The sequence below is a fragment of the Streptomyces longwoodensis genome, from assembly GCF_001514125.1.
GTDB classification, from domain to species: domain Bacteria; phylum Actinomycetota; class Actinomycetes; order Streptomycetales; family Streptomycetaceae; genus Streptomyces; species Streptomyces longwoodensis.
The window spans coordinates 335,927-380,240 of the sequence record NZ_KQ948549.1 but is presented as its reverse complement, the minus strand read 5'-3'; the positions used below and the strand labels follow the sequence as shown (position 1 = coordinate 380,240).

The 44,314-nt window shown below is 73.5% G+C and carries 25 protein-coding genes and 1 tRNA gene (1 of these 26 only partly in view); 15 read left to right on the top strand and 11 right to left on the bottom strand.

Features of this window, described 5'->3' with window-relative positions:
- From AQJ30_RS01675 to AQJ30_RS01645, 7 genes are all read left to right on the top strand, one after another.
- Positions 1-2,447, top strand: a 2,447-nt coding sequence (locus AQJ30_RS01675) for an SDR family NAD(P)-dependent oxidoreductase (protein WP_159052279.1), incomplete at its 5' end; no start/stop codon positions are given.
- Positions 2,448-2,591: 144 nt separating this feature from the next.
- Entirely contained in the window at positions 2,592-10,013 is a 7,422-nt protein-coding gene (locus AQJ30_RS37655) for a beta-ketoacyl synthase N-terminal-like domain-containing protein (RefSeq protein ID WP_067227877.1), read from the top strand.
- 26 nt (positions 10,014-10,039) lie between these two features.
- Positions 10,040-11,653: a PfaD family polyunsaturated fatty acid/polyketide biosynthesis protein gene (locus AQJ30_RS01665; RefSeq protein WP_067227876.1), complete on the top strand. Its 1,614-nt coding sequence runs from the start codon at positions 10,040-10,042 to the stop codon at positions 11,651-11,653.
- Entirely contained in the window at positions 11,650-13,332 is a 1,683-nt protein-coding gene (locus tag AQJ30_RS01660) for an acyl-CoA dehydrogenase family protein (protein WP_067227874.1), read from the top strand. Before AQJ30_RS01665 ends, AQJ30_RS01660 begins: the two co-directional genes overlap by 4 nt.
- Before the next feature lie 16 nt (positions 13,333-13,348).
- Positions 13,349-15,139: an acyl-CoA dehydrogenase family protein gene (locus AQJ30_RS01655; protein ID WP_067227873.1), complete on the top strand. Its 1,791-nt coding sequence runs from the start codon at positions 13,349-13,351 to the stop codon at positions 15,137-15,139.
- A 55-nt stretch (positions 15,140-15,194) separates the two neighbouring features.
- Entirely contained in the window at positions 15,195-15,893 is a 699-nt protein-coding gene (locus AQJ30_RS01650; RefSeq protein WP_245726766.1) for a 4'-phosphopantetheinyl transferase superfamily protein, read from the top strand.
- Between the two features lie 22 nt (positions 15,894-15,915).
- Positions 15,916-17,205 carry an NAD(P)/FAD-dependent oxidoreductase gene (locus AQJ30_RS01645; protein WP_067227870.1) on the top strand — a complete coding sequence of 430 codons (1,290 nt, stop codon included), beginning with the start codon at positions 15,916-15,918 and terminating at the stop codon, positions 17,203-17,205.
- An 18-nt stretch (positions 17,206-17,223) separates the two neighbouring features.
- On the opposite strand, the gene AQJ30_RS01640 is transcribed toward AQJ30_RS01645, so the two are convergent.
- Complete coding sequence (locus tag AQJ30_RS01640) at positions 17,224-17,844, bottom strand: MerR family transcriptional regulator (protein ID WP_067227868.1); 621 nt, start codon at positions 17,842-17,844, stop codon at positions 17,224-17,226.
- A 141-nt stretch (positions 17,845-17,985) separates the two neighbouring features.
- On the opposite strand from AQJ30_RS01640, the gene AQJ30_RS01635 reads away from it, so the two are divergent.
- The 5 genes from AQJ30_RS01635 to AQJ30_RS01615 all read left to right on the top strand — a co-directional run bounded on the left by AQJ30_RS01635 (position 17,986) and on the right by AQJ30_RS01615 (position 23,149).
- A complete protein-coding gene (locus AQJ30_RS01635) occupies positions 17,986-18,384 on the top strand; it encodes a DUF3291 domain-containing protein (RefSeq protein ID WP_067228858.1) in 399 nt (132 codons plus the stop codon).
- Positions 18,385-18,418: 34 nt separating this feature from the next.
- Entirely contained in the window at positions 18,419-19,861 is a 1,443-nt protein-coding gene (locus AQJ30_RS01630; RefSeq protein WP_067227867.1) for an MFS transporter, read from the top strand.
- Positions 19,862-20,128: 267 nt separating this feature from the next.
- Complete coding sequence (locus AQJ30_RS01625; RefSeq protein ID WP_067227865.1) at positions 20,129-22,267, top strand: RICIN domain-containing protein; 2,139 nt, start codon at positions 20,129-20,131, stop codon at positions 22,265-22,267.
- Positions 22,268-22,365: 98 nt separating this feature from the next.
- A tRNA-Leu gene (locus AQJ30_RS01620) sits at positions 22,366-22,440 on the top strand.
- A gap of 70 nt (positions 22,441-22,510) precedes the next feature.
- On the top strand, positions 22,511-23,149 hold the full coding sequence (locus AQJ30_RS01615) for a LysE family translocator (protein ID WP_067227863.1): 639 nt from the start codon (positions 22,511-22,513) through the stop codon (positions 23,147-23,149).
- 80 nt (positions 23,150-23,229) lie between these two features.
- Here the strand turns inward: AQJ30_RS01615 and AQJ30_RS01610 are convergent, their stop codons facing one another.
- The 3 genes from AQJ30_RS01610 to AQJ30_RS01600 form a co-directional block, all read right to left on the bottom strand.
- Complete coding sequence (locus AQJ30_RS01610) at positions 23,230-23,508, bottom strand: DUF6959 family protein (protein ID WP_067227861.1); 279 nt, start codon at positions 23,506-23,508, stop codon at positions 23,230-23,232.
- Entirely contained in the window at positions 23,508-30,410 is a 6,903-nt protein-coding gene (locus AQJ30_RS01605; RefSeq protein WP_245726765.1) for a polymorphic toxin-type HINT domain-containing protein, read from the bottom strand. The genes AQJ30_RS01610 and AQJ30_RS01605 overlap by 1 nt, the downstream gene beginning before the upstream one ends.
- 153 nt (positions 30,411-30,563) lie before the next feature.
- Positions 30,564-34,952: a LamG domain-containing protein gene (locus AQJ30_RS01600; protein WP_425424123.1), complete on the bottom strand. Its 4,389-nt coding sequence runs from the start codon at positions 34,950-34,952 to the stop codon at positions 30,564-30,566.
- A gap of 283 nt (positions 34,953-35,235) precedes the next feature.
- Here AQJ30_RS01600 and AQJ30_RS01595 point away from each other — a divergent pair, with 283 nt between their 5' ends.
- Both AQJ30_RS01595 and AQJ30_RS01590 read left to right on the top strand, forming a co-directional pair.
- Complete coding sequence (locus tag AQJ30_RS01595) at positions 35,236-36,291, top strand: right-handed parallel beta-helix repeat-containing protein (protein WP_067227857.1); 1,056 nt, start codon at positions 35,236-35,238, stop codon at positions 36,289-36,291.
- 55 nt (positions 36,292-36,346) lie between these two features.
- The gene (locus AQJ30_RS01590) at positions 36,347-37,375 is read left to right on the top strand and encodes a methyltransferase (protein WP_067227856.1); all 1,029 of its coding nucleotides are present in this window, start codon (positions 36,347-36,349) and stop codon (positions 37,373-37,375) included.
- Between the two features lie 109 nt (positions 37,376-37,484).
- Here the strand turns inward: AQJ30_RS01590 and AQJ30_RS01585 are convergent, their stop codons facing one another.
- The 7 genes from AQJ30_RS01585 to AQJ30_RS01555 all read right to left on the bottom strand — a co-directional run bounded on the left by AQJ30_RS01585 (position 37,485) and on the right by AQJ30_RS01555 (position 43,979).
- Complete coding sequence (locus AQJ30_RS01585; RefSeq protein ID WP_067227854.1) at positions 37,485-38,627, bottom strand: SchA/CurD-like domain-containing protein; 1,143 nt, start codon at positions 38,625-38,627, stop codon at positions 37,485-37,487.
- Between the two features lie 234 nt (positions 38,628-38,861).
- Complete coding sequence (locus AQJ30_RS01580; protein ID WP_067227853.1) at positions 38,862-39,551, bottom strand: class F sortase; 690 nt, start codon at positions 39,549-39,551, stop codon at positions 38,862-38,864.
- 109 nt (positions 39,552-39,660) lie between these two features.
- Positions 39,661-40,188 (bottom strand): hypothetical protein, encoded by a 528-nt coding sequence (locus AQJ30_RS01575; RefSeq protein ID WP_067227851.1) that lies wholly within the window; start codon positions 40,186-40,188, stop codon positions 39,661-39,663.
- A gap of 337 nt (positions 40,189-40,525) precedes the next feature.
- Positions 40,526-41,518: an extracellular catalytic domain type 1 short-chain-length polyhydroxyalkanoate depolymerase gene (locus tag AQJ30_RS01570; RefSeq protein ID WP_067227849.1), complete on the bottom strand. Its 993-nt coding sequence runs from the start codon at positions 41,516-41,518 to the stop codon at positions 40,526-40,528.
- Positions 41,519-41,621: 103 nt separating this feature from the next.
- The gene (locus tag AQJ30_RS01565; protein ID WP_211278906.1) at positions 41,622-42,239 is read right to left on the bottom strand and encodes a DUF6058 family natural product biosynthesis protein; all 618 of its coding nucleotides are present in this window, start codon (positions 42,237-42,239) and stop codon (positions 41,622-41,624) included.
- A gap of 115 nt (positions 42,240-42,354) precedes the next feature.
- Positions 42,355-43,323 (bottom strand): threo-3-hydroxy-L-aspartate ammonia-lyase, encoded by a 969-nt coding sequence (locus AQJ30_RS01560; protein ID WP_067227848.1) that lies wholly within the window; start codon positions 43,321-43,323, stop codon positions 42,355-42,357.
- A gap of 11 nt (positions 43,324-43,334) precedes the next feature.
- Positions 43,335-43,979: a helix-turn-helix transcriptional regulator gene (locus tag AQJ30_RS01555; RefSeq protein ID WP_067227846.1), complete on the bottom strand. Its 645-nt coding sequence runs from the start codon at positions 43,977-43,979 to the stop codon at positions 43,335-43,337.
- Positions 43,980-44,264: 285 nt separating this feature from the next.
- Here AQJ30_RS01555 and AQJ30_RS01550 point away from each other — a divergent pair, with 285 nt between their 5' ends.
- Positions 44,265-44,314: the beginning of an MMPL family transporter gene (locus AQJ30_RS01550; protein WP_067227844.1), read on the top strand. Its footprint extends 2,122 nt past the window's final position; only the first 50 of its 2,172 coding nucleotides appear in the window; its start codon is at positions 44,265-44,267; its stop codon lies beyond the right edge, outside the window.

Below are 44,314 nucleotides of genomic sequence, written 5' to 3'. Positions count from 1 at the left end.
GCCCGGCACCGACGGCCACGGCGACCACCGCCGCCCCCGCCGACGTCCCCACCCCGTCCCCCATCGGCCGCGGCCACGCCGGTCTGGTCGAGCTGCCCCTCCCCGACCGGCTCGTGGACGCCTACCCGCAGGGCGCGACCGCGCTCGTCGTGGACGACGGCAGCGAGGTCGCCGGGGCCACGGCGGCCCGGCTGGCCGCGACCGGCTGGCAGGTGCGGGCGCTGCGGCTGCCGGGTGTCCCGCAGCGCGTCGAGGGCGCCACGGACCTGCCGCTGACCGGCTGGGGCGCCACCGAACTGTCCTCGCGCCTGGAGGAGCTGGGCGACGAGAAGGTCCACCTCGCGGTGGTGTTCGCCGCCGCGGACGGCCTGCCGTGGGCCGAGGGGACACGCCGGCTCGCGCACACGCTGCTGGTCGCCAAGCACCTGGTCGCGCCGCTGACGTCCGCCGCGCGGGCCGGTCACCGGGCCGCCTTCGTCACGGTCACCCGGCTCGACGGCTCGTTCGGCCTGACCGGCGTCGCCGAGGACGCGGCGCCCGCCGGTGGCGTCGGCGGTCTGGTCAAGACCCTCGCCGTGGAGGCCCCGGAGCTGTTCTGCCGCGCGGTCGACCTGGCCCCCGGGCTCGGTGCCGACGAGGCGGCGGAGCTGGTCCTGCAGGAGGCGCAGGACGCGGCCCCGGCCCCGGTGCAGGTGGGCCGGGACGGCGGCCGCCGGGTCGCCCTCACCCCCGCCGCGGACGCGCCCGCCGCGACCGGCGCCGCCCTCACCGCGGACGACCTGCTCGTGGTGACCGGCGGCGGGCGCGGCATCACCGCCCGCTGCGCCGTCGCCCTCGCCCGGGCCCACCGCCCCGGCCTGCTGCTCCTCGGCCGGACCGCGCTGGGTGAGGAGCCCGCGTGGGCGCACGGCCTGACGGACGCGGCCGCGCTGAAGGCCGCCGCCGTGGCGCACCTGAAGGCGTCGGGCGAGAAGCCCACCCCGAAGCGCGTCGAGCAGCTCTACGGCGCGGTGGTCGGCGAGCGCGAGGTGCGCCGGACGCTGGACGAGATCCGCGAGGCCGGCAGCGAGGTCGCGTACCTGGCCGTGGACATCACGGACGCCGCCGCGACGGCCGCCGCGCTCACCCCGTACCGGGAGCGGATCACCGGTCTGGTGCACGGCGCCGGGGTCCTCGCCGACCAGCTGATCGCCGCGAAGAAGGCGGCCGAGATCGACCGGGTCTTCTCCGTGAAGCTCGGCGGTCTGCGCTCCGTGGTCGCCGCGCTGGAGGCCGAACGGCTGCGCCACGTGGTGCTGTTCTCCTCGGTCGCCGGGTTCTTCGGCAACCGGGGCCAGTCCGACTACGCCATGGCCAACGAGGTGCTCAACGCCTGGGCCGCGTCCTTCAAGGGCAGGCACCCCGGGGCGCACGTCTCCTCGCTCAACTGGGGCGCCTGGGACTCCGGCATGGTGTCGCCGCAGATCAAGGCGGTGTTCGAGGAGCGGGGCATCGCGCTGATCCCCGAGGACACCGGGACCCGGCTCTTCGCCGAGCAGTTCGACCCGGAGCGGTCCGGTGACGTGGTGACGGTCCTCGGTCCGACGACTCCCCTGTCGGTGCGCGAGGACGCCGCGCCCGCGGCCCCGGCCGTGCTGGAGCGGGACCTGCACGCCCTGGCGGGCGAGCCGCTGGTCGCCGACCACGTCATCGGCGACGCCCTGGTGCTGCCCGCCGCGGCGGCCCTGGGCTGGGCCGCCGGTGCCGTGGAGCGGCTGACGGGCCGGACGGTCGCGCGGGTGCGGGACTTCACCGTGCACAAGGGCGTCGTGTTCGACGGCGGTCTGGAGGGCGCCCGGTTCCGGCTGGCGGTCGACCCGACGCCGGACGGCGCCGAGGCCGACGTGCGGATCGTGTCCGAGGGTCCCGACGGCACCGTACGGCCGCACTACGCGGCGCGGGTGCAGTGGGGTGCCGCGGCCGAAGGCGCCGTACGGATCGCCGGGTTGCCGGCGCTCGGCGGTGGCCGTGACGCGCGGGGGCTGTACGAGGACGGCACGCTGTTCCACGGCCCGTCGCTGCGCGGGCTGCGCCGGGTGCTGGAGTCGGCCGGGTCGCGCCTGGTCGTGGAGTGCGAGCTGGCCGAACACCGGCCGCAGGGCGGGGCGTTGGCGTCCGAGCGGTACGCGCCCGGAACCGCCGACCTGCTGCTGCAGGCGGCGCTGGTGTGGATGCGCCAGAACCGGGACACGGCGAGCCTGCCGATGGGCGTGGCGGACGTCGAGCTGTTCGAGGCGCTGCCGGACGGCGAGCCGTTCCTGGTGGTGGCGGAGCCGGTGTCGGTGAACGGCACGGGCGCCACGCTCACCGTGACGGCCTGCGCGGCCGACGGGCGGGTGCTGGCCCGGTTCTCCGGCGTGTCCCTCGTGTCCACCCCGCAGCTGGCCGCGAAGTTCGCGGGCCGCTGAGCCGACTCGCGAGTGAGCCGGACGGGACGCCCCGGGGCCGGGGGCGCGGGTGCACGGGTCCGACGGGCCCGGCACCGGCGGCCCCCGGCACCGGCCGGGGCGCCCCGGGGCGAACGAGCACAAGAAGCGAGGAGACAGCTGCCAATGAGCAAGTTCGCGATCGTCGGGATCTCCTGCCTGTTCCCCGGGGCGGACACTCCCGACGCGTTCTGGAGCAACCTGCGCGACGGCGTCGACAGCCGCCGGGAGGGCGGCCCGGACGTCTTCGGTCCGGCGCCCGACCCGCGGGACGCGGACCCCGCGCACGCCATCACCTGCCTGCGGGGCGGGTTCGTCACCGGATTCGACTTCGACCCCACCGGGTTCCTGCTGGACGCCGGTGACCTGGCCGGCCTGGACCGGGTCTTCCACTGGTCGCTGCACGTGGCCCGCGAGGCGCTGCGCGACAGCGGCCATGCCGGCCGCCCGGGCCTCGCGGCCCGCACCGGCCTGGTGATCGGCGACTACTCCTTCCCGACGCCCGCCTCCGCGCGGATCAGCCTGCCGCTGGTCCACGAGGCGGTCCTGGACGGCGTACGGCGCGCCGGGCACCCGGCGCCCGCGCCCGCACCCCTGCTCGACCCGTCGGCGGTGCACCCCGCCGACGCCCGGGTCAGCGGCGCACCGGCCCGCATCACCGCCGCCGCGCTGGGCCTGGGCGGCCCCCGCTACGCGCTGGACGCCGCCTGCTCCTCCGCGCTGTACGCACTGAAGCTGGCCTGCGACCACCTGGCGGCCGGGCAGGCCGACCTGATGCTGGCGGGCGGGGTGTGCGCGCCCGACCCGACGCTGATCCACCTGTCGTTCTCCGACCTGCACGCCTACCCGGACAACGACGTCAGCCAGCCCTTCGACGCCCGCTCGACCGGCATCCTCACCGGACAGGGCGCCGGCATGGTCGCGGTGCGGCGGCTGGCGGACGCGCTCGCGGACGGGGACCGGATCTACGCGGTCGTGGACGGCATCGGGCTGTCCAACGACGGCGCCGGCCGCCACCTGCTGGTGCCGAACCCCTCGGGCCAGCTCGGCTCGTACGAACTGGCGTACGCGCGGGCCGGGTTCGGGCCGGAGGAGGTCGACTACCTGGAGTGCCACGCCACCGGTACGCCGATCGGCGACGGCACGGAGGCCGAGTCGGTCGCGTCCTGGTTCGGGCCGCGCGGCGGGGTGCCGCCGCTGGGCTCGGTGAAGGGCAACCTCGGGCACCTGCTGACCGTGGCGGGCCTGAGCAGCCTGCTGAAGGTGATCCTGTCGATGGCGCACGGGCAGGTGCCCCCCACGATCGGCGTCGAGGAGCCGCTCACGGCGGACCTGCCGCTGGTGCGGGCCGCGCGCCCCTGGCCCGACGACCGGCCGGGCCCGCGGCGCGCCGCGGTGTCCGCCTTCGGCTTCGGCGGCACCAACGCGCACGTGGTGCTCTCCCAGCAACCCTCCGAGCAGGCCTCCCCGCAGTCCTCCGAGCAGCCGTCCGACCGACAGCCCTCCCCGCAGTCCTCCCCGCAGGGCGGTGCGCCCGCGGAGGAGCCCGTCGCGCCACCCGCGCTGGACGTGGTCGGCGTGGGCGCCCACTTCGGCACCCTCGACTCGGCCGCGGCCTTCGAACGCGCCCTGTACGACGGCTCGGACGCGTTCCGTCCGCTGCCCGAGCACCGCTGGCGCGGCCTGGAGGACACGGCCGGCGGCACCCTGGAGCGGGCCGGCCTGGACCGCGAACGGCTGCCCGAGGGCGCGTTCGTGGACCGGGTGGACGTGGACCCGGCGGACCACCGCATCCCGCCCGCCGACCTGCGCAACTACAACCTCCAGCACGCCCTGATGTCCAAGGTCGCCGACGAGGCGCTGCGCGACGCGGGCTACGACCGGAGCGTGCCGGCCGGGCAGAAGGCGCCCGAGCCGCGGCGGGTCGCGGTGGTGGTGGCGATGGAGATCGAGCCGAGCGCGCACCTGCACCTGGCCCGGCACGGCCTGGGCGACTTCCTGCGCCGCGCCTACGCCGAGGCCGGTCTCGACCTCACCGACGAGCAGCGGGCCGCGCTGGCCGCCGCCACGCGCGACGCGGTGCACGAGCCGATCGTCGCCAACGAGGTGCTCAGCTACATCGGCAACATCATGGCGAGCCGCATCTCCTCGCTGTGGAACCTGATCGGTCCGTCGTTCACGGTGTCCTCCGACGGCGCGGGCACCGCCGAGGCGCTCGACATCGCCCGGCTGCTGCTGCTGGACGAGACGGTGGAGGCCGTGCTGGTCGGCGCCGTCGACCTGGCCGGCTCCCCCGAGCACCTGCTGCTGCGCGGCGCCGCCCCGGTCGCTGGCGCGGGCCTCAGCTTCGGCGAGGGACAGCGGGGCCGCCGCATCGGCGAGGGCGCGGGCGCGGTCGTCGTCACCCGCGCGGGCGAGGCGCGGCGCCGGGTGTACGCGCGGATCGACTCCGTCGCCGTACGGCACTGCGCCCCCGTCGACGGCGTGCTGCCGGAGGCGGACGCGGCGACACTCGCGGAGGCGGCCGGGCAGGCCCTCGGCGAGGCCGGGATCGGGCCGGCGCACGTCGGCTACCTGGAGGCCCACGCAGGCGGTACGGCGGCGCAGGACGCGGCCGAGCTGGCCGGTCTCGCCCGGGTGTACCCGGCCGGGTCCGGGGCGGTCGCGCTGGGCAGCGCCAAGGCGCAGGTGGGCGACGCCCAGGCCGCGTCGGCGATAGCCGGGCTGCTGCGCGCGGTGCTGTGCCTGCACCACGGCTACCTGCCGGGCGTCCCCGGCTGGCGGCGGCCGGACCCCGAGCTGGCCGGGCACTTCGCGGCCTCCGCCTTCCACGTGCCGGACGCCTCCCGGCCCTGGCTGCGCGGCGGCAACGACGAGCGGCGGTACGCGGCGGTCAGCGTGATCGGCTCCGACGGCGCCCACGGTCACGTGGTGCTGTCCGCCGAGCGCACCCGCGGGGACCTCGTGCCGTCCGACTGGCGGCGGGCCGGCGCCCCGGTGCTGCTGGCGCTCGGCGCGGCGGACGTGGACGGGCTGCTCGCGGAGGTCGCCGGGCACCAGGAGCTGCTGGAGCGCGGCGCCGATCCGTACCGGCTGGCCCGGGCGGCGGCCGAGCGGCTGCCGGGCAGCGCGCTGCGGGTGGTGCTCGTCGGCCGGGACGCGCGACAGCTCGGCGAGCAGCTGGAGCTGGCGACCCGTCACCTGGCGGACGCGTACGCCCGGGGCGAGGAGTGGACGACCCCGGCGGGCAGTTGCTTCGCCCCGCGGCCGATCGGGCCGCAGGGGAAGGTGGCGCTGGTCTACCCGGGTGCCTTCAACTCCTACCCGGGGCTGGGGCAGGACCTCTTCCGCGCGTTCCCGTCGCTGCTCACCCGGTTCGAGGCGGAGGCCACCGACCCCGACCGGATGTTCCGCGCCGCGCAGCTCTACCCGCGCTCCGCGGAGGCGCTGGACCGGCGGGCGTTGATGGCGCTGGAGGGTGAACTGGGCGAGGACGTCCCGTTCATGCTCGCCACCGGCACCACGTTCGCCATCCTCTACACGGACCTGGTGCGCGAGCTGCTGGGCGTGCCGGCGCACGGCGCGTTCGGGTACAGCCTCGGCGAGTCGAGCATGCTGTTCGCGACCGGCGGCTGGCTGCGCTCGGCGCGCCGCGACGACCGGATCAGCGCGACCCCGCTGTTCCGCGACCGGCTGACCGGCCCGCGCCGTACGGTGCGCGAGCTGTGGGGCCTGCCGGAGGACACCCCGGACGCGGCGGTGTGGGGCAGCTTCGTGCTGCTGGAGTCCGCGGACCGGATCACCGAGGCGCTCGCCCGCTACGACCGGGTGTTCCTCACCCACGTCAACACGCCCACCGAGGCGGTCGTCGCCGGTGACCCGGCCCAGTGCCGGGCGCTGATCGAGGAGCTGGGCTGCCCGTCGGCCCGCTCGCCCGTCGGGTCGGTCATGCACTGCCCGGTGGTGGACGGGGAGCTGGCGGGCCTCGCCGAGCTCAACGACCACCCCACGGGCTCGCCGGGCGGCCTGGAGCTGCTCAGCGCCTACGACTACGACACCGTGGACACCCTCGACCGCGCCGAGGTGGCCCGCCGCATCGCGCACACCCTGCGCGGCACGATCGACTTCCCGCGCCTGGTGCGCACCGCCCACGACCGGGGCTTCCGCTACTTCGTCGAGGTGGGTCCCGGCGCGACCTGCACCCGCTGGGTGCGCGACACCCTCGGGGACGCCGAGCACGTCGCCGTCCCCGTGGACCGGCGCGGGGTGCCGGCCGCCCGGTCCGTGGCCCAGCTCGCGGCCCGGCTCACGGCGCACGGGCTGCCGGTGGACCTGGCCGGGCTGCTCGGCCCCGACCCGGTGGTCCCGAAGACCCGGCCGGCCCTGCTGCGGGTGCCGGTGGGCGGCGGCGCGTCGATCCCGGCCGGGGTCGCCGCGCGGGCCGCCGCCGCGCCGGCCGCGGTGTCCGCCGCCCCGGCCGCCCGTACGGCACCCGCGCCCGCGAGCGCCGCAGTCGACGTCAAGGACGCACGGCCCGCGCCCGTCGCGGCCGTTCCGCTGGAGGTAACCGACCCGATGCCCGCCGATCCGACCCTCGACGACGCCGAGGTCATCACCTTCGACGGTGAGCCGATCGCGTTCCTGCCCTGGACACCGGAACCGCAGCAGCCGCAGGCGCCCCGGGGCCCGCACGGCCCGCGGGAGCCGGGAGCGGCCGCCGTGCCCGCCGGACCGTCGTCCGCCGTGCCTCCCGCATCCACCCCGTCCGGCCGGCCTCGTCCCGCGGCCACCACAGCCCCGGCCGCACCGCCGCGCCCCGCCCGCTCCGGCGGCACCGCCGCCGCCGACCTGGTGCAGGAGCTGCGCCGGCAGATGGTCGCCACCCACTCGGTGGTGATGGAGACCCAGCGCGTCCTCCAGGAGCACACGCTGGCCCGCGCGGAGGCGCTGCTCGACCCGCGCGTGACGGCGCCCGCACCCACCGCGGCCCCGGCGCCGCGCCCCCTCCCCGCCGCCGGGCCCCGGCCGCTCCCGCCCGCCGCGCCGCAGCCCGCGCTGCCCGCCGCCGCTCCCCCGGACGCGACGGCGGCCCCGGCGGCACCGGCCGCGCCCACGGCCCCCGACGCGCCCGCGGGCCCGGCGCCCGCCGGCCCCGACCGCACCCCGGGTGTCATCTGGGACGAGCAGCAGCTGCTCGCCTTCGCCACCGGCCGGATCGCCGACGTCTTCGGGCCCGGGTTCGCGCCGGTCGACGGCTACGCCAAGCGGGTGCGGCTGCCCGCCCCGCCGTACCACTTCGTCACCCGGGTCACCGCCCTGGAGGCCGAGACCGGGGTGTACGAACCGTCGTTCATCCGCACCGAGTACGACGTCCCCGAGGACGCCTGGTACGCGGTCGACGGCGGGGTGCCGCCGGCCGTCGCCATCGAGGCCGGGCAGTGCGACCTGCTGCTCATCAGCTACCTGGGCATCGACTTCCGCAACCGGGGCGAGCGGGTCTACCGGCTGCTGGACAGCAAGCTGGTCTTCCACGGCGACCTGCCGCGCACCGGCCAGACGCTGCGCTACGACATCTCCATCAACCGGTTCGTCCGCCAGGGCGACACCACCCTCTTCTTCTTCAGCTACCTCTGCTACGCCGACGGCGAGCTGATCCTCGAACTCAAGGACGCCTGCGCCGGGTTCTTCTCCGAGGCCGAACTCGCCACCCCACTCGGGGTGGTCGTCACCGAGAAGGAGCGGCAGCGGCGGGCGGCGCTGACGAAGACCTGGTTCAAGCCGCTGGCACACACCGGCAAGAACCACCTGACGGCCGCCGACCTGGAACTGCTGGCCGAGGGGCGCCCGGGGGACGTCTTCGGGCCGCACCACGCGCAGGACCCCGGCCTCAACCCGGCGCTGCGGCTGCCGGACGCGCGGCTGCGGATGGTCGACGAGATCCTGGTCGACCGCACCGGCGGCCCGCGCGGGATCGGCGCGATCACCGCGCACAAGCGGCTGGAGCCGGACGCCTGGTACTTCGCGTGCCACTTCCCGGACGACCCGGTGCTGGCCGGTTCGATGGTCGCCGAGGGCGCGGTGCAGACCCTCCAGGCGTACCTGCTGCACCAGGGCATGCACCTGGTGCTGCCCGACGCCCGCTTCCAGACGATCGTCGGGCTGGAGACGGAGGTGCAGGTGCGCGGCCAGATCACGCCGGCGCACTCGGAGATCCGCTACGAGATCGAGGTCATGGAGCTGACGCTGCTGCCGCGTCCCTCCGTGATCGCCGACGTCCTGGTGTACCTCGGCGACAAGCCGGTGATCCGGATGCGCAACTTCGGCATCCAGATCCGGGAGAAGGAGGGCACCCCCTACCGTCCGCCGCTCGGCGGTGTCCCGGAGTTCCTGGGGCGGCGCAACCGCTCCGGCGAACCCGCGATGATCAACGAGCTGCACCTGGCGCACGCCGCCAAGGGCGACCTGGGCACCGCGATGGGCCCGGAGTTCGACGTGTACCGCGACAGCCGGGCGCCCTACATCCCCAACGGCGACTTCCAGTTCGTCGACCGCATCATGCGCCTGGACGGCACGCGCGGCGACCTGAGGCCCGGCGCCGAGATGGTCACCGAGTACGACTCGCCGGCCGACGCCTGGTACTACGCCGAGAACTCCCACCCGCACATGCCGAACTGCGTGTACATGGAGACCTCGCTCCAGGCGGCGATCCTGCTCGGCTACTACCTGGGCGCCACCCTCAAGCAGCCGGAGACCGAGTACTCCATCCGCAACCTCGACGGCCGGGCCACCCTGGTCAAGGACGTCGACCTGCGCGGCAAGACGGTCCGCCACCACTCCACGCTGCTGATGACCAGCGCCGTGACGGGAGCCGTGCTGCAGAAGTTCCGCTACGAACTGTCCGCCGACGGCGAGGTGTTCTACACCGGCGAGTCCCTCTTCGGCTACTTCAGCGAGGCGGCCCTGGCCAACCAGGTCGGCCTGGACAACGGCACCTACGTGGCGCCCTGGATCGAGCAGGCGGCGCCCGCCGACGTCCGCCGGATCGAACTTCCGGCCGACGCACCGCAGTTCAGCGGCGAGCTGCAGCTGCCCGGCGGTCACTTCCACCTCGTCGACCACGTCGACCTCGTCGAGGACGGCGGCCGGCACGGCAAGGGCTACCTGCACGGCTTCCGCAGCATCCGCCCCGACGAGTGGTACTTCGACTGCCATTTCCACCGCGACCCGGTGATGCCCGGCTCGCTCGGCGTGGAGGCGATCCTCCAGGCGCTGCGCCTGTACGTGCTGGAGCGGGGCCTGGCCGAGGGCGTCGAGCGGCCGCGGTTCGCGCTCGCCACGAACGTGCCGATGAGCTGGAAGTACCGCGGACAGATCCTGCGCCACGACGGCGAACTCCGCTTCGACGTGCACGTCAAGGAGGTCCGCCGGGACGGCGAGCGGCTGGTCGTGATCGCCGACGCCGACCTGTGGAAGCCGGGCCTGCGCATCTACGAGCTGACCGACGTGGCCATCGAGGTCCGTCCCGACGACACCCGCGACCAGGCCTGACCGGGCCCGAGGAGACGACCCCCGTCATGCAGACCCAGACCACTCCCCTGCGGTGGCACGGAGAGAGCGGCCCGCACACCGACCCGGCGGGCATCTACCAGGTGCTGGCCGACCTCGACCGGCCCTGCTTCGTCGTGCGCACCCCGTCCGGCGTCGGCGTGGTGTCCGGCGGCGGCCCCACCACGGGCGCGGGCGTGCCGCTGCTCGCGGCGGCCCCGGCGCTGCCGCCCCGCACGCTCGGCTCGCCCGCCTTCCTGGCCGCGCACGGTGTCGGCCACGCCTACATGGCGGGCGCGATGGCCGGCGGCATCGCCTCCGCCGACCTGGTGGTCGCGCTGGCCCGGGAGGGCTTCCTGGCCTCCTTCGGCGCGGCCGGGCTGCTGCCCGAGACCATCGAGAAGGCCCTGGTGCGGTTCGCCGCCGAGATCCCGGGGCTGCCGTACGCGGTGAACCTGATCCACAGTCCCAGCGAGGAGCGCCTGGAGCGCGAGGCCGTGGAGCTGTTCCTGCGCCACGGGGTGCGCTGCGTGGAGGCGTCGGCGTTCATGAACCTCAGCCCGCACGTGGTGCGGTACCGGCTCAGCGGACTGCGCCGGGACTCCTCGGGCGCGGTCGTCGCCGAGCACCGGCTGATCGCCAAGGTGTCCCGGCCGGAGACCGCCGAGCGGTTCATGCGGCCGGCGCCGGCCACGCTGGTCAGCGCGCTCCTCGAGCAGGGTCTGATCACCGCGGACCAGGCCGACCTCGCCAAGTACGTGCCGATGGCCGACGACATCACCGTGGAGGGCGACTCCGGCGGCCACACCGACCGCCGGCCGCTGACCGCGCTGCTGCCGACGATCCTGCGGCTGCGCGACACCGTCCAGCGCGAGCACCGCTACCCCGTGCCGATCCGGGTCGGGGCGGCGGGCGGCCTGGGCTGTCCCACGTCGGTGGCGGGCGCGTTCGCGATGGGCGCCGCGTACGTGGTGACCGGCTCGGTCAACCAGTCGTGCGTGGAGTCCGGCGCGTCGAAGGCGACCAAGGCGCTCCTCGCGGACGCCGGCATCGCCGACTGCGAGATGGCGCCGGCGGCCGACATGTTCGAGATGGGCGTGGAGCTGCAGGTGCTGAAGAAGGGCACCCTGTTCCCGATGCGCGCCAAGCGCCTGTACGAGCTGTACCAGGCGTACGACGGCCTGGAGGCGCTGCCCGACGCGGAGCGGACCCGGCTGGAGAAGCAGATCCTGCGGCGCCCGCTCGAGGACGTCTGGCAGGACTGCGTGGGCTACTTCAGCCGCCGCGACCCCGAGCAGCTGGCCCGGGCAGCGGACAACCCGAAGCGGCGGATGGCGCTGGTCTTCCGCTGGTACCTGGGCATGGCCTCGCGCTGGTCCACGGTCGGCGACCCGGACCGGGTGCTGGACTACCAGGTGTGGTGCGGTCCGGCGATGGGCGCCTTCAACGACTGGGTGACCGCCAGCTACCTCAAGGCGCCGGGCAACCGCCGGGTCGCCGACGTGGCCCACCACCTGATGCGCGGCGCCGCCTTCCAGACGCGGCTGGCGCAGCTGCGGGTGGCGGGCGTGCGGTTCCCGGCGTCGGTGTCCGACTACCGTCCGGTGCCGCTGGAGGCGCCGACCCTGGAGGGGGCCCGGTGAGCCCCGAGGAGCTGGAGCGCCTGCTGGGCGACCCGTACGACGCGGCCGGCCCGTACGGTTTCGCCGCGGCCGTCGCCCGCGACGAACGGGACGCGTTCCCCGAGGAGTTGTGCGCCGCGCTGCGGGAGGCCGGCTTCCACCTCGACTACCTGCCCGAGGAGTGGGGCGGCCGCTTCGTGTCGTTCGACCACAGCATGCTGCTGGTGCGCACGGCCGCCCGCCGGGACCTGAACGTGATGCCGGGCACGATGTTCGGCATCACGGCGGCGACCTGCCTGGCGCTGCACGGCTCGCCCGAGCAGCGCAAGCACGCCGCGGAGATCCTGGCGCGCGGCGGCGCGGTCGGGTTCGCCCTGTCGGAGGCCGACCACGGCAGCGACCTGCTGGCCAACACCGCCCGGCTGACCCCGGTGGAGGGCGGCTGGGAGCTGTCGGGCGAGAAGTGGATGGTGGGCCTCGGCCGGCGCTGCGAGGCGGTGTACCTGGTGGCGCGCACCGGTGAGCGCGGGCCGGGTGCCTTCTCGGCGGTCCTGCTGGACCTGCCCGAGGGGGCGGAACGCTGCGAGCGCAGCCCGGCCGTGCCGGCGAGCGGGATGCGCGGCATCGACTTCGCCCACCTGCGCTTCGACCGCTTCCCGGTGCCGGCCGACGCCCTGGTCGGCGCCGAGGGGCAGGCGCTGGAGTCGGTGATGAAGGCCCAGCAGGTGGTCCGGGTGATGTCCATGGCGGGCAGCCTGGGCTGCGCCGACACGGCCCTGCGGCTGACGCTGGACTTCGCGGCGCGGCGACGGGTGGGCCGGACGACCGTGCTGCGCTCGCCGTACCCGCGGCGGGAGGTGGCGGTGGCCTCGGCCGCCCTGCTGGCCGCCGACGCGGTCGCGCTGGCCGCGGCGCGCGGGATCCACGTGGCCCCCGAGGTGTTCAGCGTCTGGGGCTGCGCGGCCAAGCACGTGGTCGCGGAGAGCACGGAGGACGCCCTGCGCCGCTGCGGCACGGTCCTCGCGACGCGGGCGGTGCTGCGCACCGAGGGTCCGGGCGGCGGCTTGTTCCAGAAGCTCCAGCGGGACGCGGCGATCGTGCGGGTGATCGACACGAGCACCCTGGCGAACCTGCGCGCCTTCGCCGCCCAGCTGCCGTCGCTGCGGCACTTCGGCGGGGAGGACCGCGACGGGGCGGACCGCGCGGTGGCGGAGGTCCGCACGGTCTTCGACCTGAGCGCCCCGCTGCCGCCCTACGCCCCCGGCCGCCTGGACCTGACCGCCCGCGGCCACGACCCGGTCACCGCCGCCCTCCCGCACACCGCGCCGGACGTCCTGGCCCGGCTCACGCGGGACGGCGAACTCACCGCCGCGGACCTGGTCACGCGGCTGCTCACCGCGGTCGGCGGCTTCCCCGCCGAGCTCGCGGGCGCCGACCGGGACACCGGCCCGGCCGACCTCGCGGAGCGCTACGCCTGGCTGCACGCCGCCGCCTGCTGCGTGCACCTGGCGTGGGCCGACCCGGCCCACGGGAGGTTCACCCCCGCCTGGCTGGGCGCCTGCCTGGCCTACCTGCTCGCCCGCGCCGACGGCACGGACCCGCGCCGGGAGGCCGCCGCGCTCCTGCCGGCCGCGGACCTCGCCGCCGAACTGCACGCGGCGAACCGCCTGTTCAGTGTCCTCCCCGTCCACCTCGCCTGACCGTCGGAGACCCATCGTGCCCAAGGAAGACCTCACCGAGCTCGCCCGGCGGCTGGAGAGCCACCTGGGTGACCCGCACGACCCGGCGAGCCGCATGCCGTACGCGCGCGTGCTGGAGTACGACGAACGCGAGGACTACCCGTACGAGTTCGTCAACCTGATCCAGCGCTGGGGCGCCGCCGACTACTCGCTGCCCCGCGCCCAGGGCGGCAAGGCCGGTGACGTGGAGACCGGGTTCAACCTGATGCGGCTGATCGCCCGCCGGGACCCGACCACCGCCACCGCGTTCATCATCACCAGCCTGGCCTTCATGCCCGCCTGGATCGCCGGCACCGACGAGCAGAAGCGGGCCATGGTCGAGGCCGTCCAGCACGGCACCCGGTACGCCTGGGGGCTGTCCGAGCGCCACCACGGCAGCGATCTGACCGCCAACGAGACGACCGCGGTGAGGACCGACGGCGGCTGGCTGCTCACCGGCGAGAAGTGGCTGATCGGCAACGGCCGCGTCGCCGACGGCCTGAGCATCCACGCCCGCACCGACCCCCGGGGCGGCCCGGGCGGCTACTCGGTGTTCGTGCTCGACAAGCGCGCCACCCCGGCGGGCAGCGTGGACGAGCTGCCGCGCGAGCGCATGCACGGGCTGCGTGGCCTGGACATGAGCGGCTTCCGGCTGGACGGCGTGTTCGTGCCGGACTCCGCGCTGCTCGGGAAGCCGGGGCAGGGCCTGGAGATCGCTCTGAAGACCTCGCAGACGGCGCGGGCCCTGATCAGCGGGATCGCCCTGTCCGCGGTGGACACCGGCCTGCGGGTGACGCTCGACTTCACCGAGCGCCGCGAGGTGTTCGGGCGGGTCGTCAGCGACATTCCCTACTCCCGGCGGCAGTTGGCCGAGGTGTTCGCGGACCTGATGGTCGCCGACGCGGTGAGCCTCGGCGCGGTGCGCGCCCTGCAGGTGGTGCCCGAGCAGACCAGCGTGTGGTCGTCGGTGGTGAAGTACTTCGTGCCGACGCTGCTGGAGCGCACCTTCGCGCAGCTCAACGTGGTGCTGGGCGCCCGGTTCTACCTGCGCGACCAGCCGCACTACGCCATCCACCAGAAGATGCTGCGCGACCTGCCGGTGGCGAACTTCGCCGACGGCAACACGGTGGTGAACCTCAAGAACATCGCGCTCCAGCTGGAGGGGCTGCTCGCCACCGCGCGGGACGCCGGGCCGGACGTGCGCGCCGAGGCCGAGGGCAACGCCGAGGTGCTGTTCGGCATCGACCGGGAGCTGCCGCTGTACCGGCCGTGGGACCAGGAGCTGTTCTCCCGGGGCCGCGACGACGCGCTGATCGCGGCGCCGGCCGCGCTGGCCAGGCTGCGACGGCTGGCCGAGGAGGCCAAGCGGGAGGAGCGGCGGTGGCTGGAGCGGGCCGCCGAGGTGGCCGCCGAACTCCTCGCGCACGGCGACTCGGTGCGCGAGCGGGCCGGGGTGCTGAAGGCCGCGCTGGGCCGGGACTTCGGCCAGTCGGCCGAGCTGTTCGACCTGGCCAAGGAGTACTGCCTGCTGCACGCGGCCGCCGCGTGCCTGCACACCCATGTCCACTCGGCGGCCGCGCTGGAGGACCCGCTGCCCAGCGGGGCGCTGCTGCTCCTGCAGCTGGAGCGGATCCGCCGGCACCTCAGGCCGCACGAGGCGGTCACCGACGCGGCGGCGGTCGACGAGGTGATGCGGGTGCTGCGGCACCTGCACCGGGAGGACCGGCTGTTCTCGTACTGGCAGTTCCCGCTGGCCGAGCGCGGCGACCTGGCCGCGGCCGACCGCTGACATGGCCGCCGAGCGGACTGCCGGCCCGGCCGAGGACACCATCGCGCCTGCGAACTTGACGGACCGTCACCTGTGGTTGCTGCCCGAGGCGGCCACCGGAGCGTTCGTCGCGCGCATGGGTGGCACCGCCCTGCTGACCGACGGCGAGCGGGCGCGCTGCGAGCGCCCTCTCGCCGTGCGCAGCCGGCTGCGCCGGGTCGCCGCGCTGCTGCTGGCGCGGCACGCGCTCGGCGCGGTCTCCGGCCTCCCGGCGGCGGCCTGGCGCTTCCGGCTCACCCCGGACGGCCGGCCCGAGCCGTGCGCCCCGGCGGGCACCGGGCTGCGCTTCAACCTGTCGCACACCGACGGGCTGATCGCCTGTGTGGTCACCGACGCCGGCCGGGCCTGCGGGGTGGACGCCGAGCGGTCGCCCGCGGGCCCGGACGCGGTGGCCCACCTGCCCCGGCACTTCGCCGGGCCGGAGCGCGCCGACCTCGCGGCCCTCGCCGACGAGCGGGCGCGGGCGGCGCGGGTCGCCGCGTACTGGGTGCTGAAGGAGGCTTACCTCAAGGCGCTCGGCACCGGGCTGCGCCGTGCCCTGTCCGGCTTCGCCTTCACCGGTCTGCCCGGCCCCCGCATCGAGGTCCACGAGAGCGGACGGCCCGTGGCGGGCTGGCAGTTCGACCTGATCCGACCGACCCCGCAGCACGTGGTGGCCGTCGCCACCGAGCGTTCCCGGCCCGGAGGGCTGCGCACCGTGACCCTCTCCGGCTGACCCCACCCCGTAAGGAGCCCTGATGTCCGACAAGCCCAGCATCGCCGTCGTCGGCGGCGGCGTCGCCGGTATCTCCGCCGCCTACGCCCTGCGCGAGCACGCCCACATCACCCTGTTCGAGCGCGAGGACCGCCTCGGCGGCCACGCCAACACCGTCGAGGTCGAGGACGCGGGCCGGGTCCTGGGCATCGACACCGCGTTCGTGGTGTTCAACAAGCCCGCCTACCCGAACCTGGGCGCCTTCTTCGAGGAACTGGGCGTCGCGCACCAGCAGTTGGTCAGCGGGTTCAACTTCTTCGACCTGGACGGCCGGTTCCAGTACGGCAGCGACGAACTGGACCTGCCGGAGGAGGAGATCCGCGCCCGCTACCCGGAGTACTTCCAGACGATCTGGCGCGAGGCCCGGCGCTTCCACGAGGAGGGCCGGCGGGACTTCTTCCGCAAGCGCACCAACCTGCCGATGGGCGAGTACCTGGACCGGGGCGGCTACAGCCAGGAGTTCCGCTACGGCTACTTCATCCTGCTGTGCAGCGCGGTGTGGTCGGTGCCCGCGGAGCTGATCTGGGAGATGCCGGCCACCACGGTGATCGCGTTCTTCATGGCGCACGACGAGGGCGGCCTGGGCGGCCGGCGCGTCGACTGGCGCACGGTGACCGGCGGTTCGGTGTCGTACGTGCGCAAGGCGATCGCCGCGATCGACCCCAAGACCCGGCTGTCGGAGCCGGTCACCTCGATCCGGCAGGAGACCGACGGCGTCCTCGTGCGCACCGCCTCCGGCGAGGAGCGGTTCGACTACGCGGTGGCCGCGACGCACGGCGACGTCACGCGCGGCCTGCTGGAGAACCCCACCGAGCGGCAGCGCGCGCTGCTGGCGCCGATCCGCTACAACCGCTCGTCGGTGGTCCTGCACACCGACGCCTCCGTGATGCCCGGCGACCGCGACCGCTGGGAGGCGTGGAACTACGGCAAGGTGACGGTGGGCGGGCAGCCGCGCACGTACGTCGCCTACTACATGAACAAGCTGCACGGGTTCACGTCCGACACCGACTACTTCGTGACGCTGGACTACCCGCTGGAGGTCCGCGAGGAGACGGTGATCCGCACCTTCCCCTACGAGCACCCGGTCATCGACATGACGCTGCGGGAGGCGCAGCGGACCATCTACCAGGTCAACGAGGGGCCGCGGGTGAAGCTGTGCGGCTCCTACTTCCACTCCAAGCAGCAGTACCACGACCAGATCGGCTCGCACGAGGCCGCGTTCTCGTCGGGCAAGGAGGCCGCGGCCCAGCTGCTGCGGGAGCTGGGCGCCTGACCCCCGGGGCCGGCGGGGTCACTCGGCGGTGTGCCGGCGGGCCGACTCGTTCTCCTGGGCCATGCGCCGCAGCGCCATCAGCGCGGGCTCCAGGAGGACGGTCAGCAGCAGGGCGCGCTCGGCGGTCTCCAGCGGGTCGTCCAGGCCGGTGAGCTGGTCGAGGTCGAGCACGGCGGTCCGCTCGGCGAGGCGGGCGTAGGGCAGCAGGGTGTGCGCGTCGACGGGGACGCCGAGGGAGCGCAGCGAGGCGAGGGTCTCGGCCAGGGTGGCGCGGGCGGGGGCGGCCTCGTTCACGGCCCAGCCGAGCTCCTTGACCAGGGCGTCGACCTCGGCGGTCTCCGGGGGGTGCGCGGCGGTCTCGTCGGACAGGCGGACGGCGCCGAGCGCCAGGCCCAGCACCAGGTGGGTGTCACCGGTGTGCTCGGTGAGGGCATCCAGCACCTCGCGGGTGGTGGACACCGACAGTCCGCGCACCCCGGTCAGCGCGCGGACCAGCCGGAGCCGGCGCAGGTGCTGGTCGTCGTACTCGGCCTGGGTGGCGGCGGTCTGGCGGCCCGGCGGGAGCAGGCCCTCTCGGAGGTAGTACTTGATCGTCGTCACGGAGACGCCACTGCGGCGGCTCAGTTCGGAGATGCGCATCGGATCGGCTCCGCCCCGCTCTGGAAACTGGATACCTCTACTGTCTAACATAGATAGTGAAGGTATCCAATGGGTCCCCTCGGGTCCCTCGCCCTGCCCGCCGTCCGCCGTCCCGCCTCCCACCCGAAGAAGGCCGCAGCCATGCCCACCCTGCGCTGGACCACCGTCCACACCCCCGCCCCGGACGCCGAGGCGTTCGTCATGGCGTCCCGGCTGGAGGTCCGCTCCCTCTCCGACGTCCCGCGCTTCTTCGTGAAGTCCCTCGCCTCCTGGAAGCAGGTCTGCCGCGCCCCGGGCGCCTACGGCGCCTCACTGATCGCCGAGCCCCTCAAGCGCACCTTCTGGACGCTGTCGGCCTGGCAGGACAAGGACGCGCTCTACACCTACGCCCGCACCGAGCCGCACAAGTCGATCATGATCGGTCTGCGGCCCACGATGAAGGACTCGGTCTTCACGTTCTGGCAGGTCCCGGCGGCCGGGCTGCCCATCGACTGGTCCGACGCCAAGCGCCGCCTGGCCGAGCAGGCCGCGAGCGCCTGACCCCCCGCCGACGGTTCACCCCCTGGAGATCCCCATGACCCTGTCCGAAGAGACCCCGGTCCTCGACGCCGGCCGGGCGGCCCCGGCCCCCGAGGGCCGCCGCGTGCCGCTGTGGCTCGCGATCGTCGCGTGCAGCGTGCCGATGTTCATGGTCGCGCTCGACAACCTCGTCGTCTCCACGGCCCTGCACACCCTGGCCGTCGACCTGAAGGCGAACACGCAGGAACTGCAGTGGTTCGTCAACGCCTACGTCCTCAGCTTCGCCTGCCTGCTGATGACGGGCGCCGCGCTCGGCGACCGCTTCGGCCGGCGCGCGGTCTTCGTGGCCGGCATCGTCGTGTTCACGCTGGCCTCCGTCGGCTGCGGCCTGTCCGACACCAGCGCCCAGCTGATCACCTTCCGCGCGGTCCAGGGCTTCGGCGCCGCCGCGGTGATGCCGCTGTCGCTGACCCTGCTGTCCCAGGCCGTGCCCGAGCGGCTGCGCGGCATGGCGCTGGGCGTGTGGTCCGGCGTCAGCGGTCTGGCGGTCGCCATGGGCCCGGTGGTGGGCGGCGCGGTGGTGGACGGCCTCGACTGGCAGTGGATCTTCTGGATCAACGTGCCGGTGTGCGTCGTCGCCATCCCGCTGGTGCTGTTCGCACTGCGCGAGAGCTCGCTGCCCGGCGTGCGGCTCGACCTCGTCGGCATGCTCCTGGCGGCGGCCGGACTGTGCGCCGTGGTGTGGGCCATCGTGCACGGTGAGCCCGACGGCTGGACCTCCGGCAAGGTGCTCGGCGCGTTCGCCGCGGGCGCGGTCCTGCTGGCCGTCTTCGTCGTCTGGGAGGCCCGCACCGACGAGCCGATGCTGCCGCTGTCGTTCTACCGGGTGCGGGCCTTCACCCTCACCAACGTGGTCTCCGCGACCATGTACTTCGGGGTGTTCGGGTCGCTGTTCCTGCTCGCGCAGTACCTGCAGATCGTGCCGCCGCGCACCCCGCTGGAGGCCGGTGTGCGCACCCTCGCCTGGACGCTGATGCCGATGTTCGTCGCCCCGGTGGCGGGCATGCTCACCGACAAGGTGGGCGGCGGCCGGCTCATGGCGCTCGGTCTGTTCCTGCAGGGCGTCGGCCTCGGCTGGATCAACCTGGTCGCCGACACCGACACCGCGTACTCCTCGCTGGTCGGGCCCATGGTCGTGGCCGGCATCGGCATGGGCTTCGTCTTCGCGCCGACGGCCGCGGTGGTGCTCGGCTCGGTGTCCAAGGAGCACGCGGGCAAGGCGTCCGGCGCCAACACCACCGTCCGCGAGATCGGCGGCGCGCTGGGCATCGCCGTGCTGAGCACGGTGTTCGTCGCCCACGGCTCCACCCGCGACCCGCAGCAGTTCGTCGACGGCCTGCACCCCGCGGTGTGGGTCGGCGTCGCGGTCGTCCTCGCCGGGGCGGTGTGCGCCCTCGGCATCCCGCGCCGCCCCCGCCCGGCCGACCAACCGTCCTGAACCCAAGCACATTCGGCGCGAGAAGGGCCCGTCCGGACCGGCTCCGGGCGGGCCTCCGCCGTACCCGCACGTCCGATGGGGCGGCGTCACACCAACCCCCTTACGTCAAACCTTACTTCACCCCTTGACGTAAGTGGTCCATACCTTTAGGTTCACCGGCACCTCCTGATCCCCCACCCCTGAGGAGAGCTGGTGTCCCCCCTCTCACGTCGGCCCCGTCCACCCCGTCCGCCCCGGACGGGCCGCCGCGCCACCGTCGTCACGGCGGTGCTGGCCACGACCGCCGCCGCCCTGCTGACCGCGGCCCCGGCCGAGGCGGCGCCCACCGCCCTGCCCACCGGCTGGGCGACGGTGATGAACGCCGCGAGCGGCCGGTGCCTGGACGCCCGCGCGGCGGCGACCGCCAACGGCACGGCCGTCCAGCAGTACTCCTGCAACGGCACCACCGCCCAGCAGTGGTCCCTGACGGCCGCCAGCGACGGCTATGTACGGCTGGCGAACCGCAACGACAGCAACCAGGTCGCCGACGTCGCCGACGTGTCCACCGCCGACAACGCCCCGGTCCACCTGTGGAGTTACGGCGGCGGGGCCAACCAGCAGTGGCTGCCGGTCGACGAGGGCGGCGGCGCCTACCACTTCGTCAACCGCAACAGCGGCAAGTGCCTGGACGACCCGGGCGCCTCCACCGCCGACAGCGTGCAGTTCGTGCAGTACCCCTGCAACGGCACGGCCGCCCAGCGCTTCCAGGTGGTTCCCGTGACCCAGTCGAGCAACCCCGACCTCGGCCCGAACGTCGTCGTGTTCGACCCGTCGATGTCCTCCGCGACGATCCAGAGCCGCCTGAACTCGATCTTCCAGCAGCAGGAGAGCAACCAGTTCGGCTCCCAGCGCTACGCGGTGATGTTCAAGCCGGGCGCCTACTCCGCCGACGTCAACGTGGGCTTCTACACCCAGGTGCTGGGGCTCGGCCTCTCCCCCGACGCGGTCACCGTCAACGGCGCGGTGCACGCGGAGGCCGACTGGTTCCAGGGCAACGCGACGCAGAACTTCTGGCGCGGCACGGAGAACCTCTCCGTCAACCCGACCGGCGGCAGCGACCGTTGGGCCGTCTCGCAGGCGGCGGCGTACCGCCGGATGCACCTGCGCGGCAACCTCGCACTCGACGACAACGGCTGGTCCAGCGGCGGCCTGCTGGCCGACAGCAAGGTCGACGGGCAGGTGAACTCCGGCAGCCAGCAGCAGTGGCTGACCCGCAACTCCCAGCTCGGCAGCTGGACCGGCTCCAACTGGAACATGGTCTTCGTCGGCAGCCAGGGCGTGCCCGGCACCAGCTTCCCCAAGCCCCCGTACACGACGGTCGCCCAGACCCCGGTCAGCCGGGAGAAGCCGTTCCTCTACGTCGACGGCGACGGCGCCTACCGGGTGTTCGTGCCGTCCGTGCGCACCAACTCGACGGCGACCAGCTGGGCCGGCGGCACGCCCGCGGGCAGCTCCCTGTCCCTGGACACGTTCTACGTCGTGAAGCCGGGCGCGACCGCGGCGCAGATCAACGCGGCCCTCGCGTCGGGCAAGAACCTGCTGGTCACGCCGGGTGTCTACCACCTGGACCAGACGCTGCAGGTGAACCGCGCCGACACCGTCGTCCTCGGCCTGGGCCTCGCCACGTTCGTCCCGGACAACGGCGTCACCGCGCTGAAGGTCGCCGACGTGGACGGCGTGAAGATCGCCGGGCTGCTCGTCGACGCGGGCACCACCAACTCCCCCACCCTGATGGAGGTCGGCCCCGCCGGCTCCGCCGCCTCGCACGCGGCGAACCCGACCTCGCTGCACGACGTGTACTTCCGGGTCGGCGGCGCGGGCGTCGGCCGGGCCACCACCAGCCTCGTCGTCAACAGTGACAACGTCATCGGCGACCACATGTGGATCTGGCGGGCCGACCACGGCAGCGGCGTCGGCTGGACCAGCAACACGGCCGACACCGGACTGGTCGTCAACGGCGACGACGTCACGATGTACGGCCTGTTCGTCGAGCACTACCAGAAGTACCAGACCGTGTGGAACGGCAACCGCGGCCGCACGTTCTTCTACCAGAACGAGATGCCGTACGACCCGCCGAACCAGGCGGCCTGGACCAACGGCTCCACCCAGGGCTACGCGGCCTACAAGGTCGCCGACTCGGTGACCTCCCACCAGGCGTACGGACTGGGCAGCTACTGCTACTTCAACGTCAACCCGTCCGTCGCCGCCGAGCGTGCCATCGAGGCGCCGAACACCCCGAACGTGCGCTTCACCAGCATGGTCACGGTGTCCCTGGGCGGCACGGGCACCATCCGGCACGTCGTCAACGGCACGGGCGGCCCGTCCAACTCCTCGACGAACGTGGCGAACCTGACCTCCTACCCGTGAGCACCCCGCTCACCCCGTGAGGAGCCGGCCGCCCCCTGAGCCGGGCGGCCGGCTCCCGCCGGGGAGGGGACCACCGATCCCCTATGATCGACGGCAAGGCGGGGTCGTAGCACAGAGGTAGTGCGCCGCGACAGCATCTCGGAGGACGCCGGTTCGAATCCGGCCGCCCCGCCCCCTTCCGCACCACGGCCGACGCGTAAAAAGGACGGGAACGCCGGGCCCCCGGCGTGCTTCCATGGCCCCATGCCAGCCACCGACCGTCTGCTCGCCTTCGCGGCGATGTCCTTCCTGCTGATCGTGGTCCCCGGGCCCAGCGTGCTCTTCGTCGTCGGCCGGGCCCTCGCCCAGGGCCGCCGGGCCGCGCTGACCACGGTGGTCGGGAACACGCTGGGCGCCTACGTGCTCGTGGTGGCCGTGGCGCTGGGCGTCGGGTCGCTCGTGGAGCGCTCCGTCCTGGTGTTCACCGCCCTGAAGCTGGCCGGCGCGGCCTACCTGGTGTACCTGGGCGTCAAGGCCTGGCGGCGGCGCGGCTCGCTGCGGGCGGCGTTCGCCGTGGAGGGGGCCGGGCGGGGCCGGCTGCGCACCCTGTGGGAAGGGTTCGCGGTGGGCGTCGCCAACCCCAAGACCATCGTGTTCTTCGCGGCCGTGCTGCCGCAGTTCGTCGACCGGGAGCAGGGGCACGTGGTGGCCCAGATGCTGCTGCTCGGCCTGGTCTTCAACGCCATCGCCCTGGCGTCCGACAGCGTGTGGGGCCTGACCGCGGCCACCGCCCGCACCTGGTTCGCCCGCTCTCCCCGCCGCCTGTCCCTCGTCGGCGGAGCCGGCGGCCTCGCGATGATCGGCCTGGGCATCGGGGTGGCGGCGACGGGCCGCAAGGACTGAGCGGGACGGACGGGGGGTGGTTCCCGGTCGGGAACCACCCCCCGTCGCGTCACCGGCCTGGTGCGGGCCGACTCGGTTCGTCAGCGCACATAGGGAAGGCCGAGTCCCGCGTCGCGGGACACCGCCTCGTAGGCCGACAGCATCGAGGCGATCTGCTCCTGGATCTCCGCCAGCGAGAACTTGGCGTCCTCGACGTCACCCGCGTCCAGCTCGGCGGCCAGCCCCTCCACGGCTTCCTGGAGCACCTTGAGCGTATCCCCCTGCACCGCGAGTGCGGGGTAGCGGCGGCCCTCCACCTGCACGACGGAGTAGTTGCCCAGAACGGCGAGGAGCGTGGCCGAGGGCGTGTGGTCGGTCATCAGTTCCCCTGCGGGTAGAAGGTGATGTGGGGCCTCGAGGGGTCGAGCGGCCCGGTGAAGATGTCCTGCCGTCGCCCGACCCCGAGGGTGACGTCCGCCTTCGGCAGTGAGCCCGACACTGAGTGCTTGGTGCGGCTGTTGATCCCGGTGATCACGTAGTCCCAGTCCGACTCGGCGTGCCACCCCTTCGGGTTGACGTCCGAACGCGGCCCGATGGTGCGGCTGCCGACGACCGAGATCGGCTTGCCGATGCGGTTGGCGGCGTTCTGGATGCGCCGAATCTCCGAACCGGTCAGGTTCGTCAGGTCGGCGCCCGCTCCCGCGGTGGGACCGCACGGAGTGGAGTTGTGGACCAGCACCGGCGTGGCCCCCGCCAGCACATAGTACGTGTGCAGGTCCGCCACGGTGAGGTTGTGCACCGTCGCCGGTGTCGACCAGCGGTGGACGGCGCTGATGCGAACCGTGAGGCCGGACTCGGTGCGCAGGCGTTCGCCCGTCGCGAGGTCGGTGGCGTCGATCCACCGGTGCAGCTCCGGGACCCAGAACGGGTGGCCGTCGGTCGCGGTGACCGACACCGTCCGCTCCCCCTTCGCGTCCTTGACCGTCAGGGTGATCCGCACCAGGTGCTTCAGGCCCTTGCCGGTGATCTCCGCGGTGACCGTCTTGGCCTCCGTGCGGCCCGTCCTCGGATCGGTGGCGAGGACCTTGTCCCCGGTCCGCACCTCCTCGATCGGTTTGGTGGTGCCGTCCGCCATGAGGACGGTCGTGCCGGGGACGAAGCTGTTGCAGGGGTTCTCGTCGGCGCCGTAGCGGGCGCCGAGGTACCCCATGAAGGCCATGTTCACGTAGCCCTCGATGGCCGCCCCGCGCGCCACCTCCCTTGCCTTCTCCGCACAGGACTTGGGGTGGTAGGCACAGTAAGTGGCCGCGATCTCCTTGGCGGTGTCGGCCTTGGCGTCGTCACCGTTGTGCAGGATGTAGAGGTAGGCCTGGCGACAGCCCTCCCGGCCGTAGCAGGCCTGGCCCTTGTCGGCGCTCTCGTAGACGGGGTTGTCCCAGAAGTCGTCGGAGAACTCACCGATCATGCTGCGGGAGAAGTAGTCCGACAGCTTGTCGACGTCGTTGGTGACCGGGGTGTTGCGGGCCACCCAGGCCCGCTTCTGGGCCTGCTGGTGCTTGTAGATGTTGCCGCGCCGGTAGTCGGACGTCCCGGTCCTCGGGTCGTAGCCGACATCCTGCTGCATCTTCCTGGAGCAGTACTTCAGGTCGTACTGGCAGGAGTTGGGCCGGGAGCCGATCTCCGTGCCGGCCGGGTCGGAGTAGGTGAGCGGGTTGTTGTTCGCGTAGGTGTAGCCGTGCATCTGCTGCGGGTCGTCGGCCGTGTAGACCGGGTCGACCGACAGGAAGCGGCCCGTCGCCGGGTCGTACTCCCGGGCCCCGAGGTGCGTGAGCCCGGTGGAGGTGTCGTCGGTGCCGCCGACGAAGCCCTTGGTGCCGGGCCAGTTGGCGGGCCCGGAGCCGCGCACGCCGCCGAAGGGCTTGGTGCGCCGCTGGGTGAGGGCCTGGCTGGCGGCGTCCACGGACAGCTGGGCGGTGCCGTGGTGGTCGGCCAGGGTGAAGGAGAGCGCGCCGTCGTCGCTCTGGACGGCCTGGTGGCCGCCGCCGAGGTCGAAGTACCGGGTGGCCTTCGCCGTGGTCGCGCCCTTGGCCAGGGTGATCTCGGTGGGACCGAGGTACAGCGTGGTCGCGGTCGGGGTCCGTCCGACGAGCCGGTTGCCGTCGGCGTCGTACAGGTACTCCGTGACCTTGGGACTGCCGTTCTCGACCGGCTCGGTGACCTTCGCCAGGTGGCCCTCCGCGTCCCAGTCGAGGGTCTGGGAGGTGCCGTTGCCGAGCAGCCGGGTGTGGGTGTCACCGCTGTCGTCGTAGGTGTAGCTGTCGGTGGACTTCACCGTGCCGGTGACGGTGTCCACCGAGGCCAGCCGGTGGGAGCCAGGCTTGGGGTAGTGGTAGGTGCGCTCGGTGTCCGTGCCGCCCGTGGTGCTGTGCGCGGTCTCGGTGAGCCGGTTGCCGACCAGGTCGTAGGAGTAGGAGTCCCAGTAGGGCGCCGGGCCGCCTAGGACGGAGCTGCTCGGGGTGTCCGCGCAGGCGGGGGTGGACTGCGTCCAGGCCTGGGTGAGCCGGCCCAGGTAGTCGTAGGCGAAGCACTGGTCGTCCGTGCCGGAGCGGGAGGTGTCCGACACGGACAGGACGTTGCCCGCCTCGTCGTAGGCGTAGGTGTTGAGCTGGTCGACGCCCGCGACGTCCTGCCGGTCGACCCGCGAGGTGGCCAGCCGCTGGGTGCCCCACTCGTAGGTGTTGGTCTCGTAGGTGCTCTTGCCGCCGTTGGCGGCGAAGGCGTACTGCAGCGGCTTGCCGGTGAAGCTGTAGCGGGTGCTGCCGGTCAGGTCCTGCGGTCCGCTGACGCCGACGGGCCGCAGGGTGCCGTCCTCGTAGGTGTACGTCACGGTCGTGGCCGCCAGCGCACCCGCCTTCGGGTAGCCGACGCCCTGCACGGTGCCGGACGCGTTGTAGGTGGTCGCCGTGAGGTAGGTGCCCTGCAGGGCGCCCTCGGCGGCGGGGATCGTCACGGACGTGCGCAGCGGCCGGTAGAGCCGGTCGTAGGCGACGACCTTGGTGCTGTACGCCTGTCCCCCGCTGTAGCGGATCGACTCGGCGAGGCGGCCCTTGGCGCCGCTGACGGTGTCGTAGACCCACTTGGCGCGCAGGGTGCCGGTGGCGGAGCCCTCGCGCAGTTCGGTCTGGCGGCCCTGGCCGTCGTAGAGGTGCGCGAGGACGGTGCCGCGGGCGTCCCTGGTGCTGGTCAGCTGACCGCGGTCGTCGTAGTCGTAGTGGATCGCGCCCTTGTCGGGGTCGGTGGTGTCGGTGGTGCGGCCCAGCAGGTCGTACGTCCACGTCCAGCCGTTGCCGGCCGGGTCGGTGACCTTGGCCGGGGCGCCGCTCGGCGTGTAGGCGTAGGAGGTGGTGTCGTAGGCGGCCTCCGGGCTGCGGGCGTGCAGCAGGCGCAGTTCGGTGGTCCGGCCGCGCGAGTCGTTCAGGGTGGTGGTGGCGGTGCCGCCGACGGGCGGGATGACGGTGGTGCGGTCACCGCCGTAGATCGTCCGGGTGACGCCCAGGACCTTGCCGCCGTCGCCGTTGCCCGCGACCCGGCGCTCCTCGGTCGGCCGGCCGAGGCCGTCGTAGGTGTGCCAGGTCTGGGTCTCCACGGCCAGCGCGTCGTCGAGCTTGAACAGCGTCGTGGACGGCGCGGTCCGGTCGGTGTAGTACGGCGCGAACTCCTTGGCCACCAGGCCGCGTTCGTCGTAGAAGGTGTCGGTCAGCAGGGTGCCGCCGGCGGGGCCGGGCGACTGGGTCTGCCGGGGGCGCAGGAACCCGTCGTAGAAGGTGTACGAGGTGTCCTGGGCGCCGCTGTTGCCGATGGTCCGCGTCCCGACCACGGCCGGCTTGCCCTCGGTGAGGGTGTAGGTGAACTCGTAGTTCGGGGTCTGGCCGGTGGTGCGGTCGGCGAGCCACACCTTGGTGGCGCGGCCGAGCGCGTCGTAGGCGTAGGTGGTGACCTTGCCGTTGGTGTCGGTCTGGGTCGCCTGCTGGCCGCGCAGCGGTTCGTAGGTGGTGGTGCTGGTCGTGGTGGTGGTGCTGTCGCCCGGGGTGGCGGGCGGGGTGGTGACGGTGGAGCTGGTGGGGAAGCCGGTGGTGGGGCTGTACACCGTGGTGGTGGTCCGGCCGTCGGAGCGGGCGGTGCGCGTGAGGGTGCCGGCCGAGGTGACGCTCACGTCGGCGGTCAGGTCGGTGGAGGACAGGGTCCGCCCGTAGGTGTCGACGGTGGAGCCGGACTCCAGGTAGACGGCCGTGGTCCCGTCGTACTTCCTGAGCTTGGCGACCCGGGTGGCGTCGCCCTTGGTGGCGGGGGCGCCGTAGGCCCCTCCGTCGTAGGCGGTACGGGTGTCGGAGACGACGTCGGCCGGGTGGCTGGTGGTGGCGCCGCACGCCTTCGCGACGGTCTCCACCCGCACCGGGGTGTTGAGGACGACGCTGCCCGTGACGAAGGTCGTGCGGGTGCACTGGTCGTCGTCGGGGGTGGAGGTGTCCCCGGCGTCGTCGGTCTGGGTGATCTGGCCGGTCGCCGGGTCGAAGGTGTTGGTGGTGGAGGTGGTGCGCCACTTGGCGCCGGCCCCGTCGTCGAGGGAGGTCCAGGTGCGGGTGTTCTCGGTGCCGCTGAGGTCGGCGGTGACGGTGCCCCAGTCGCGGACCTTGCGGGCCGTCTCCTTGTGCCAGGGCCGGCTCACCGTCTTGGCCAGCACCGTGCCGCCGGGTCCGGAGTAGGTGACGGTCCGGTACGAGAAGCCGGCCGCCGAGGCGTGGTCGGTGAGCGGGTCGCCCTCGCCGGACTCCAGGGCGACGCTGACGGACTTGGTGCCGCCGGAGGTGCTCTTGCGGTCACCGTCCATGCCGCGCAGGAAGTAGGAGTCGCTCTGGGTCCGCATCGCGGCGGCGCCGCCCTGTCCGCCGGTGCGCACCCGGACGTGGCCGTAGCCGCGCCACTCCGACCAGGTCTTGAACGTGTCCTTGGTCATGCCGTCGGCGTCGTCGTAGTGCCAGGCGGCGCCGTCCAGGTAGTCGTACTGGGTGACCTGGTCGGGGGCGCCGCCGGTGCGGTCGGTGGAGGTGACCGTGTTCACCACGTACTTGTTGAACCACTGCCGCTCGGGATCGGTGGTGGAGCTGCCGCCGATGTACTGCGGGAAGCAGCGGGTGGTGTTGGTCTCGGGGGTGGGCAGTGCGTTCGCGTCGCACACCGGGTCGGAGTAGCCGACGTCGATCTGTCCGCCGGACTCGTCGGCAACGGTGGACAGCCGGGCCTTGATGAACGGGGCCCAGCCGTCACCGGTCCGGTCGAGCCGGTTGGCGAGCTGGGTGTAGGCGAAGGTGACCTTCGGCGTGGTGATCGAGGTGGTGCTGTCGTAGCCGGTGCGCTGCACGGAGTCCAGCAGCAGTTGGTAGTCGATGTCGGCCTGGCCCCAGCGGTGGGTGAGCTTCCAGGTGTCGACCTTGCTGTAGGCGCCGGAGACCAGGACCTTGGTGGTGACGTCGGTGAGCCGCTTGCGGGTGAAGAACGCCGGGGAGACGCGGCCCTTGTCGCAGTCGGTGCCCGCGTCGCAGTTCAGGTCCCACGGGGTGTCGTACCAGTGGGAGGCGTCGGTGGCGATCGACGCGCAGGTGGTGGTGGAGTCGGGGAGGCACCGCTCGGAGCTGGTGAAGTCGACCAGGGCGAGCGCCTTGCCGGTGTAGACGGCGTTGGACCGCAGCCCGTACTCGATGCGGTCGAGGGTGCCGCCGCGGACGTACGGGGTGTCGTCGGCCGCCTTGAGGTTGCGGCCGTAGGAATTGCCCTCCTTGTCGTAGTAGTACGCGACGGCGTCGCCGTGCGTGTCCACCACGTAGTCGAGGTTCCAGCGGTAGCCCTGCTGGCACCAGGAGTCGGCGAAGGCGGCGGCGTGGCAGGGCTCTCCGGCGTCGTCGCCGAAGACGGGGACGGTCCAGGTGGAGTCGGTGGTCTCGTTGCCACTGGCCCAGCCGGGCAGCCGGTTGTAGCCGAAGTAGTACTGGGTGCCGTCGGAGGCGGTGACGCGCCAGTACTCGTCGTTGCGGGCGCCGTTGGAGCGGACGTCGCCGGTGGAGCCGTAGATCCGCTCGACCTTGGTGCCGTCGTCGTCCTTGAGCTTCCAGGTGTTGGTGCCGCTGGGCACCAGTTCGCCGCCGGCGCCGTTGAGTTCGAGGACGGCGTTGTCGTAACCCCAGCACAGGTCGCCGGGTTCGTTCCCGTCGGCGTTCTTCACGTCGTCGTCGGAACACGCCTTGTAGCGGCGCTCGATGAAGCCGGGTGAGAGGTCGAAGCCGTCGCCCACCCAGGACGCCTGGTTGTTGGTGTTGCCGGTGCGGCCGTCGATCGCGCCCGAGGAGTACGACAGGGAGACGTTGGGGACGAGCCCGCCCGGCACCTGCGGCACGGCCATCGGGTACGACCAGGCGAAGGAGCCGCTGTTGAGGTCGGTGCTCCAACTGGACGACGCAGAAAGGGAGGTGGCCTTGTAATCGCCGAGGCCGCTGCCGGTGTCGGCGGCTGCCGCGAGCACCGTGGCGGAGGACGCGCCGAGCGTGACCGCCTGCGCGGTGAGGGTCTTGTGCTCGGTGTCGTTGACCGTCCGCACCGGCCGGGCCGTGCGGCACTGCGGCTGGTCGGGGGTGCTCAGCACGCAGGCGGGCAGCTGCACCAGGCGCAGCCGCTCGCCGTAGCCGCCGCCGTACGCGCCCGCGAAGGAGGCGTAGTCGAGCCCGGCACGGACGGCTCCGGCGCCCTGGGCGGTGCCGGGGCGCAGGGTGAAGACGGGGCCGTCGAGACCTGCCCTGCGGGCGAACGCCCGGTCCAGGAGGCGGGCTTCGACGGTGCCGGTGGCCGCCTTCCTCCCCCGGCCGACCCGCGTGTCGAGCGTCAGCGGCAGCCCCTTGACGTGGGGTGCCGTGCCGGCGGACCGGGCGGCGGCGGTCCGGGCGAGGTCCACGGTCGCCGAGCCGGCCTTCGGCCACGCCCGGGCGGGGGGCTCCTGCGGAGTGCGGGGACCCTTGGCCACCGTGCGCGGGACGGCCTTGCCCGCCGGGCCGCCGGCGAGCGACGTCTCCGCGGCGGGCAGCGCGGGCCGGTGCCAGCCGCCGGCGGCGGCCGGGACGGCGAGGCCCTGGAGCAGGGTCGCGGTCAGCACCCCGGCGGTGGCCAGGGCGACCCCGCGCCGGGGTGGCCGGAGTGTGCGGAACGGGCTGAGCAGTCTGCGTGGTCCGGATCTCATGGTCATCCCTCGTAGTCCCCTGTGCGCTCCCGGATGGACTCGGGCGCGGTGGCATGACGTGTTCCGTGCGGGCGGTGACGTCCCGCGGGACGTCCGGTCCGGGCCACTGGGCCGGACGGGGCGTCCCGCGGGGTGGACGGGCGGTCGGGCGGGTCAGTCGCCGCTCGGTACGGCGGTCGCCACGCCCGGCATGCCGACGGCGAGGTGACTGATCTGGGTGTCGGTGAGCGCGCCCTGGAAGGTCCACAGGTCCGAGACCGTGCCGGGGAAGTACTCGCCCCAGGTGCCGCTGCCGGTCCTGGCCCGGCCGAGCTGGAGGTTCTGCGCGGCCTTGAACGTCACCACGTTCTCGCCGGAGGAGTCGACGTCCGTGCAGCCGGCCACGTCCGGCTCGCCGTTCTCGTCGGCGTCGACGCAGGCCACGTCCTGCAGTTCGCCGTTGACATACAGGCTCAGGTCGCGGGCGAAGCCGTCGTAGACGAGGGCCACGTGGGTCCAGTCCTGGACGCTGAAGAACTGTCCGTTGTCCACCTGGGTCGTGGAGGCGGTCGTGGTGTCCGCGTCGGCGGTCTCGATGCGCCAGCGTCCGGGGTCGTCCGGCGCGGAGCCGGGTACGTAACGGACGGCGAACGCGCTCCTGTTGGCGCCCGGCGCGCTGAGCAGGGTGACGTTCCCGGTGGGCTGGGCGGCGGCCTGCACGAACGCGCTCACGGTGAAGCTGGCGCCGGTGTCGACGGTCGTGACACCGCTCGCGGTGGCCGCGTAGTCGTCGACGCCGTCCAGGGCCAGCCCGCCGTCGACCCAGCCGGAGCCGGTGGCGGCGCCGTTGTACAGGGTCATGCCCGCCCCGGCCGCGGAGGCGTCCGGGGTGACCGCGGGGCTGCCCGCGGCCGAGGCGAACGTCCAGCGGGCGCCGACCAGCGGACGCTGCTTGAACAACTGCTTCACCTCGTCACCGGACACGGCCCGGTCGTACAGCCGCACGTCGTCGACGCTCCCCTTGAGCGGCGAGCTCACCGAGCCGTCCGTGTTGAGACCGCTGCCGAAGGTCAACGGGCCCTCCGACGACCAGCGGAACGTGTACGGGGTGCTCGCCTGCAGCACACCGTTGACGTAGAGCAGGAGCCGGGCGGCGTCGGCGTCGTAGACGCCCACCACGTGGTTCCACTCGCCGAACCGGCCGGCCGCGCAGTTGGTGTTGGCGGGGCAGGCGCTCTGTGTGGCGCGGACCAGCGGGGCGTCCGCGGTGTCGGACTCGGGCCGCAGGAACACCCAGCCGCCGAGCGCGGAGGAGTGGTAGATCTCGAAACTGCGTCGTGTCGAACCGAGTTGGGAGACCGCGATCATCGACCGGGCCTCCTTGTCCTTGGGCAGGCGCACCCAGGCGGAGACCGCGAAGCTCTGGAAGGTGTCCAGGGCGGGGCGGCCCGTGGTGGCGTGGTCGTCGACGCCGTCGAAGGTGACGGCCCGCCCGTTCACGCCGGGGTCTCCCGCGGTGGCACCGCCCTTGAGCACGGCATCGGCGCGCTGGCCGCGGCCGGTCACCGCGGTCGCGTCGGCCGTCTCGTCCAGCGGCCACACCAGCTTGGCGGGCCGGCCGGTGTCGACCGGCTGCCGCGCGGCGAGCTTCGCCACCTGGGCGTCGGAGAGCTGGTAGTCGAAGAGCTGGACGTCGTCGAGCGAGCCGGGGAAGAAGTTGCCGGTCGTGCCGCCGTGCGAGACCCCGCCGAGCAGGGTGCCGCCGCGGGCGTCCCAGGGCCCGGTGAACGTCGCGCTGCCGACGAGCTTGCCGCCCACGTACAGCTTGAGCAGGTGGTTGACGTTGTCGAACACGCCGACCAGGTGGGTCCAGTCGGTCAGCCGGGCGGTGGTGCAGGCGGTGTCGCCGGAGGCGCACGGCGGCTGGGACGCGCGCACGGCGGTGGCCCCCGAGGGCACGTCGGAGCCGGCCCGCAGGAACTGCCAGCCGCCCATCGCGGACGAGTAGTAGATCTCCAGGCCGCTCTGGTACTGGCCGGACTGGGACACGGCGGTGCTCGCGTGGCCGGGGTCGGTGCCGGCCAGCTTCGCCCACAGCGACACCGAGAAGCTCTTGCCGGTGTTGAGGACGGGCGAGGTGGTGGCGGCGTAGTCGTCGGTGCCGTCGAAGGTGAGGCTGGTACCGGAGACACCGGCCGCGCCCGGGGTGGCCCCGTGCAACTCGGCCGGCCAGTCGCCGCCCGCCCCGGCGACACTGGTCGCCCCCGCGGCCTCGTCCAGCTGCCACGACAGCCGGTCGGGCTGGCCGGAGCGCACCCGGAAGGTGTACGTCGTGGGTTCCGAGCCGTTGCCGGCCGTGTCGAAGGCCTGGGCGGTGATGAAGTTGACGCCGGGACGGGTCGGCATGAACGTGATCGTCTTGGCGCCCCCGCCCGAGGTGGTGAGCGTGTTGGCGCTGCTGGGCGCGGAGTTGACCCCGAACCAGTACGTGGTCACGTCGGTCGACGTGGTGTCGATGGAGAAGGTGCCGTAGCGGCCGACGCCGTCCCACCAGGGGTCGTTCGGGTCCTCGGGGTCGGAGGCGCCGTACTGTCGGGAGCTGATCACCGGTCCGACGGGCACGCTGGTGTCGTACATGAAGTGGCAGCCGTGGGCGCCCGTGTAGCTCCACGCGGACCACTGGGCGCCGTCGTAGGAGCGGACGTGCCAGTCCACGTGCTTGTTCTTGGGGACGGCGCTCGGCAGCACCAGGGAGAAGTCGGAGCCGCTGCTCTTGGCGGTGGTGCGCGCCGAGGTCCAGCGGGCCTTCCAGCCGCCGCCGTCACCGGCGTCCCAGGACGCCTGGAACTGCACGGAGACGGAGTCGCCGTCCGGGTCGGTGACGTCGTTGGCGCGGACCGTCGCCGTGGAGCGGATGCGCACCGTCTTCTCGGACGGCTGGCAGGGGCCGCCGGGGCTCATGGTGAGCTGCGACAGGCCGATCTTGTTCGGGGCGCGGTTGTACTTGACCCGCAGGTAGGCGTCGTCGGAGAACCGCTTCCAGGTGTAGCGGTCGGACTCGTCGGAGGCGCGCAGTCCGAAGGTGACCGTCGGCCACTTCTTGGCGGCGGCCAGGGCCACCGTGTCCTTGACGTCGAACTCGGCGTCGGCGGAGGCGCAGCCGTCGAAGCCGTAGGCGAAGCTGAGGGTCTTCAGGCGCTCCAGCCAGAAGTCGGAGGCGTTCTGGGAGTTCCAGGTGGTGGCGGAGGAGATGGCCTTGGTCCGCCACAGCTGCACCTCGCGCTTCTGGCAGGAGGCCGCGTGGGTCTCGCGCACCACGAACTCCGCGGACAGGATGGTGCGTCCGGCGAACTTGGTGGTGGGGATCTGGTAGAAGAGCCGCTTCACGTCGTACGGGGCGCAGTAGTCCCAGCCGCAGTAGCCGAGCCCCGCGTCGGGGTCGCCGTTGAACTTCCACTGCGGTGAACCCGCCCAGTAGCGGGAGGCCATGGTCCAGGCGGTGGCCTTGGGCGAGTACCACTGCGGGTCGATGTAGACGGGGTAGACGGTGCCGGAGCCCGTCAGCAGGTCCTTGTCCGGGGTGAGGACCAGGGCGTCCCCTCCGTCGGCCACGTCGACGCCGACCCGCTCCAGGCGTCCGGACTCACCGGCGGTCGGCTCGTCGGGCGTGGGGGCACCCGCCGTGGGGCCGGGTGCGGCCGAGGTGGCCGCCGCGGCGGACGTCCGTGGGCGCGTGCCCGTCACGGACCCCGCCCGGGCCGGGCCGGACGCGGTCGTGGGGGTGCTCGGCGCGGTGTCGCCGCGGGTGCTGGAGTCCCACATCACCGGGGTCGGCGCCTCGAACACCACGCCGCCGGCGCCCTTGTCCACGGCCTTGAGGCCGCCGTTCGCGGTCTCCCGGACGGTCATGCCGCCGGCGTCCAGCGTCAGCCGCAGTGCCGCGAGTTCCTTGCTGCGCGCGGCCTCGGCCGACTTCACGACGAGGAGCTGGGTGAAGCCGTCCGGGCGGGCTCCCAGACGCAGGTCCACACCCGGCAGGATGTCCGGATATGTTGCCATGTTCCCGTCAAGCTTGGGTGCGGGGACAGCGCCCGGCCAGGAGAGTTCCAGGGTCCTGCCCGCGCGCTCCAGCCGCACCAGCGGCCCGCCCGCGCCACCGCCGGAGAACTCCAGCCCCACGGTGGCGGCCCGGGGGGCGACCATCCCGTCACCGGCCTCGACCAGGGCGGTGTCGACGGGCTTCCAGACGCCGTCGACGCGGGTGCGCACCGGGCGCAGGTACTCGCGCGCCTCCAGGTGCCCGTCGGGGGTGGCGTACACGTCGCTGCTCTCGCCGCGCAGCGAGGTCACCTCGACACTGCGGCCCGAACGGCGCGCCGCCGCCAGGGCCCCCTCCTCGGAGGCCTCGGAGGCCGTCGGCCCGGGGTCCCCACCCCGCGCGGATCCGTCGGTCGCGTCCGTCCCGGCAGCCTTCGCCGGCCCGGCGTCCCGGCCGGCCGCCACGGCGGGGGCCGCTCCGAGGTGCAGCAGCCCCGCCGTCAGCGCGGCGCCCACTCCGAGCACCACTGCCCGTACCGGTCTTCCGTGCCTTCTCCTCGCGTGCAGCATCAGCCGCCACTCCCCCCGTTCGCCACTGCTCCTGACACAAGATCAATTGACAGCTCGCGCCAAGCTAGGCCCGGGCCGCGCCCCCGCGATGACGCGGGCCCGGCGGAACGGTGAACTCCTCGTTGCGCCGAGGTGCGACGGAGGGCCGTCCGGCGGGACACGGACCCGCCCAGGGAGACACGCCACCGGACGGACCTATCCAGAAGTTCGCCCGGAACGCGTGCATATCGTACGGATTATGCCGAACTCTCGCATCGCATATCTGGCATGCACCGCGGCGATCCTCGGAGCGGGCCTCGGTGCCGCTCCCCCCGTCGGGCATGCACTCCACGTCGTCAAACCGGGTGAGTCGATCCAGCGGGCCGTGGACGCGGCCGAGCCCGGCGACACCGTCCTCGTCACGCCCGGCACCTACCACGAGAGCGTCACGGTGAGCACGCCCGGACTGACCCTGCGCGGCATGGGCCGGGGCACGGTCGTCGAGCCCAGCACCCAGAAGGCCGCCGCCGGCTGCGCCGCGGACGGCAACGGGATCTGTGTGAAGGGGACCGCGGGCCACCCCGTGAAGGACGTCACCGTGGCCTCGCTGACCGTGTCCGGGTTCAGCCACGACGGCGTGCACGCCACGTACACCGACCGACTCACCGTGCGCGGCGTGACCGCGGTGCGCAACGGGGTGTGGGGCATCGCCCAGGAGCAGTCGGTCCGGGGCACGTTCCGCGGCAACACCGCCCGCGACAACGGTGACGCCGGCCTCTTCCTCGCCAACAGCGTGGGCGAGGAGCAGGGCGCCAAGGACACCGACGGCACCGTCGTCGAGCACAACCGGCTGGAGGGCAACCGGATCGGCGTCACCGTGCGCCGGCTGCGCGACCTGACCGTCGCCCACAACCGCCTCACCGGCAACTGCGCGGGCGTGTTCGTCGTCGGCGACGAGAACAAGCCCCGGGCCGGCGCCCTCACCGTGCGCGACAACCAGGTCGTCGCCAACAACAAGTCCTGCCCGAAGACCGCGCGGCTGTTCGCCCTGCAGGGCTCGGGCATCGTCCTCACCGGCGCCGAGGACACCCTGGTCACCGGCAACGAGGTCCGCGACAACGTGGGCACCTCGCCCGCGTCGGGCGGCATCGTCCTGCTGAAGAGCCTGGTCGGCGCCACCAACGACCGGAACCGGATCACCGGCAACCACCTCCAGGGCAACTCCCCGGCCGACCTCGTCGACGAGCGGTCCGGCGTCGAGAACACCTTCCAGGACAACACCTGCCGGGCCTCGCAGCCCGCGGGCCTGTGCTGACCCGCCGCGCCGCCGGCACGAACCCCACCTCCCCCTCCCAGGAAGGACGCGGTACATGACGACCGCACCGACTGCTCCGCCGCCGCCGATGCGGCTCAGGGAGCTCGCGTTCGGGGCGGCCTGCGCCGCCGCCCTCCGCGCCGCCGCCCGGCTGGGTGTCGCCGACGCGCTCGGCGACACCCCGATGACCGTCGAGGACCTCGCGGCCGCGGTGAAGGCCGAACCCAAGCCGCTGCGACGGCTGCTGCGGGCCCTTGCCTGCTACGACGTGTTCGCCGAGCAGCCGGACGGGACGTACGCGCACACCGCGACCTCCCGCCTGCTGCGCGAGGACGACCCGCACAGCCTGCGCGCCATCACCCTGTGGTGCACGGAGGCGTGGACGTGGGACGCCTGGCCGAAGCTGGACGAGGCGGTGCGCACCGGCCGCAACGTCGTCGAGGACCTGTACGGCAAGGAGTTCTTCACCTACCTCAACGAGGACGCCCCCGAGTCGGCGGACGTCTTCAACCGGGCCATGACGACCTCCAGCGAGCAGTCGGCGCGGGACGTCGCGGCGCTGCTGGACCTCTCGGGCTGCGCCTCGGTCGCCGACCTCGGCGGCGGCCAGGGCCACGTGGTGGCGAGCCTGCTCGACAAGTACCCGTCGATGCACGGCAGTCTGCTCGACCTGCCGCGGGTCGTCGAGAACGCCCTGCCGCGGCTGATGCCGGGCGGCGACCTCGCCGACCGGGCGCGGATCGTGCCGGGCGACGTCCGTACGACCGTTCCGGTCAAGGCCGACGTCTACGTCATCAAGAACATCCTGGAGTGGGACGACGAGAGCACGGCGCGCCTGCTGCGCAACGTCGTCGAGGCCGGCGGTCCGGGCACCCGGGTCGTGGTCATCGAGAACCTCGTCGACGACACGCCGTCGATGCGGTTCAGCACCGCGATGGACCTGATGCTGCTGCTGAACGTCGGCGGGGCGAAGCACACCACCGACAGCATGATCTCCCGGCTGACCGGGGCGGGGCTCGTCGTCGACGACGTCCGCCCGGTCAACTCGTACCTGCACGCGTTCGACTGCACCGTACCCAGGTGACCGTGCCCGGGGCGGCTCCCTCGGGACCGCCCCGGGGACGTCCCCCGCACACGACGGCCGGCCGGGCCCGCTTCCCGCGGGCCCGGCCGGCCGTCGTGTGCCGCGGGGTTCAGTCCTGCGGCGAGCGGCGGTCGGTGACCGCCCTCATCCGGGCCAGCTCCACGATCCGCGGGAGGTCGCCGTCCTGGACGCCGACGGCGTCGGGGCCGTCGAGGAGCGTCGTCAGCTCCCTGACCCGCCCGGCCCCGGACAGCCCGAGGCAGCGCCCGAGACCCTCGTCGTCCAGGCCGAAGCGCACGTCGAGCAGCCGTACGACGACCTCGTCCCGCTGGAAGATCGTGCTGCCCAGGACCGGGCTGCGCGGGTCGTCCGCCGCCGCCTCGTCGTGCCGGGCCAGCTCCTCGGCCAGCCGCATCCCGCACTCCGGCCGGGCCGGGTAGAACAGCGCGTGCCGCTGGGCCGTCGGGTCCTCCTGCTCCACCGTGACGTGGTGGACGGCGGGCAGCGCCGCCCGGGTGAAGAAGACGCGCGCGGACTCGGGGTCGTCCAGGTCGCGGTCCTGCTCCAGGTACGGGTTGATGGCCTCCTCGACGGCCCGCACCTCGGGCTGCCGGGCCACGTGGCGCAGGGCCGCGAGCAGGTCGCCGCGCACCTCGATGGCGCGCACCACCCTGTTGCCGTGCAGGAACAGGGAGGTCCGGCACAGCCGGGTGGTGTCGTCGACGCGCGGCTCGGGCGAGGCGTAGCCGGCGAGGATCTCGGCGACCTTCTCCTCGCTGCCCGGCTTCACCGTGAAGGTGAGCGCGTGCCGGATCACCCCGTCGCCGATGCGCGGGGCGGCCTGGAGGCTCCCCTTGGCGTTCTGCGCCCCGGAGCCCCCGATCTCGCGGACGACGTGGAAGCGCAGCGAGCGGGTGTCCCGGACGCAGCCGTGCAGCGGCTGGACCATCCGCACGTGCTCCTCGCTGTTCACCCAGGTGAGGAAGGGCAGCGCGCTCTCCCACTCGCTGGTGACGAGCCACTGGGAGGGGTTCTCGATCGACTGGCACAGCTGCTCGCTGACGTGCCCGGGGACGGACGCGACCTGGTTGCAGAGCTGCTCGTACGCCTCCAGGAACTGCTGCTGGGCGCCGTCGTGGACGTCGATCAGGAGGATGACGCGGAGCAGGGAGCCGTCGAACACGGACTGGGACACGCGCTGCGACGCCTGTCCGGTCGGCGGCGGTGAGACGGGCGCGGACGTGGTGGTCATCCTGGGCACAACTCCTTCGCGGGAGGGGACGGGGGCGCCGGGGGGACGGGGCGCCGGAGGAGGGAAGGCCGTAGGCGCCGGAGGTGCCGTGGGCCCTGACGGAGACGCCGGGGGCCCTGACGGGGACGCCGGGGGCGCGACTCGATCCTGTGCCGGTCGGCTGCGGCGCGCGATTCGTGTGGACTGCGCGGGTGACCGGCGGACGGGCTGTCCGGCCGGGTCCGCCGGGGCGGGTCAGACCAGGTGGGCGAAGACCACCAGGTTGTCCTTGTAGTCGCGGACCGTGCGGTCGTAGTCGCCCGCGCAGGTGATCAGCCGCACCTGGGCGTCGGGCGTGTCGCCGTACACGCGCTCGCTGGGGAAGTCGTCCTTGGCGAAGGTCTCGGCGGTGTCGACCTCGAAGGTCGCCTTGCGCCCGTCGGCGCGCACGACCTGGAAGACGTCGCCCTTCCGCAGCTGGTTGAGGTTGGCGAAGACGGCGGCCGACGTCTTGGTGTCGACGTGTCCGGCGATCACGGCGGTGCCGAGCTCACCCGGGGAGGCGCCGTCGGCGTACCAGCCGACGAGGTTGGTGTCGTTCGCGGGCGGTGGCTTGAGCTGGCCCGTGGAGCCGAGGGCGAGCTCGGTGAACGGCGCGTCGACCCCGATCTCGGGGATGAGCAGCCGCACCGGCCGCGACCGCGGGAGTTCGCGCACCGGCGCGTCACCGGCGGGCGACGCCGGGGCGGCGGCCTGCGGGACGGCCGGCCGACGGGACGCGGCGGCCGCCGCGCCGTGGTCGTCGGCGGCGCGGTCACGGCCGCCGAGCAGGCTCATCGCCACGAGCAGCAGGGCCACGGCGCACAGCACGGTCAGGCCGCCGCGGGACCCCTGGCCGGCCGGTTCGGGCTCGTCGCCGGAGGGGGAAGCGGGAGGGACGGTCATCGAGGTTCACCTCTGGGGGCACGGCAGGAGGGCGGACGGGGCGCAGACGCCGGGCGGCCGCCACACGATGCACCGGTGGCGGCCGCGGCTCTATCGCGTCCGGCATGGATCAGGCCAGGCCGTGGGCCGACTTCTTGCGGCGCGCGGCGTACAGGCCGGTTCCTGCGAGGGCCAGGACGGCCAGACCGCCCGCGGTCACGGTGGGCGCGGCGAGCGCGCCGCCTCCGGTGTGCATCCCGCCGCGGGGCTTCTCGTGGTCGCCGCTCCAGCCCTCGTTGTCCTTTTCCTTGGTCCAGGAGGAGGACTCGCCGCCCTCGTCCTTGGTCCAGGACGAGCCGCCGTGGTCGCTGTCCTTGTCCTTGTAGGTCTCCGGGTCGAACTTCGGGTCACGGGCGCCGGGGTCGTCCCCCTTCGTCATGGTCAGCGCACCGCCACCCGTGTGCACACCGCCGTGCGGGCCGTCGTGGCTCCCGCCGCCGTCGTGCTCCTTGGTGGATGATCCGTGTTCCTTGCTCTCCTTGCTGTACGAGGAGGAGTCGTGGTCCCAGTCACCTCCGGCCGCGAAGGCCGCGGGAGCGGCGACGGCGAGGGACGCCGACGCCACCGCGGTGGCGAGGATGATGCGAACAGAACGCATGTGAGGGTCCTTCCGCCACGACCGGGCAGCTGGCTCTTCGTCAGCTGTACCGACCCGGCCCTGACTGAACCACCGTCAGCCAGGCCCCGGGCTCGCACCACTCGGGATGCTCAGGCGGGTGAACGCCGTCCCGGCGTGTCGGGCCCGCAACGCGGGGCATCCGGGTGAAACGCCGGGGAGGCGCGCGCCGCGCTTGACGGAGAAAGCCCTGGCGACACGGCTCTGGCTGACGCCCCGTCAGGTCCTTGGTCCCCCGGTCGGCGGACAGGGGCCGGGCCGGACGGGGCGGTGTCGGCCGACGGGTCCGCTGCGGGCCGCCCCGCCCCGGTCCGGGCCGTCAGGCGGAGTCGAGTCCCCAGGCCGTCCCCATCCGGTACGCCGCGCACAGGTCGACGTCCAGGAGGTAGGCGCCGGCCGTCCCGCACTGCGCCTGGCCGCTGCCGGGGTCGACGGGCTGGCCGTGCCCCATGCCGGTGATGCTGTACGTCTCGACGACGGCGGCACCCGACGACGCCCGGTACACCCGGTGCGGGTAGCCGCCGACGGTGTCGCTGACGTCGGCGGTCTGGTCGGCGCCCTGGACGTCGGTCCACTGCTCGACCAGGTCGGTCATGTTCACGGGTTTGACGGTGTAGTCGGCGGTGCCCTGGAAGACGGTGAGCTTCGGCCAGGGGCCCGGGTGGCCGGGGTCGGCGGCGCGCACCCGGTCGCCCCACTGCCGCGGGGTCTGGGTGGCGCCGACGTACATGCACACGTACGGCGACCCGGCGGCCTGCGCGCAGCCGTAGGGCAGCCCGGCGACGATCCCGCCGGCGGCGAACCGGTCCGGGTAGGCCGCCATCATCACGGCCGTCATCGCGCCGCCCGCCGACAGGCCGGTCACGTACACGCGCGAGGCGTCCCCGCCGACGTCGGCGAGGTGCCGGTCGACCATCTGCGCGACGGAGGCGGCCTCGCCCTGGCCGCGCTGGACGTCGCCGGTCTGGAACCAGTCGAAGCAGGAGGAGGCGTTGTTGGCGGTCTGCTGCTGCGGCAGGACGACGGAGAACTTCCACCGGTCGGCGAGCTGGAGCCAGCCGGCGCCGGTGCCGTACCCGGCGGCGTTCTGGGTGCATCCGTGCAGGGCGACCACCACGGGCCGGCCGGCGGGCAGTCCGTCGGGGACGTAGCGGAACATGCGCAGGGCGCCGGGGTTCGTGCCGAAGCCGGTGACCTCCTGGAGGGAGGCCGCGGCGGCCCGGCCGGGCGCGTACAGGCCGAGGCCCAGGGCGACGAGCAGTGTCGCGAGCGCGGCGGCGATGCGGTGGTGTGCGGCTCTGGTCGGTGTCATGCGGAGGGACGGTAGGAGCGGGGGCCGCCCCCCGATATGGAGTGCGGCCCCACAATCGACGTCCCCGGGCTGGGTGCCCGCGGTGTTCGGCGACGGCTCCGGGTCACGGGCGCGGGAAGCGGGCACGCACGGCGTCGACGCAGGTGTCCCGGGACGTGGGTCCGCCGAAGCGGAGGCGGTCGTAGGCGGTGAACGCCGGCTCCAGGGTGTCGAGTTCGTCGACCAGGGTGTGCAGCCGCTCGGACCACTGGGCCGAACCGGCATCCGGCGCGTCCACTGCGGCGCCGATCGCGGTCGTCAGGTGGTCCTTGCGCTGGATGGTCGCGGGGGTGACCTGGTGCAGACACACGTACTGTCCGCTGAGATACGCGTGCCACTCCGCCTTCCCGGTGACCGGGTCGGCCCAGTGAGCGGTGAACCACGCTTCGAGCAGGTCCACGCCGCCGGCCTCGTCGGCGAGGGCGAACAGGTCGGCCGGCACCATCTCGGCACCGTCGGAGCGCAGGTATCCCGGGAGCGGCAGACGCTGCTGGAGCATCAGCCGACGGACCGCATCGGCTTCGCGCCCATGGACGGCGCACAGTTCCTCCAGGGTGACGAACTGCGCGCTGACGTACGCGTCGTCCGCGTCGGTCATCGGATGGTCGCCGTTGACCTCCTGGAACCGCTCGACGAGTTGCCGCTTCAGGTCCGTCTCCGGCACGGGGGCCTCCGGGGTCATCAACGCGGGCGTCTCCCGCACAGGACTCCGCACGCTACGCACCGGGCGGTTCGGCACTCACCGAAGTGTCGACGCAACCTCGGTCGACTTCGGGGCTCGGATACGCCCGCACGGCTCAGTCGCCCAGCAGTTCGGCGAACCGTGTCGTGTCCACGTTGCCTCCGGAGGCGATGACGCCGATCCGGCGAGGGCGGGGGGTGACGCGGTGGGCCAGGAGGGCGGCGAGGGCGCTGGCGCCGCTGGGTTCGAGGACGATCTTCAGGCGCTCGAAGGCGAACCGCATGGCGTCGACGATCTCCTCGTCGGAGACCACGACGACGTCGTCGACCAGGCGCCGGTTCAGGGCGAAGGTGAGCTCGCCCGGTGTGGCCAGGGCCTGTCCGTCGGCGATGGTGCGCGGCACGGGGATGACGACCCGTTCGCCGCGCGCGAGGGAGCGCCGGGTGTCGTCGCCCGCCTCCGGCTCGACGCCGATGACCCGCACACCGGGGTGCAGCGCCTTGGCCGCGGTGGCGCTGCCCGCGATCAGGCCGCCGCCGCCGACGGGCACGAGGAGCGCGTCGAGTTCGCCGGTGTCCTCCAGCAGCTCCAGCGCGGCCGTGCCCTGCCCCGCGATGACGTGGGGGTGGTCGTACGGCGGGATCAGGGCCAGGCCCCGGTCCCGCGCCAGGGCCTCCCCGAGCGCGGTGCGGTCCTCGGTGTAGCGGTCGTAGGTGACGATCTCCGCGCCGTACCCGGCGGTCGCCTCGCGCTTGGAGCGGGGCGCGTCCTCGGGCATCAGGATGACGGCGGTGGTGCCGAGTTCGCGGGCGGCGAGGGCGGTGGCCTGGGCGTGGTTGCCCGAGGAGTACGCGGCGACGCCCCGGGCCAGCTGCTCGGGGGTGAGCTGCGCGACGGCGTTGTAGGCGCCGCGGAACTTGAAGGCGCCGACCCGCTGGAAGTTCTCGCACTTCACGAAGACCTCGGCGCCGGCCCGCTCGTCCAGGGTGCGGGAGGTGAGGACGGGGGTGCGGTGGGCGGTGCCCCGCAGGCGGGCGGCGGCCCCGCGGACGTCGTCGAACGATACGGGCGGTACGGCGGCCATGGCGTGTCCTCTTACCTGGTGTAGTTGTAGACGGTCGCCCGGGACACCCCGAGCAGGTCGGCGATGGTCTGCGCCGCGTCCCGCTGGTCGAACCAGCCGTCCTGGTGCAGCCGGCGCACCAGGGCCCGCTTGTCGGCGCGGCTGAGCGAGCGGGGGGTGGCGGCGCGTTCGGCCGACAGCGCCTCGACGGCGCGGCGCAGCTCGCGGGCGTTGCGGTCGCGCAGGGTCTCCGGGGGCTGGGCGGGGTGGTCGGTGTCGGTGGCGACGAGCTGGGACAGGGCGAGGGTCACCGGGGACAGGACGGAGACGTCGAGGTTCAGGCAGAGGGCGGCGACGTACCGGCCGGCGGCGTTCTTGATGCCGATGGACGTGCTCTTGACGGGTCGTCCGTCGGGGAACCGGTTGGGGTAGTTCTGGAGCACGCCGGGGTAGTCGGGGTCGGCGATCCGGGCCAGTCCGAGTTCGGTCGCGGAGTCCCCGACCTCCCGGCCGGAGAGGTTGTTCTCGATGACCCGGATGGCGTGCTGCGGGTCGCGCAGGTCGTGCAGGACGACCTCGCACAGGCCGGGGAACATGCGCCCCAGGGCGACGGCGATCTTCTCGGCCTCCCGGACCAGGTGCTCGTCGGCCCCGCCGTCGTCCTGCGTGTCGCCCATGGGGCCGGCTCCTGCCGCTCGTCGTCCGGCGCCGTACGAGCGTGCCCACCGGCCGCTTCCGGTGGCGCTCTTGGACGGCGTGTCCACTTCTGGACGGAAAGACTAAGCCGGGTCGCGGGCCGGTGTCCATACCGGGCGGGCGGGCGCAGTGATCTTGCGCACCACTACGATGTGAGCCTCAGCAAACGATGCGACCGGCCCGTCGGTTCGGGCCGGTCGAGGTCGCCGGTGCCAGGGTCCGCTCCCCGGGCTGCGGTGATCTTCCTGTCCAGGAGGACCTTCCGCATGTTCCGACGTATTGGCAACACTGTCGTCCGACATCCCGTCTGGACGAT

Bases quoted from the DNA above. Each gene is read 5' to 3' on its own strand.
- AQJ30_RS37655 (WP_067227877.1), top strand. From the start codon at position 2,592: ATGAGCAAGTTCGCGATCGTCGGGATCTCCTGCCTGTTCCCCGGGGCG.
- AQJ30_RS01665 (WP_067227876.1), top strand. From the start codon at position 10,040: ATGCAGACCCAGACCACTCCCCTGCGGTGGCACGGAGAGAGCGGCCCG.
- AQJ30_RS01645 (WP_067227870.1), top strand. From the start codon at position 15,916: ATGTCCGACAAGCCCAGCATCGCCGTCGTCGGCGGCGGCGTCGCCGGT.
- AQJ30_RS01640 (WP_067227868.1), bottom strand. From the start codon at position 17,844: ATGCGCATCTCCGAACTGAGCCGCCGCAGTGGCGTCTCCGTGACGACG.
- AQJ30_RS01635 (WP_067228858.1), top strand. From the start codon at position 17,986: ATGCCCACCCTGCGCTGGACCACCGTCCACACCCCCGCCCCGGACGCC.
- AQJ30_RS01630 (WP_067227867.1), top strand. From the start codon at position 18,419: ATGACCCTGTCCGAAGAGACCCCGGTCCTCGACGCCGGCCGGGCGGCC.
- AQJ30_RS01615 (WP_067227863.1), top strand. From the start codon at position 22,511: ATGCCAGCCACCGACCGTCTGCTCGCCTTCGCGGCGATGTCCTTCCTG.
- AQJ30_RS01610 (WP_067227861.1), bottom strand. From the start codon at position 23,508: ATGACCGACCACACGCCCTCGGCCACGCTCCTCGCCGTTCTGGGCAAC.
- AQJ30_RS01605 (WP_245726765.1), bottom strand. From the start codon at position 30,410: ATGAGATCCGGACCACGCAGACTGCTCAGCCCGTTCCGCACACTCCGG.
- AQJ30_RS01595 (WP_067227857.1), top strand. From the start codon at position 35,236: ATGCCGAACTCTCGCATCGCATATCTGGCATGCACCGCGGCGATCCTC.
- AQJ30_RS01590 (WP_067227856.1), top strand. From the start codon at position 36,347: ATGACGACCGCACCGACTGCTCCGCCGCCGCCGATGCGGCTCAGGGAG.
- AQJ30_RS01585 (WP_067227854.1), bottom strand. From the start codon at position 38,627: ATGACCACCACGTCCGCGCCCGTCTCACCGCCGCCGACCGGACAGGCG.
- AQJ30_RS01580 (WP_067227853.1), bottom strand. From the start codon at position 39,551: ATGACCGTCCCTCCCGCTTCCCCCTCCGGCGACGAGCCCGAACCGGCC.
- AQJ30_RS01575 (WP_067227851.1), bottom strand. From the start codon at position 40,188: ATGCGTTCTGTTCGCATCATCCTCGCCACCGCGGTGGCGTCGGCGTCC.
- AQJ30_RS01570 (WP_067227849.1), bottom strand. From the start codon at position 41,518: ATGACACCGACCAGAGCCGCACACCACCGCATCGCCGCCGCGCTCGCG.
- AQJ30_RS01565 (WP_211278906.1), bottom strand. From the start codon at position 42,239: ATGACCCCGGAGGCCCCCGTGCCGGAGACGGACCTGAAGCGGCAACTC.
- AQJ30_RS01560 (WP_067227848.1), bottom strand. From the start codon at position 43,323: ATGGCCGCCGTACCGCCCGTATCGTTCGACGACGTCCGCGGGGCCGCC.
- AQJ30_RS01555 (WP_067227846.1), bottom strand. From the start codon at position 43,979: ATGGGCGACACGCAGGACGACGGCGGGGCCGACGAGCACCTGGTCCGG.